The 55,859-nt window shown below is 68.9% G+C and carries 48 protein-coding genes, 1 tRNA gene and 4 pseudogenes (2 of these 53 cut by a window edge); 31 read left to right on the top strand and 22 right to left on the bottom strand.

Annotated elements, in window-relative coordinates; translation table 11 throughout:
* Positions 1-31, top strand: the 3' portion of a protein-coding gene (locus tag WDLP6_RS22860; RefSeq protein WP_162594199.1) for a Bug family tripartite tricarboxylate transporter substrate binding protein. The gene continues 938 nt to the left of window position 1, outside the view; the window shows 31 of its 969 coding nt (coding positions 939-969); its start codon lies beyond the left edge, outside the window; it ends in the stop codon at positions 29-31.
* 64 nt (positions 32-95) lie between these two features.
* On the opposite strand, the gene WDLP6_RS22855 is transcribed toward WDLP6_RS22860, so the two are convergent.
* Together WDLP6_RS22855 and WDLP6_RS22850 are read right to left on the bottom strand one after the other, a co-directional pair.
* Positions 96-172: transfer RNA gene (locus WDLP6_RS22855), tRNA-Met, on the bottom strand.
* A gap of 32 nt (positions 173-204) precedes the next feature.
* Positions 205-1,758: a VWA domain-containing protein gene (locus WDLP6_RS22850; RefSeq protein ID WP_162594198.1), complete on the bottom strand. Its 1,554-nt coding sequence runs from the start codon at positions 1,756-1,758 to the stop codon at positions 205-207.
* 137 nt (positions 1,759-1,895) lie between these two features.
* On the opposite strand from WDLP6_RS22850, the gene WDLP6_RS22845 reads away from it, so the two are divergent.
* Positions 1,896-2,564, top strand: coding sequence for a sigma-70 family RNA polymerase sigma factor (locus tag WDLP6_RS22845; protein WP_232077230.1), 669 nt, complete (start codon positions 1,896-1,898; stop codon positions 2,562-2,564).
* Positions 2,561-3,772, top strand: coding sequence for a hypothetical protein (locus WDLP6_RS22840; RefSeq protein WP_162594197.1), 1,212 nt, complete (start codon positions 2,561-2,563; stop codon positions 3,770-3,772). Before WDLP6_RS22845 ends, WDLP6_RS22840 begins: the two co-directional genes overlap by 4 nt.
* A 7-nt stretch (positions 3,773-3,779) precedes the next feature.
* Here the strand turns inward: WDLP6_RS22840 and WDLP6_RS22835 are convergent, their stop codons facing one another.
* Genes WDLP6_RS22835 through WDLP6_RS22820 form a run of 4 tightly spaced genes read right to left on the bottom strand, consistent with a single transcriptional unit; the run spans position 3,780 to position 8,287 of the window.
* Complete coding sequence (locus tag WDLP6_RS22835) at positions 3,780-4,559, bottom strand: enoyl-CoA hydratase (RefSeq protein ID WP_162594196.1); 780 nt, start codon at positions 4,557-4,559, stop codon at positions 3,780-3,782.
* A gap of 40 nt (positions 4,560-4,599) precedes the next feature.
* The gene (locus WDLP6_RS22830; RefSeq protein ID WP_162594195.1) at positions 4,600-6,396 is read right to left on the bottom strand and encodes a M61 family metallopeptidase; all 1,797 of its coding nucleotides are present in this window, start codon (positions 6,394-6,396) and stop codon (positions 4,600-4,602) included.
* Positions 6,396-7,118: a DsbC family protein gene (locus WDLP6_RS22825; protein WP_162569395.1), complete on the bottom strand. Its 723-nt coding sequence runs from the start codon at positions 7,116-7,118 to the stop codon at positions 6,396-6,398. The genes WDLP6_RS22830 and WDLP6_RS22825 overlap by 1 nt, the downstream gene beginning before the upstream one ends.
* A 23-nt stretch (positions 7,119-7,141) precedes the next feature.
* Positions 7,142-8,287, bottom strand: a complete 1,146-nt coding sequence (locus tag WDLP6_RS22820) for an FAD-dependent monooxygenase (RefSeq protein WP_162594194.1) — start codon at positions 8,285-8,287, stop codon at positions 7,142-7,144.
* A gap of 74 nt (positions 8,288-8,361) precedes the next feature.
* On the opposite strand from WDLP6_RS22820, the gene WDLP6_RS22815 reads away from it, so the two are divergent.
* Both WDLP6_RS22815 and ychF read left to right on the top strand, forming a co-directional pair.
* Complete coding sequence (locus WDLP6_RS22815; RefSeq protein ID WP_162594193.1) at positions 8,362-9,243, top strand: MOSC domain-containing protein; 882 nt, start codon at positions 8,362-8,364, stop codon at positions 9,241-9,243.
* A 59-nt stretch (positions 9,244-9,302) separates the two neighbouring features.
* The gene (gene ychF, locus WDLP6_RS22810) at positions 9,303-10,394 is read left to right on the top strand and encodes a redox-regulated ATPase YchF (protein WP_162594192.1); all 1,092 of its coding nucleotides are present in this window, start codon (positions 9,303-9,305) and stop codon (positions 10,392-10,394) included.
* Between the two features lie 81 nt (positions 10,395-10,475).
* Here the strand turns inward: ychF and WDLP6_RS35185 are convergent.
* The 3 pseudogenes from WDLP6_RS35185 to WDLP6_RS35170 form a co-directional block, all read right to left on the bottom strand.
* Positions 10,476-11,962, bottom strand: a pseudogene (locus WDLP6_RS35185) (xanthine dehydrogenase family protein molybdopterin-binding subunit); the annotation flags it as partial.
* Positions 11,878-12,318, bottom strand: a pseudogene (locus tag WDLP6_RS35520) (FAD binding domain-containing protein); the annotation flags it as partial. The pseudogenes WDLP6_RS35185 and WDLP6_RS35520, both read right to left, overlap by 85 nt.
* 237 nt (positions 12,319-12,555) lie before the next feature.
* Positions 12,556-13,172: pseudogene (locus WDLP6_RS35170) on the bottom strand (2Fe-2S iron-sulfur cluster-binding protein).
* 200 nt (positions 13,173-13,372) lie between these two features.
* On the opposite strand from WDLP6_RS35170, the gene WDLP6_RS22785 reads away from it, so the two are divergent.
* Positions 13,373-14,047: a glutathione S-transferase gene (locus WDLP6_RS22785; RefSeq protein ID WP_162594188.1), complete on the top strand. Its 675-nt coding sequence runs from the start codon at positions 13,373-13,375 to the stop codon at positions 14,045-14,047.
* Positions 14,048-14,060: 13 nt separating this feature from the next.
* Here the strand turns inward: WDLP6_RS22785 and WDLP6_RS22780 are convergent, their stop codons facing one another.
* On the bottom strand, positions 14,061-14,531 hold the full coding sequence (locus tag WDLP6_RS22780; protein ID WP_162569389.1) for a YqaA family protein: 471 nt from the start codon (positions 14,529-14,531) through the stop codon (positions 14,061-14,063).
* Positions 14,532-14,702: 171 nt separating this feature from the next.
* Here WDLP6_RS22780 and dusB point away from each other — a divergent pair, with 171 nt between their 5' ends.
* Genes dusB through purH form a run of 3 tightly spaced genes read left to right on the top strand, consistent with a single transcriptional unit; the run spans position 14,703 to position 17,622 of the window.
* Complete coding sequence (gene dusB / locus WDLP6_RS22775; RefSeq protein WP_162594187.1) at positions 14,703-15,764, top strand: tRNA dihydrouridine synthase DusB; 1,062 nt, start codon at positions 14,703-14,705, stop codon at positions 15,762-15,764.
* A gap of 32 nt (positions 15,765-15,796) precedes the next feature.
* On the top strand, positions 15,797-16,033 hold the full coding sequence (locus WDLP6_RS22770) for a Fis family transcriptional regulator (protein WP_068683508.1): 237 nt from the start codon (positions 15,797-15,799) through the stop codon (positions 16,031-16,033).
* A 5-nt stretch (positions 16,034-16,038) separates the two neighbouring features.
* Positions 16,039-17,622 carry a bifunctional phosphoribosylaminoimidazolecarboxamide formyltransferase/IMP cyclohydrolase gene (purH, locus tag WDLP6_RS22765; RefSeq protein WP_162594186.1) on the top strand — a complete coding sequence of 528 codons (1,584 nt, stop codon included), beginning with the start codon at positions 16,039-16,041 and terminating at the stop codon, positions 17,620-17,622.
* Between the two features lie 25 nt (positions 17,623-17,647).
* Here purH and WDLP6_RS22760 read toward each other — a convergent pair whose 3' ends face one another.
* From WDLP6_RS22760 to thiD, 3 genes are all read right to left on the bottom strand, one after another.
* Positions 17,648-18,115, bottom strand: a complete 468-nt coding sequence (locus tag WDLP6_RS22760; protein ID WP_162594185.1) for a hypothetical protein — start codon at positions 18,113-18,115, stop codon at positions 17,648-17,650.
* Positions 18,116-18,121: 6 nt separating this feature from the next.
* A complete protein-coding gene (gene hemL, locus WDLP6_RS22755) occupies positions 18,122-19,411 on the bottom strand; it encodes a glutamate-1-semialdehyde 2,1-aminomutase (protein ID WP_174259894.1) in 1,290 nt (429 codons plus the stop codon).
* Positions 19,412-19,547: 136 nt separating this feature from the next.
* A complete protein-coding gene (gene thiD, locus WDLP6_RS22750) occupies positions 19,548-20,507 on the bottom strand; it encodes a bifunctional hydroxymethylpyrimidine kinase/phosphomethylpyrimidine kinase (protein ID WP_162594184.1) in 960 nt (319 codons plus the stop codon).
* A gap of 110 nt (positions 20,508-20,617) precedes the next feature.
* Here thiD and WDLP6_RS22745 point away from each other — a divergent pair, with 110 nt between their 5' ends.
* From WDLP6_RS22745 to WDLP6_RS22720, 6 genes are all read left to right on the top strand, one after another.
* On the top strand, positions 20,618-20,788 hold the full coding sequence (locus WDLP6_RS22745) for a rubredoxin (protein WP_093109554.1): 171 nt from the start codon (positions 20,618-20,620) through the stop codon (positions 20,786-20,788).
* 79 nt (positions 20,789-20,867) lie between these two features.
* Positions 20,868-21,266, top strand: coding sequence for a response regulator (locus tag WDLP6_RS22740; protein WP_162569384.1), 399 nt, complete (start codon positions 20,868-20,870; stop codon positions 21,264-21,266).
* Entirely contained in the window at positions 21,266-21,631 is a 366-nt protein-coding gene (locus tag WDLP6_RS22735) for a response regulator transcription factor (RefSeq protein ID WP_162569383.1), read from the top strand. The genes WDLP6_RS22740 and WDLP6_RS22735 overlap by 1 nt, the downstream gene beginning before the upstream one ends.
* A gap of 13 nt (positions 21,632-21,644) precedes the next feature.
* Positions 21,645-22,178, top strand: a complete 534-nt coding sequence (locus WDLP6_RS22730; RefSeq protein WP_162594183.1) for a chemotaxis protein CheW — start codon at positions 21,645-21,647, stop codon at positions 22,176-22,178.
* A gap of 271 nt (positions 22,179-22,449) precedes the next feature.
* On the top strand, positions 22,450-24,543 hold the full coding sequence (locus WDLP6_RS22725; protein WP_443083461.1) for a methyl-accepting chemotaxis protein: 2,094 nt from the start codon (positions 22,450-22,452) through the stop codon (positions 24,541-24,543).
* 16 nt (positions 24,544-24,559) lie between these two features.
* The gene (locus tag WDLP6_RS22720; RefSeq protein ID WP_162594181.1) at positions 24,560-30,592 is read left to right on the top strand and encodes an Hpt domain-containing protein; all 6,033 of its coding nucleotides are present in this window, start codon (positions 24,560-24,562) and stop codon (positions 30,590-30,592) included.
* A gap of 117 nt (positions 30,593-30,709) precedes the next feature.
* On the opposite strand, the gene WDLP6_RS22715 is transcribed toward WDLP6_RS22720, so the two are convergent.
* On the bottom strand, positions 30,710-32,194 hold the full coding sequence (locus tag WDLP6_RS22715; RefSeq protein WP_162594180.1) for a cryptochrome/photolyase family protein: 1,485 nt from the start codon (positions 32,192-32,194) through the stop codon (positions 30,710-30,712).
* Here WDLP6_RS22715 and WDLP6_RS22710 point away from each other — a divergent pair.
* From WDLP6_RS22710 to WDLP6_RS22660, 11 genes are all read left to right on the top strand, one after another.
* Positions 32,193-32,792: a YqgE/AlgH family protein gene (locus tag WDLP6_RS22710; protein WP_162569378.1), complete on the top strand. Its 600-nt coding sequence runs from the start codon at positions 32,193-32,195 to the stop codon at positions 32,790-32,792. The genes WDLP6_RS22715 and WDLP6_RS22710 overlap by 2 nt on opposite strands.
* Positions 32,789-33,226 (top strand): Holliday junction resolvase RuvX, encoded by a 438-nt coding sequence (gene ruvX, locus WDLP6_RS22705; protein WP_232077225.1) that lies wholly within the window; start codon positions 32,789-32,791, stop codon positions 33,224-33,226. The genes WDLP6_RS22710 and ruvX overlap by 4 nt, the downstream gene beginning before the upstream one ends.
* Complete coding sequence (pyrR, locus tag WDLP6_RS22700; protein ID WP_162594179.1) at positions 33,223-33,720, top strand: bifunctional pyr operon transcriptional regulator/uracil phosphoribosyltransferase PyrR; 498 nt, start codon at positions 33,223-33,225, stop codon at positions 33,718-33,720. Before ruvX ends, pyrR begins: the two co-directional genes overlap by 4 nt.
* Entirely contained in the window at positions 33,720-34,682 is a 963-nt protein-coding gene (locus tag WDLP6_RS22695; protein ID WP_162594178.1) for an aspartate carbamoyltransferase catalytic subunit, read from the top strand. Before pyrR ends, WDLP6_RS22695 begins: the two co-directional genes overlap by 1 nt.
* 28 nt (positions 34,683-34,710) lie before the next feature.
* Positions 34,711-35,982, top strand: a complete 1,272-nt coding sequence (locus WDLP6_RS22690; RefSeq protein ID WP_162594177.1) for a dihydroorotase — start codon at positions 34,711-34,713, stop codon at positions 35,980-35,982.
* 20 nt (positions 35,983-36,002) lie between these two features.
* Positions 36,003-36,746: a lysophospholipid acyltransferase family protein gene (locus tag WDLP6_RS22685; RefSeq protein ID WP_162594176.1), complete on the top strand. Its 744-nt coding sequence runs from the start codon at positions 36,003-36,005 to the stop codon at positions 36,744-36,746.
* A 230-nt stretch (positions 36,747-36,976) separates the two neighbouring features.
* Positions 36,977-38,362, top strand: coding sequence for an MDR family MFS transporter (locus WDLP6_RS22680; protein ID WP_162569372.1), 1,386 nt, complete (start codon positions 36,977-36,979; stop codon positions 38,360-38,362).
* 120 nt (positions 38,363-38,482) lie between these two features.
* Complete coding sequence (locus WDLP6_RS22675) at positions 38,483-39,004, top strand: MarR family winged helix-turn-helix transcriptional regulator (protein WP_162594175.1); 522 nt, start codon at positions 38,483-38,485, stop codon at positions 39,002-39,004.
* A gap of 5 nt (positions 39,005-39,009) precedes the next feature.
* Positions 39,010-40,125, top strand: a complete 1,116-nt coding sequence (locus WDLP6_RS22670; RefSeq protein WP_197910189.1) for an HlyD family secretion protein — start codon at positions 39,010-39,012, stop codon at positions 40,123-40,125.
* Complete coding sequence (locus tag WDLP6_RS22665) at positions 40,122-41,657, top strand: DHA2 family efflux MFS transporter permease subunit (RefSeq protein WP_162594173.1); 1,536 nt, start codon at positions 40,122-40,124, stop codon at positions 41,655-41,657. Before WDLP6_RS22670 ends, WDLP6_RS22665 begins: the two co-directional genes overlap by 4 nt.
* A complete protein-coding gene (locus WDLP6_RS22660) occupies positions 41,654-43,129 on the top strand; it encodes an efflux transporter outer membrane subunit (protein WP_162594172.1) in 1,476 nt (491 codons plus the stop codon). Before WDLP6_RS22665 ends, WDLP6_RS22660 begins: the two co-directional genes overlap by 4 nt.
* Positions 43,130-43,156: 27 nt before the next feature.
* On the opposite strand, the gene lpdA is transcribed toward WDLP6_RS22660, so the two are convergent.
* From lpdA to WDLP6_RS22635, 5 genes are all read right to left on the bottom strand, one after another.
* Positions 43,157-44,560, bottom strand: coding sequence for a dihydrolipoyl dehydrogenase (gene lpdA / locus WDLP6_RS22655; protein ID WP_162594171.1), 1,404 nt, complete (start codon positions 44,558-44,560; stop codon positions 43,157-43,159).
* A 4-nt stretch (positions 44,561-44,564) separates the two neighbouring features.
* The gene (locus WDLP6_RS22650; RefSeq protein ID WP_162594170.1) at positions 44,565-45,866 is read right to left on the bottom strand and encodes a dihydrolipoamide acetyltransferase family protein; all 1,302 of its coding nucleotides are present in this window, start codon (positions 45,864-45,866) and stop codon (positions 44,565-44,567) included.
* A 2-nt stretch (positions 45,867-45,868) separates the two neighbouring features.
* The gene (locus WDLP6_RS22645; RefSeq protein WP_232077223.1) at positions 45,869-46,933 is read right to left on the bottom strand and encodes an alpha-ketoacid dehydrogenase subunit beta; all 1,065 of its coding nucleotides are present in this window, start codon (positions 46,931-46,933) and stop codon (positions 45,869-45,871) included.
* Between the two features lie 2 nt (positions 46,934-46,935).
* Positions 46,936-48,171 carry a 3-methyl-2-oxobutanoate dehydrogenase (2-methylpropanoyl-transferring) subunit alpha gene (locus tag WDLP6_RS22640; protein ID WP_162594169.1) on the bottom strand — a complete coding sequence of 412 codons (1,236 nt, stop codon included), beginning with the start codon at positions 48,169-48,171 and terminating at the stop codon, positions 46,936-46,938.
* A 156-nt stretch (positions 48,172-48,327) separates the two neighbouring features.
* Complete coding sequence (locus tag WDLP6_RS22635) at positions 48,328-49,044, bottom strand: GntR family transcriptional regulator (protein WP_162594168.1); 717 nt, start codon at positions 49,042-49,044, stop codon at positions 48,328-48,330.
* Positions 49,045-49,183: 139 nt separating this feature from the next.
* On the opposite strand from WDLP6_RS22635, the gene WDLP6_RS22630 reads away from it, so the two are divergent.
* The 5 genes from WDLP6_RS22630 to WDLP6_RS22610 are packed head-to-tail and all read left to right on the top strand — an operon-like array spanning position 49,184 to position 54,801.
* A complete protein-coding gene (locus tag WDLP6_RS22630; RefSeq protein ID WP_162594167.1) occupies positions 49,184-50,398 on the top strand; it encodes a CaiB/BaiF CoA transferase family protein in 1,215 nt (404 codons plus the stop codon).
* Positions 50,391-51,596: a CaiB/BaiF CoA transferase family protein gene (locus WDLP6_RS22625; protein ID WP_162594166.1), complete on the top strand. Its 1,206-nt coding sequence runs from the start codon at positions 50,391-50,393 to the stop codon at positions 51,594-51,596. The genes WDLP6_RS22630 and WDLP6_RS22625 overlap by 8 nt, the downstream gene beginning before the upstream one ends.
* Positions 51,586-52,776 carry a CaiB/BaiF CoA transferase family protein gene (locus WDLP6_RS22620; protein WP_162594165.1) on the top strand — a complete coding sequence of 397 codons (1,191 nt, stop codon included), beginning with the start codon at positions 51,586-51,588 and terminating at the stop codon, positions 52,774-52,776. The genes WDLP6_RS22625 and WDLP6_RS22620 overlap by 11 nt, the downstream gene beginning before the upstream one ends.
* Positions 52,777-52,819: 43 nt before the next feature.
* Entirely contained in the window at positions 52,820-53,797 is a 978-nt protein-coding gene (locus WDLP6_RS22615; protein ID WP_162594164.1) for a Bug family tripartite tricarboxylate transporter substrate binding protein, read from the top strand.
* Between the two features lie 8 nt (positions 53,798-53,805).
* Positions 53,806-54,801, top strand: coding sequence for a Bug family tripartite tricarboxylate transporter substrate binding protein (locus WDLP6_RS22610; protein ID WP_162594163.1), 996 nt, complete (start codon positions 53,806-53,808; stop codon positions 54,799-54,801).
* A gap of 31 nt (positions 54,802-54,832) precedes the next feature.
* Here the strand turns inward: WDLP6_RS22610 and WDLP6_RS35515 are convergent, their stop codons facing one another.
* From WDLP6_RS35515 to WDLP6_RS22600, 3 genes and pseudogenes are all read right to left on the bottom strand, one after another.
* Complete coding sequence (locus WDLP6_RS35515) at positions 54,833-55,003, bottom strand: hypothetical protein (RefSeq protein ID WP_443083424.1); 171 nt, start codon at positions 55,001-55,003, stop codon at positions 54,833-54,835.
* Positions 54,940-55,442: pseudogene (locus tag WDLP6_RS22605) on the bottom strand (YoaK family protein). The gene WDLP6_RS35515 and the pseudogene WDLP6_RS22605 overlap by 64 nt, the downstream one beginning before the upstream one ends.
* Positions 55,443-55,670: 228 nt before the next feature.
* Positions 55,671-55,859 carry the final stretch of an MFS transporter gene (locus WDLP6_RS22600; protein WP_162594162.1) on the bottom strand. The gene runs 1,104 nt beyond the window's last position, so the window shows 189 of its 1,293 coding nt (coding positions 1,105-1,293); the start codon falls outside the window, past its right edge; it ends in the stop codon at positions 55,671-55,673.

Here is a 55,859-nt window from a genome sequence, read left to right as displayed (position 1 = left end):
GACGCTGAAGCCGGCGGCCGCGGCCAAGTGACGGGGCCTGCGTGCCAAAGAAAAAGCCCGCCATCGGTCTGATGGCGGGCTTTTCTTGCTGTACCTGGTGGCTCTTCACGGACTCGAACCGCGGACCTGTGGATTATGATTCCATCGCTCTAACCGACTGAGCTAAAGAGCCGAGCCCGACATTATAGCCATCTCCGCGCGGCCTCAGCCGGCCGGCGGAAGTTTCGCGAGTTCGTCCGCCACCAGCCGCACGATCAGCCGGTCCAGCGTCTGCACCGAATAGTTGCCGACGTCGTGCACCGTCTCGCGGCCTGGGCCGCTCGCCGGGTCGGCGGCGTCCCGGTAGGTGAGGAACACGAAGCGCCCGCCGGTGTACTGCGCAATCTGGCGCTGCACGTATTCGCCCTGCTTGTCGAGCCCGCTCGCGCCGACGCTGAACACCTTGATGCCCTTGCCGAGCGCGGCCATCATGTCGTCGTCGTACTGCGGGCCGCCGTAGTCGAGATGCGGCGGCGCATCGGCCAGCAGCACGACCATGCGGATGGCGCCGCTGCCGCGCCAGCTCAGGTCGTGCACCGTCTCGTGCAGCGCCTCGTTCATCGCTTCCGGATAGTCGCCGCCGCCATTTGCCTGCAGCGCATTCAGCACCGACTGGAAGGCGCCGAGGTCGTTGGTCAGATCGTGGCGGCGCACCAGGAAGGCATCGCCGCGGTCGCGGTAGGCCACCAGCCCGAAGCAGGTGTCGGGATGGCTGGGCAAGCGAGCGACCTCGTTGGCGATCGAATGCAGCGCTGCCTTGAGCTTGCCGATCTCGTCGCCCATCGATCCGGTGGCATCGACCAGGAAGACCAGGTCCAGCCTTGCGCGCTGCGGCGCCGGGCGCGCATCCAGCACCAACTCGACCGCGCTTTTCTGTCCGCGACGCAGGTAGGTCGTGCCTTGCCGGCCGTCCTTGCGCACGGCGACTTCGTACACCGGGCTGCCGAAGGGATCGAAGGCGTTCGGATGCAGCCACACGCGGCCGGCCGCATCGGTGCGCGCCCACATGGCGGCGCCATTCGCGCCTTGCACGGCCACCTCCGCGTCGGGCACGCCGGCGCCGCGCGCATCGCGCACCTGCAGCAGGTAGCGCTCGCGGATGTCGCGCTCGCGATGCGCGACCTGTGTGCGCTGGCGGAACTGCAGGTAGGCCGAGAAGTCGGCGTTGTCGTCCACCATGCCGGCGGTGACCGCCTCGCTGCGCGGCCGCGGCCGCTGCATCGGTGGCGGCGAAAGGGGTGAGGGCGGTGCGAAACGCGGGGCCTCCCCTTCGCGCGCGATGTCCGGGCCAGCGGCGCGCGCCACGGGCGAAGGCGCCGCCATGGCGCCGATCGCTGTCTCGTCCGTGGCGGCTGCGCTCGGTGCCGTGCCTTTCGCCTCGTCCTTTCGGCTGCGCGTCGCGCCTGCATCGCCGTAGATCGCTTCCTCGCGCGGCATGCGCCGGCCGCTCTGGCCCGGATCGCGGCCGGGTGTCTCGTGCGTCTGCACCGGACGCGCGCAATGGGCGGCCGACGGGGCTTCGAAATTCGGCTCCGTGCGTGCCACGATCTGCGCCGGCCACTGCGGCGGCGCGAAGGCCGCGGGTTCGGGTTGCGGCGCGGGCGACGGCCAGCGCACGGCGCCGGGTGCGAGCTCGGTGGCACTGCATGCGCCGAGCAGCAGCTGCGCGCACAGCAGCGCGGCGAGCGGTCGTTGCAGGAAGAAAGGGCGAGGGGTCATCGATGGCTCCGGGTTGTGGATGCAGCCTGATACGGCGCACCGGTACCAGGCGGGTCAGCGCTCGCGCGATATATTTTTTGCCGGTGCCAACCCCGAGCGACCATGTTGTCCGTAGAACGTGAGGTGAAAATCTGCCGATGCTTGCGCCCACCGCCGCGACCCCTTCCCTGCACGACGCCATGCCGGACGACCAGCTGATGCTCGCCTACGCCGGCGGCGACACCACCGCCTTCGATGCGCTCTACGCGCGGCACGAGAGCGCGCTGTTCCGCTTCGTGCGGCGTCTCATGGGCATGCGCCTCGCGTCGGAGGTCGACGAGGTGTTCCAGGACACCTGGCTGCGGATCGTCGCCGCGCGCGAGAGTTTTTCCCCGCAGGGCGCGACCTGGCGGACCTGGGCCTTCACCATCGCGCACAACCTCGCCATGGACCGGCTGCGCATGAGCGGGCGCGAGGTCGCGTTCTATGCGCACGACGAGGACGGCGACGGCCTCGAGGCCGCGCGGCTCTTCAGCCGCGGCCTGCTGCGCGACGGCGGCGCGGCCCGCGATGCCGCGCATCCCTCGGCCGAGGAGACCGCCTTCTGGCGCGCCGCCGGCCGCCGGCTGCTGGCCTGCCTCGACGAACTGCCGGACGACCAGCGCTCGGCCTTCCTGCTGCACAACGAAGACGGCTTCACGGTGGAAGCGCTGGGCGTCACGCTCGATGTCGGCTTCGAGACGGTGCGCAGCCGGTTGCGCTACGGCCTGAAGAAATTGCGCGGCTGCATGGAGCGCTACCTGTCCGTGCTGGAGCACCGCGCATGACCGATGCCGCGCCAACCCCCGAAGAAGACGGGCCGCTGCAGGACGACGCGCTGCGCCGCGCATTGCTGCACGCTCCCGATCACGCGGCCGTGCCCGACTGGCGCCTGCGCAAGACGATCCTGCAGAAGGCGCACGAAGCGGTCGCGGTCTCCGACGCCGTGCTGCTCGAACGCGAGGAGAAGAGGCCGTGGTGGCGCGCGGGCGGATGGACCGGCGGCAGCGGCTCGCGCATGCCCTGGAACGCGGCCTTCGCCACCGTGCTGCTCGCCACGCTCGTGACCGTCCTCTGGCAGCGCGAGTCCGTGCCCGACGCACGGCCCGACAGCGAAAGGCAGGTCGCCGCGGCACCGCCGCGAACGGTTGCGCCGAGCCCTGCCGTGCCGGCCAGCGCATCGCCGGCGCCGGCCACGTCGGCGGCCTCCCAGGCCATCCCGGCCGGGCCACCGTCGCTGCTGCCCGAGCTGGAGCCGGTCAGCCCGCCGCCGCCGCTGCCGCCGTCCCCCGATGCTTCCGATGCGACGAACAACATTGCGCTGTTCGGCCCGGACCTGTCGGGTATGGCGAAGCAGAGCCGTGCCAAGGCCGCTTCGCCGACGCCCAACGCGCCTGCGCCGTCGCGAGCGGAGCGTGCGCGCAAGGACCAGGAGGCTTCGATGTTGCCGCGCTTCGCGGGTGCGCCGCCGGCCGCGCCCGCGGCTGCGCCGGCCGCCGGCCTCGTGGCGCCGGGTGGCAGCGCCGCCGGTGCTGCACGTGCCGCGCCGCCCTCGGCGCGCACCGACGCAACCGAGCCGCCGACCTTCGAAGCGCTCTCGCAATGGACGCGGATCACGATCGCGCAACGCGGTGGCGCGACCCGCAGCCTCACGCGCGCCGAGGCCGGTTCGCTGGATGCGCTGATGGGGTCGGCGGCGATCTCGGCCGCGGGCGCGCAGCCGCTCGCAGGCGCGCCGGAATGGCGCATCACGCTCGAACGCGGCAAGGACGTGCTGGCCGTGTTCGAGCTCGGGCGCAACCAGGTGCGCTGGCGCGAAGGCCGCTCACCGCCGGCCACCGGCGCGCCATCGGCACCGGCGCTCGACGCGCTGCGCAGCGCACTGGGCGAAGCGGTGCAGCCGCCGCCGGACGCATCCCGGCCCGAGGCCGCAAAACCGGAGCCGGCCCCGCCGCCGCAAGACCCGCCGCCCACGGCGCCGCCGCGCGCACCCTAGCGCGGCCTCACTCGTGCTTGAACTCGGCCTTGCGCTTGTTCATGAAGGCGTCCATGCCTTCCTTCTGGTCGGCGGTGGCGAACAGCGCGTGGAACAGCCGGCGCTCGAACATCACGCCGTCGGACAGACTGCCTTCGAAGGCGCGGTTGACCGATTCCTTGGCGGCCATCACCGCGACCTGCGAGAAGTCGGCGATCACCAAGGCGGCGCCCAATGCCTCGTCCATCAACTTGTCGTAGGGCACGACGCGGCTCACCAGCCCCGAGCGCTCGGCCTCGGTCGCGTCCATCATGCGGCCGGTCAAGGCCATGTCCATCGCCTTGGACTTGCCGACCGCGCGCGGCAGGCGCTGCGTGCCGCCGGCGCCGGGGATCACGCCGAGCTTGATCTCGGGCTGGCCGAACCTGGCGTTGTCTGCGGCAATGATGAAGTCGCACATCATCGCGAGTTCGCAGCCGCCGCCGAGCGCGAAGCCGCTCACGGCCGCGATCACCGGCTTGCGCACGCTGCGGATGGTCTCCCAGTTGCGCGTGATGTAGTCGCCCTTGTAGACGTCGGCGAAGCTGTACTTGGCCATCGCGCCGATGTCGGCACCGGCCGCGAAGGCGCGCTCGCTGCCTGTGACGATGATGCAGCCGATGCTGCTGTCGGCATCGAAGGCCTTGAGTGCCTGGCCGAGTTCGGTCATCAGCGCGTCGTTGAGCGCATTCAGCGCCTTGGGCCGGTTCAGCGTCACGATGCCGACCTTGCCGGCCTCGGTGCGGACTTCGATGTTTTCGTAGCTCATGCGGATCTCCTTGAAACGAACAAACAGTGTGAGGGGCCGGTCAGGACGGGCTGAGCCAGGCGGCCAGTCTGGCTGCATCCTGCGCCATCAGGCGCCAGGTGGTCACGCCGGTGGGCAACACGAGCGGCAGGCGCAGCAGCCGCCGGTCGCGCGCGACGATCGCGGTCATCTTCTTCTGCGGGCCGAGGTAGAGCGCGAGGTCGTCGAGCTTGGCGATCCGCCAGCCCTGCGCGGGATGGCCCTTGGCCGCCGGCAGCTCGATGCCGAGCCATTCGTCGTGGGCCGAGAAGCCGGCCTGTTCGGCCGCGCCGCCGCGCAACACGACCTTGACCTGCACGCTGCCGCCGGTCTCGGTCACGCGCAGGCCGAGTTCCTGCGCGCGCTGCGCCGGATCGTCGAGCGGCACGACGCCGTGCGCACGCAGCAGCTCGGACAGCGGCAGCTCGGCGGTCGAGTGCACCCAGTCGGCGATCTCCCTGGCGAACGACCGGCCGCCGACCGCTTCGATCGCTTCGGCGAAATCGGCTTCGGCGACGGGCCCGCCGCCGCTCTTCTTCCAGAGCAGCCGCATCACGTCGTCGAGCGTGCCCTTGCCTTCGCTGCGCAGCGTGAGGTCGAAGCACATCGCCACCAGCGCGCCCTTGGTGTAGTAGCTCACCGTGCCGTTGGCGGTCTGCTCGTCCTGGCGGTAGTACTTGACCCAGGCGTCGAAGCTCGCCTCGGCCACCGATTGCACGCGCCGGCCCGGCGTCTGCATCACTTGGTTGATGGTCTTGTTGACGAGCCGCAGGTAGGCCGCGTCGTCGATGCGGCCGGCACGGCGCAGCAGCAGGTCGTCGTAGTAGCTGGTGAAGCCCTCGAACAGCCACAGCAGCTGCGTGTAGTTCTCTTCGGCATAGTCGTAGCGCGCGAACTCTGCAGGCCGCAGCCGCTTCACGTTCCAGGTGTGGAAGTACTCGTGGCTGATCAATCCCATCAGCGTGGTGTAGCCCTCGGGCTGCTTCATGGCGCCACGTTGCGGCAGGTCGCGCCGGGTGCAGATGAGCGCCGTCGAGTGCCGGTGCTCGAGTCCGCCGTAGCCGTCGTCCACGGCGTTGAGCATGAACACGTAGCGGTCATGCGGCGGCCGCGGCCCGCCGCGCTTGCCGACCTTGTCGCCATGCCAGAAGCGCATCTGTGCCTCGCAGATCGCGCGCGTGTCGGCGATCAGCTTGTCGCCGTCGAAGGAAGCGGGCGCGCCGGCGACCACGAAGCGGTGCGGCACGCCGCAGGCCTCGAAGCTCGCGCTCCAGAACGTGCCCATCTCGACCGGGCTGTCGGCCAGCTCGTCGTAGTCGGCGGCAACGTAGCTGCCGAAGCCATGGCGATCGACCTTCGACGGCCGCAGCGCGGTGGCACAGGACCAGCGCGCACCGTCGCCGGCGGCCGAAGGCGGCGCCGGGAGTTCGAGCGCATGCGGTGCGTCCGTCTGGCCTTCGACACGCAGGCACAGGCTGGTGCCGTTGAAGAATCCGCGATGGGCGTCCAGCCACGCGGTGCGCACCGAGTTGTCGTAGGCGCAGACCCGGTAGCGCAGGACCAGCGGCTTGCCCGGCGCGCAGTCGATCTGCCAGCTGTGCTTGTCGATCTGCCGCGCGGCCAGCTTGCGCCGGCCTTGCGCCGCCTGCAGCTGCTGCAGGTTCTTCGCGAACTCGCGCACCATGTAGCTGCCCGGAATCCACACCGGCAGCGAGACCCGCTGCAGCGCCGCAGGCGCATCGATGGTGAGGGTGACGGCGAACAGGTGCGCGTGGCGGTCCGCGCATTCGACGCGGAAGCGGATGGCCGGCGCCGCCATCAGTTGAGCGCGGCGAGTTGCTTTTCGACTTCGGCGGCGGGAATCGCCCCCGGCGCGCGGGTGCCGTCGCTGAAGATCAGCGTCGGCGTGCCGCTGATGTTGTACTTGCGGCCGAATTCGAGATTGCGCTGCAGTGCCGCCACGTCGCAGCCGGGGCCCGCGCTCGCGGGCTTGACCTGGGTCGCCATCCAGTCGTTCCAGGTCTTGGCCTTGTCCTTGCTGCACCAGATGTCGCGCGCCTTGACCGTCGAATCGGGACCGAGCACCGGGTACAGGAAGAGGTAGACCGTGACGTTGTCGACGCTCTTCATCTCGCGCTCGAACTGCTTGCAGTAGCCGCAGTTGGGATCCTCGAACACGGCCAGGCGGCGCTTGCCGTTGCCGCGCACGATCTTGAAGGCGTCCTGCATCGGCAGCTTGTCGAAGGCGACCTCGCTGAGCTTCTCGACCCGCTCCTCGGTCAGGTTCTTGCGCGCCTTGACGTCGATCAGGTTGCCCTGCAGCAGGTAGTTGCCCTGCTCGTCGGTGTAGTAGATCTCGAAGCCGTTGAGGCGCACCTCGTAGAGGCCGGGCATCGGTGCCTTGGTGACCTCGTCGATCTTGGCGAACTGCGGAATGCGCGCCGCCAGGTTCTTGCGGATCTCGGCTTCGCCGGCCATGGCGCTCGCGAGGACGCAGCCGAAGGCCACGGCGGCGAAAAGAGGACGGACGAGTTTTTTCATGAGGAGGTTCCTGTTGCCGGAAGTCATTGCAGGCCCATGGCCTGGCGCGCGATCCAGTGCTTGACGAGCCGTGTCCGGTCGAAGCCGCGCATGCCCCAGTTGCGCAGCGCCGGCAGCGGGTCGGCGCTGTGGGCGAAGAGCTGCTGCAGGCCGTCGGTGGCCAGGCTCATCGACAGCACGTCGGTGCGGCGCGCGCGTTCGTAGCGGCGCAGCAGCCGGGCGTCGCCCACGCTGCGCCAGTAGTCCCGGTCCTTGATGATGTTCGACAGCGCGGCCACGTCGGCCAGCCCGAGGTTCAGGCCCTGGCCCGCCAGCGGATGCACCGTGTGCGCGGCGTCGCCGGCCAGCGCCCAGCTGCGGCCGTCGGCGAACTGGCCGGTCCAGCGTTCGGCGATCGCGCGTTGCAGGGGCCAGGCTGCGCGTTCGCTGGTCAGCGTGAGCGCGCCCAGCGCATCGTGGCTGGCGGCGCGCAGGCTGGCGCCGAATTCGTCGGCGCTCTGGGCCAGCAACTCTGGCGCGCGCAGCTGGTCGACCGACCAGACCAGCGCCAGCGAACGGTCGAAGGCACCGTGCCGGTCCGACACGCCGCCCGCATCGCCCAGCGGCAGCAGCGCCAGCACCTCGCCGCGCTCGTCGAACCACTGGCGCGCGATGCCGTCGTGCGGCCGCTCGGCTTCGAGCCGCGCCGCGATCGCGTGCTGCGGATAGCGGGTGATCTCGTAGCGCACACCGAGCGCCTCGCGGGTGGCGCTCGCGCGGCCTTCGCAGACCACGGTCAGCCCCGCGGGCATGGGGTCGGCGACGACCTCGATGCGCGGCTGGAAGCGCACCGCATCGGCCAACTGCTGCTCGAGCGCCGGCACGTCGACGATCCAGGCCAGCGCCTCGACCTTCTGGCGCGCTGCACTGAACTGCACGCGGCCGCCTTCGTCGCCATGCACCTGCATTTCGCGCACCGGCGTGGCATGCGTGGCGTCGGGCCACGCGCGCAGCGATTCGAGCAGGTTCTTCGATGCCGCGTTGAGGGCGTAGGCACGCACGTCCTGCGCGGCGGGCGCGGCGGCCGGCGCGACCAGCGCCACGCGCACTCTTTCGCGCGCCAGCAAGAGCGCCAGTGCGCGGCCGACAATGCCGGCGCCGCGAATGCAAACCTCGGGGGGAAGGGCCATCGCGGCATTGTAGGAGTTGCCTCGCGCGCCGGCCGGGTGCGGGAGAATCCCTGTTCCAGCCAAAGGAACTCCCCGTGAACGCTCCCGCCTTCGACCTCCAAGCCACCATCGCGCGCCTGTTCGTCTACCCGGTCAAGTCCTGTGCCGGCGTCGAGCTGGACGAGGCGCTCCTGATCGAAACCGGACTGGAGTTCGACCGCGCCTGGATGGTGGTCGATGCCGACGGCGAATTCGTCACCCAGCGCGAGCTGCCGCGCATGGTGCTGATCCGGCCACAGCTCAAGCACTACGAGATGGTGCTGCGCGCGCCGGGCATGCTGGCGCTGCACGTGGCTTTCGACCGCGTCGAGAAGCCGGTGCGCGTGCGCGTGTGGAAGGACCATGTGAAGGCCTACGACATGGGCGACATCGCGGCGCAGTGGTTCAGCGACTTTCTCTCTGAGCCCGGCCGCCCGCGCCAGCTGCGCATGGTGCGCTTCGATCCCGAGCAGCAGCGCCTGTCGAGCCGCCAATGGACCGGCGAGGTCGAGGCGCCGAACCAGTTCGCCGATGGTTTTCCGATCCTGGTGGCCAGTGAGGGATCGATGGCCGAACTCAACGCGAAGCTGGCCGCGGCCGGCCATGGCGCGGTCGGCATCGAGCGCTTCCGGCCCAACGTGGTGCTCGCGGGCATCGAGGCGCACGACGAGGACCGCGTCGAGACGCTGCACATCAGCACCGCGGAAGGCGAGGCCACGCTGCGCCCGGTCAAGCCCTGCGCGCGCTGCCCGATCCCCGACATCGACCCGGCCACCGCGCTGAGTACGCCCGAGGTCGGCGACATGCTGCGCACCTACCGCGCCGATCCGCGCGTCGACGGCGCGATCACCTTCGGCATGAATGCGATCGTGCTGCAGGGCGTGGAGCATGCGCTGCGCGTGGGCCAGCCGGTCGGCGCCAACCTGCGTTTCGAATGAGCGCAGGATCAGGCGCCTAAAATCCCGGCTTCCCCCCAGCATCCCTGAAAGCACCCGCCATGAGTCTCCAGTGCGGCATCGTCGGCCTGCCCAACGTCGGCAAGTCCACCCTTTTCAACGCCTTGACCAAGGCCGGCATCGCGGCCGAGAACTATCCGTTCTGCACCATCGAGCCCAATGTCGGCGTGGTCGAGGTGCCCGATCCGCGGCTCGCGCAGCTGGCCGACATCGTGAAGCCCGAGCGCATCGTGCCGGCCATCGTCGAGTTCGTCGACATCGCGGGCCTGGTGGCTGGCGCCAGCCAGGGCGAAGGCCTGGGCAACCAGTTCCTCGCGCACATCCGCGAGACCGACGCGATCGTGAACGTGGTGCGCTGCTTCGAGGACGACAACGTGATCCACGTGGCCGGCAAGGTCGACCCGATCTCCGACATCGAGGTGATCCAGACCGAGCTCTGCCTGGCCGACCTGTCGACGGTCGAGAAGGCGCTGCACCGCCACACCAAGACTGCGCGTTCGGGCGACAAGGAAGCGATCAAGCTGGTGGCCCTGCTCGAGAAATGCCATGCCGCGCTGAACGAGAACAAGCCGGTGCGCGCGATCGAATTCAGCAAGGAAGACCGGCCGCTGATCAAGCAGTTCTCGCTGATCACCGCCAAGCCCGCGATGTTCGTCGGCAACGTCGCGGAAGACGGCTTCGAGAACAATCCCTTCCTCGACCGCCTGCGCGAATACGCCGCGGCGCAGAACGCACCCGTGGTCGCCATCTGCGCCAAGATCGAGGCCGAACTGGCCGACATGGACGACGAGGACCGCACGATGTTCCTGGCCGAGATCGGGCAGGACGAGCCCGGCCTCAACCGCCTGATCCGCGCCGCCTATTCGCTGCTCGGCCTGCAGACCTACTTCACGGCCGGCGTGAAGGAAGTGCGCGCCTGGACCATCCACATCGGCGACACCGGCCCGCAGGCCGCGGGCGTGATCCACACCGACTTCGAGAAGGGCTACATCCGCGCGCAGACCATCGCCTTCAACGACTTCGTCGCGTTCAAGGGCGAGCAGGGCGCGAAGGACGCGGGGAAGATGCGGGCCGAGGGCAAGGAGTACGTCGTCAGGGATGGCGATGTGATGAATTTCCTGTTCAGTTCCTGAGCCTCGGTGGGCCTTCGCCGGCCTGACGCAGGCCGCGGCGAAATGGGTGTAATTGGGCGTCGGATTGGTGCGGCGTTACGCCCGGTCCAACCCCGCCAGCACCTTGTCCAGCGTCAACGGAAAGTCCCGTATCCGCACCCCGCACGCGTTGTAGACCGCATTTGCCACCGCGGCGCCGGCGCCGCAGATGCCGAGCTCGCCGACGCCCTTGATCTTCAGCGGATTGGTCTTGTCGTCCACCTCCGGCAGGAAGTGCGCTTCGGCGGCCGGGATGTCGGCATGCGAGGCCACGTGGTATTCGGCCAGATCGTGGTTGACGAAGCAGCCGTAGCGCGGATCGACCGCTGCTTCCTCGTGCAGCGCATTGCTGGCGCCCCAGATCATCGCGCCGGTGGCCTGGCTGATCGCGGTCTTCTGGTTGAGGATGCGGCCCGCCGCGAGGATCGCATCATTGGCCTTGACGCCCAGCATGTCGAATCGCGCAGGTGGTTGCCGCGCGACGAAGCCGACATGCCCATGCCGATCATCCAGCGGCCCTCGCGCCGTGAGGCCGGGGTCGCGCTGCGCCGGCTTCAGCCGAAGCGCTCGGCGCCTTCCTGCATGCATCGCACCAGCTGGCGGGTCGAACAGGGGATGTTCTTTTCCGGGTCCATCGCCGGCTCGTTGCGGATGCGCAGCGCGATCGGATCCATCTTCAGTTTCTCGGCCAGCTCGTCCATTGCGCTCTCCAGCGCCAGCATGCCCACGGCCTCGCCGGGTGCGCGCGTGGAATCGGAGATCGGCAGATCGAGCTTGACCGTGCGGTGCGCCGTCATGCGGTTGGGCGCGGCGTAGAGCGAGCGGGTCTGCTGGCTCGCGGCCTCGTAGAAGTTGTCGAAGCGCGCGCTGTGCGACCAGCTCTCGTGGGCGATCGCGGTGAGCCTGCCGTCGGCCGCGGCGCCCAGGCGCACGCGCTGGCGCGTCTCGCTGCGGTGCGTGGTGAAGTGGAACATCTGCTGCCGCGTCAGCGCGGTCTTGACCGGGCGCTTCAGCTGGCGCGACGCCATGGCCGACAGCATCACGTCGCCGTAGATCGGCAGCTTGCCGCCGAAGCCGCCGCCGATGTAGCGGCTCACGATGCGGACCTTGTCGGGCGGGATCTGCAGCGTTGCGGCCACGGCCTTCTGCGCGCTCTTGAGCAGTTGCGAGGAGCAGTGCACGATGACACCGCCGTCCTTCCAATACGCCCGCGTGGCATGCGGCTCCATCTGCGCATGGATGTAGTGCGGCGTGGTGCAGGTGGCATCGATGGTGACGGGCGCCGATGCGAAGGCCGCGGTGAAATCGCCGAGTGCGCTGTCGGCCTTGCGGGTGGCGCTGTCCCCGGGCTTCTCGGCCTGGGTCGTGTCCAGCGCATAGTCGCCCGGCTGCGCGTCGTAGCGGCGTCGACCAGCTTCGCCGCGGCGCGTGCCTGCTCGAAGCTCTCCGCCACCACGAAGGCCACAGCCTCGCCGTAGTAGCGCACGCGGTCGCTGCCCAGCTGCGGCGAGGCGCGGCCGTAGCGGTCCGCGGCGTCGACCGGGCCCCACGCGCCCTGGGCCGGCGCGTTGCGATGGGTCAGCACCAGCAGCACGCCGGGTGCGCGTTCGGCGGCGCTGGCGTCGATCGCCGCGATGCTGCCGTGGGCGATGGTCGCTTCGACGATGAAGCCGTAGGCGGGCCGGCCGCCTTCCTGCACTTCGTAGGCATAGGGCGCCTGCCCCATGACCTTGAGCCGGCCGCCCACGGGTGCGGGCAGCGCGACGGCGGTGATCAGCTCGCCCGGCATCAGGTTGGTCTCGGCCTGCGGCGTGTTGCCGGGCAGGCGATGGAAGTCGGCGATCGGGATCACGCGGCGAGCGCCGCTCGGCTGCACCGTCTCCACCTTGGCATCGAGCACGCGCATCGCCACCGCCATGTCCGAGGGATGCGTGGCGATGCACTGCGCGCTGGTTCCGAGCACTGCATGGATGCGGTTGCAGGCTTGCAGCGCGGCGCAGCCGGCGCCGGGCTGCCGCTTGTTGCACGGCCTGGCGGTGTCGTAGAAGTAATGGCAGCGCGCGGCTCAGCACCGCAGAGTCGCGGCGCACGCGCGCGTCGGCCGCGGCTTCAGGCGACGCCGCGCGCTCGTAGGTGAAGGCTTTCATGCGCGCACTCCCGACACGTCCCGGATGGCGGCGACGATGTTCGGATAGGCGCTGCATCGACACAGGTTGCCGCTCATGCGTTCGCGGATCTCTTCGTCGCCGAGCGCGACGGCGGCGTTCAGGTCGCGCGTCACGTGGCTCGGCATGCCGCGCTTCGCTTCGTCGAGCATGCCGGCGGCCGAACAGATCTGGCCGGGTGTGCAGTAGCCGCACTGGAAGCCGTCGTGCTTCAGGAATGCCTGCTGGATCGGATGCAGCGCATCGCTGCGCGACAGGCCTTCGATGCTCGTGATCTGCTGGCCATCGTGCATCACTGCCAGCGTCAGGCACGAATTGGTGCGGCGACCGTCGATGAGCACCGTGTATGCATCGCACTGGCCATGGTCGCAGCCCTTCTTGGCGCCGGTCAGGTGTGCAACTGCAGCGGCATGTGCGGCGGCGGCAGGTCGATGGCGTTGTCGGTCGGCGTGGCAGGCGCTGTCGAAGCGTCGGAGGAGGCCGCCGCGGCGCCTGCGGTTTGCACGGCCGCAAGGGCGGCGCCGGCCTGGAACACACCGCGCCGCGTGACCGTCCAGGTCGGTGGATCGGGCTCGCAGGGGGAACGTGAGCGCATGATTCTTTCCTTCCAGCAGATGGCGGCTGTCGGAACACTCGCCGCCGGTCATGCTGGGAATGCGCAAAGGCGTGGAAGTTGCGTATATGCGCCGTCGTACTGTAGGCCGATGTGCATGATCGCGTATCGGGCACGCATAACGGTGTAGAAATGCAAGTCGACTCCGCCGCGCGATGCGGCGCACCATCCCCACTGCGACCATGATCACCGTCCACCATCTCAACAATTCGCGCTCGCAACGCGTGCTCTGGCTGCTCGAAGAATTGGCGCTGCCCTACGAGATCGTTCGCTACCAGCGCGATCCGAAGACGATGCTCGCGCCGGCCACGCTGCGCGCCGTGCACCCGCTGGGCAAGTCGCCGGTGGTGGTGACGGACGACGGCCAGGCGCTGGCCGAGTCGGGTGCCATCGTCGAGACGCTGATCGAGCGCTACGGCAATGGCCGCCTCGCGCCGATCGCGGGCACGCCGGATGCCGTGCGGTATCGCTACTGGCTGCACTACGCCGAAGGCTCGGCCATGCCGCCGCTGCTGCTCAAGCTGATGTTCGACCGGATCGAGAAGGCCCGCATGCCCTTCTTCGCCAAGCCGATCGCCAGGGCCATCGCGGGCAAGGCCAAGAGCGCGTTCATCCTGCCGCAGATCACGCAGCACCTGAACTTCATGGAAGGCGAACTGGGCAAGAACGCATGGTTCGCGGGCGATGGCTTCACCGGCGCGGACATCCAGATGAGCTTTCCGGTCGAGGCCGGCGTGGCGCGCGGCGGCCTCGATGCGAAGCGCCCGAAGCTGATGGCGTGGCTGGAGCGCATCCATGCCCGGCCCGCCTACCAGAAGGCGCTCGAGCGCGGCGGGCCCTACGGCCTGCTGACCTGAGTGCGCGCGCGCTTCACTGCGGCCACAGGTAGAGCAGCGCCAACGTCATCGTGAGGTAGCGCGCGAACTTGCCGATCGCCATGTAGATCACGCAAGGCCAGAACGCCAGCTTGAGCCAGCCCGCAACGGCACACAGCGGATCGCCGACGACCGGCAGCCAGCTCAGCAGGCAGGCCTTCGGGCCGAGCCGCTCCAGCCATCCGAGCACGCGCAGGTGATGTTTCGAATGCGCGTACTTGTCGGCGACCTTGTGGGCGGCATAGCCCATCCACCAGTCGACCACGCCGCCCAGGGTGTTGCCGAGCGTGGCCACGCCGAGGGCCGGCCAGAACAGGTCCGGGTTGAGCTTGAGCAGGCCGAACAGCGCCGGCTCGGAGCCGATCGGCACCAGGGTGGCGGAGACGAAAGCGGCCACGAACAGCGTGCTGAGTCCGTATTGCGGCAGCGCCAGAAGCGCCAGGAGGGAGTCGAACCAGGCCTGCATGTGCGCGCCAGTATAGGAAACGCGCACGCGCCATCGGCGTCGGCGAAGGTGCTGCGCGCATGCGGGCTGTCAAGCCACCGCACAAGTGCAAATGGTTTCAGCGGCCGGCGCGCGGCACCGCTACAATCGTGCCTCATTTTTCAGCAGCCCGGCGCGCGCACCTCTCCCTCCATGACCCTGCACATCGGCACCATCGCGCTGGAGAACCGCCTGTTCGTCGCGCCCATGGCGGGCGTCACGGACCGGCCCTTCCGCATGCTGTGCCGCGAACTCGGCGCGGGCTACGCGGTCAGCGAGATGGTCACGTCGAAGAAGGAGCTCTGGGGCACGCTCAAGACGTCGCGCCGCGCCAACCACGACGGCGAGCCGGGCCCCATCGCGGTGCAGATCGCCGGCACCGATGCGGCCATGATGGCCGAGGCCGCGCAGTACAACATCGACCGCGGCGCGCAGATCATCGACATCAACATGGGCTGCCCGGCCAAGAAAGTCTGCAACAAGTGGGCCGGATCGGCGCTGATGCGCGACGAGCCGCTGGCGCTCGAGATCGTCGAGGCGGTGGTGCAGGCCGCGGCACCGCACGCGGTGCCGGTCACGCTCAAGATGCGCACCGGCTGGAGCGAGGACCACCGCAACGCCGTGACGCTGGCGCGCCGCTTCGAGCAGGCCGGCGTGCAGATGCTCACCGTGCACGGCCGCACCCGCGAGCAGGGCTACAAGGGCCAGGCCGAATACGACACCATCGCTGCGGTCAAGTCCGCGGTACGCATTCCGGTGGTGGCCAACGGCGACATCGTCTCACCCGAAAAGGCGCGCGAGGTGCTCGCCCTGACCGGCGCCGATGCGCTGATGGTCGGCCGCGCCGCGCAGGGACGGCCCTGGATTTTCCGGGAGATCGCGCACTTTCTCGCCACGGGCGCGCAACTCGCGCCGCCGCTGGTGGCGGAAGTGCGCCGGCTCATGCTCGATCACCTGCAGCAGCACTATGCCCTGTATGGCGACTACAGCGGCGTGCGGACCGCACGAAAGCACATCGGCTGGTATGTGCGCGCACTGCCCGGCGGCGAGGCATTCCGCGCCGCGATGAACGCCATCGAGGACTGCGATGCGCAACTGCGCGCGGTCGGCGATTTCTTCGATGCGCTCGCGGCGCGCATGGATCGCATCCCGCCGACCGGCACCGGCGATGTGCCCGAATCGAGCGATCTCTTCGCGGCCGACGCGCTGGCGTGACAAGAAAGACAAGAGGAAAAAAGAAGAAGGCCATGAGCAAGAAACACATCGAGGACTGCGTGCGCAGCAGCCTGGACAGCTACTTCCGCGATCTGCGCGGCACCGAACCCGACGGCATGTACGACATGCTGGTGCGGGTGGTCGAGAAGCCGCTGCTCGACGTCGTGATGACGCGCGCGGAGGGCAACCAATCCAAGGCCGCGCAATGGCTCGGCTTGAACCGCAACACGCTGCGCAAGAAGCTGGTCGAACACAAATTATTGAAGTAACCCTCATGGCACTGATTGCACTGATCTCCGTTTCCGACAAGACCGGCATCCTCGAATTCGCCCAGGCGCTGCATGCGCTCGGCATCCGGCTGCTGTCGACCGGAGGCACCGCGAAGCTCTTGGCCGACGCCGGCCTGCCGGTGACCGAGGTGGCCGAGCACACCGGCTTTCCCGAGATGCTCGACGGCCGCGTCAAGACCCTGCATCCCAAGGTGCACGGCGGCCTGCTGGCGCGGCGCGATCTGCCCGCGCACATGGCGTCACTGAAGGCGCATGGCATCGACACCATCGATCTGCTGGTGGTCAATCTCTATCCGTTCGAAGCCACGGTGGCCAAGGCCGGCTGCACGCTCGAGGACGCGATCGAGAACATCGACATCGGCGGCCCGGCCATGGTGCGCAGCGCCGCGAAGAACTGGAAGGATGTCGGCGTGCTGACCGATGCGGCGCAGTACCCGCAGGCGCTGGCCGAGCTTCAGGCCGACGGCGCGCTGAGCCAGAAAACCAAGTTCGCTTTTTCCGTCGCGGCCTTCAATCGCATCAGCCAGTACGACGGCGCGATCAGCGACTACCTCTCGCGCATCCAGGAAGACGGCAGCCATGCGCTGTTTCCCGCGCAGGCCAACGGCCGCTTCGTCAAGCTGCAGGATCTGCGCTACGGCGAGAACCCGCACCAGCAGGCCGCGTTCTACCGCGACCTGTATCCCGCGCCGGGTTCGCTCGTGACGGCCAGGCAACTGCAAGGCAAGGAGCTCAGCTACAACAACATCGCCGATGCCGATGCGGCGTGGGAATGCGTGAAGAGCTTCGACACCGCGGCCTGCGTGATCGTCAAGCACGCCAACCCATGCGGCGTCGCGATCGGCAAGGATGTGTTCGAGGCCTACGGCAAGGCCCTGAAGACCGATCCGACCTCGGCCTTCGGCGGCATCATCGCCTTCAACCGGACGGTGGATCGCGCGACCGCCGAGGCAGTCCGCAAGCAGTTCGTCGAAGTCCTCATGGCGCCGGGATTCGCACCGGGCGCGCTGGAGGTCTTCCAGGAAGGCAAGAAGGCCAATGTGCGCATCCTCGAGATCGCATTGCCGCCGGGCGGCGCCACCGACTGGGACAACGGCCGCAACGCCGTCGACGTGAAGCGCATCGGCTCGGGCCTGCTGATGCAGACCGCCGACAACCACGTGCTGTCGCGCAGCGAACTCAAGGTGGTCAGCAAGAAGCAGCCGACGCCGCAGCAGCTCGAGGATCTGCTCTTCGCCTGGAAGGTCGCGAAGTTCGTCAAGAGCAACGCGATCGTGTTCTGCGCCGACGGCATGACGATGGGTGTCGGCGCGGGGCAGATGAGCCGCGTCGATTCGGCGCGCATCGCCAGCATCAAGGCGAAGAACGCGGGGCTGTCGCTGCAGGACAGCGCAGCGGCGAGCGATGCCTTCTTCCCGTTTCGCGACGGGCTCGACGTGCTGGTCGAAGCCGGCGCGCGCTGCGTGATCCAGCCCGGCGGTTCGATGCGCGATCAGGAAGTGATCGATGCCGCCGACGAGCACGGCGTGGTGATGGTGCTCACGGGCGTGCGGCACTTCAGGCACTGAGCGTGCGCGGCCGCCCGGCCGGCCTTCACTCGCCGGCCGAGAAGCGGTACTTGAGCTGGAAGCTGAGCGCGCCGTAGAGCCGGTTCTTGATGGTGGGCACGAAGGCGATGTTGAGCCCCCAGTGCTTGCCTTCGATGGCGGCGGTGGGAATCAGCGCCGGGAACCAGCCGCCGTTGAAGGCCTTCGGATAACCGTCGAAGGCGCCGACCGCCGCGCCCAGCTTCACGCCGTGGAACTCGAAGGGCATGACATAGACCCCGACGTAGTGAGATTGCTGCCTGTCGCTGTTGCGGAACACGCCGGCGGTCAGCGAATAGGTCGAGTCGAGCGGCCATTCGATGCCGATGCCGGGGTTGCTGTCCTCCAGGCCCTGGTGGCGGTCGAAGTGGTAGGAATAGAGGCCGGCATTGATCCAGGCCTGACCGGGATCGAACTGCGCGAAGGCCAGGCCGGGCAGCAGGCCGAACCATGGCAGCAGCTGTCGAAGCTTCATGACCGGTCAGCGCAGCGCGAAGATCTGGCGCGCGGCTTCGATCGTGGCGGCGATGTCCTCGTCGCTGTGTGCCGCGCTCACGAAGCCGGCTTCGTAGAGGGCCGGTGCAATATAGATGCCACGGTCCAGCAGGCCGTGGAAGAGCTGGTTGAACTTCGCGTTGTCGGTGGTCATGACGGTGGTGTAGTTCTGCGGCAGCGTGTCGAGCAGGAAGAAGCCGAACATGCCGCCCTCGCTGTCGGCGCAAAACGGCTGGCCTTCGGCGGCAGCGGCCGACTTCAGTCCGTCGACCAGCGTACGCGTCTTTCGTGACAGTGCATCGAAGAAGCCCGGGCGGGCCACTTCCTTCAGCGTCGCGAGGCCGCAGGCCGTGGCCACCGGATTGCCGGACAGCGTACCGGCCTGATAGACCGGACCCAGCGGCGCCAGCTGTTCCATGATCGCGCGCGGTCCGCCGAAGGCGGCCAGCGGCATGCCGCCGCCGATCACCTTGCCGAGCACCGTGAGATCGGGCGTGATGCCGAGCACGCCCTGGGCACCTTGCAGCCCGACGCGAAAGCCGGTCATGACTTCGTCGAACACCAGCAGCGCGCCATGCTGCGTGCAGAGCTCGCGGCAGCGCCTGGCGAAGGCGGCGCTTGCCCGCACGAAGTTCATGTTGCCGGCGATGGCCTCGATCATCAGGCAGGCGATCTCGTGGCCATGCAGCGCGAAGGCTTCTTCCAGCTGTGCGATGTTGTTGTACTCGAGCACGAGCGTGTGCTGCACGACTTCCGGCGGCACGCCGGCCGAGGTCGGATGGCCGAAGGTCGCGAGGCCCGAGCCGGCCTTGACCAGCAGCGCGTCCGCATGGCCGTGGTAGCAGCCTTCGAACTTGATGACGTACTTGCGGCCGGTGGCGCCGCGCGCCAGGCGCAGGGCGCTCATCGCGGCCTCCGTGCCGGAGCTCACGAGCCGCACCATCTCCATCGACGGCATCAGCGCGAGGATGGCCTCGGCGAGTTCGATCTCGCGCTCGGTCGGCGCGCCGAAGGAGAAGCCGTCGGTCACGGCACGCTGCACCGCCTCGACCACCGCGGGATGCCCGTGGCCCAGGATCATCGGCCCCCACGAGCCGATGTAGTCGATGTAGCGCCGATCGCCGGCGTCCCAGAAGTACGCGCCCTGCGCGCGCTTCACGAAACGCGGCGTGCCGCCAACAGCCCTGAAGGCACGCACCGGCGAGTTCACGCCACCGGGAATCACCGCGCGCGCGCGCTCGAAGAGAATGGAATTGGGATCAGTGTTCGACATCATGGTGTGAGATTAACGCGGCCGGTGAAGCAAGGCCTGTTCGTGAAACACCGCGGATCCGGCTCGGCCGGTCCGCCGGTGTTGCCCCCGGTCAGGGGGAAGGCGAAGCGACACGAAGTGCGCGAAGCCTGGGGGCGAGTCAATGCCTCGTGTCGTGCGGGGGCAGCGCGAAGTCGGTCGGAGATGCGGGTTCGTCGTCGTCTTCGTCGTCCTCCGGCTGGGCCCAGAACAGGCGGTCGGGCAGCACATGGCCCATGCCCGGCCGGAAGCCGGCATCCAGGCAGCGGTCCATGTAGCTCAACGCTTCGCTCGTGGCCGCGACGAGATCGGTGCCGCTGGCCAGCAGTGCCGCGAGCGCGCCCGACAGCGTGTCGCCCGCGCCGGCGAAGATGGCGTCGAGCCGCTCGTACTTTTCGCTCGCGAGCACCGATTGCGGCGATGCGAGCACGTTGTCGATGAACTGGTCGGGCAGCATCAGTCCGGTGACGAGGGTGTAGGGCACGCCGAACTCGCCGGCCGCCTTGGCGATGTCGCGCGCACCCGGCGGGCGCTCGCCGCTCCAGTCGGGCAGCAGCCAGCGCCACAGCGTGCTGTGATTGCCCACCAGCACCGTGGTCTGCGGCAGCACCAGTTCGCGGAAGGCGTCGAGGTACGCCTCGATCTGGTTGTCTTCCCACCACGAGAGATTGGGCATGTAGGCGACGACGGGCACGTCCGGATAGTCGGTGGCGGTCTCGGCCACCGTGCTGAGATTTTCCGGCGAGCCCACGAAGCCGACCTTGATGAGCTGCACCTCCACGTCCTCGAGAATCGTGCGCGCCTGCTCGGCGACGGCCTCTTCGTCGAAGGCGAAGTGGTCGAAGATCTCGGCCGTGTCGCGCGCATACGCGCCGGTCACGACCGGCAGCATGTGCGCGCCCACGGAAGCCATCGCCAGCGCGTCGCCGCCGAGGCCGCCGGCACCGCTCGGGTCGCTCGCATTGAAGACGAGCACGCAGGGCGGATTCGAATCGCTCTCGGCCTCGACTTCGTCGTTCGGGGGGTCGGTAAGATCGCTCACTTTGCGGTTGTGCTCTGGTGGTAATAGATAAGTTGTCATGTGACTTCAGAGCTCAGCCGATGGTGGCATATCTGAGACGCTTGTCACGGGTTTGGGTGATACGTCTGGATACGATCGTTGCATTCTATGAACAGGGACTTTAAGCTGCGATGAATACGAAAACCTGGATGTGCCTGATTTGCGGGTGGATCTATGACGAGGCGGTTGGGGTACCGGAAGATGGTATTGCGCCGGGCACGGCGTGGGCGGACGTTCCGATGAACTGGACGTGTCCCGAATGCGGGGCGCGCAAAGAAGACTTCGAAATGGTAGAGATCTGAAGCATGGCATAGGGCCGCGCTTCCTGCGTCCTTGAAAGGGCACAGCGGTCGACAAGGTGTCACACGAGGAGCGGTGCGAATGAGCGCGAATGGATCCGGATACAAGGTGCTGGTCATCGACGACAGCAACACGATTCGGCGCAGCGCCGAAATCTTCCTCAAGCAAGGCGGCCATGAAGTCCTGCTGGCCGAGGACGGCTTCGACGCCTTGTCCAAGGTCAACGATCACAAGCCGCACCTCATCTTCTGCGACATCCTGATGCCGCGCCTCGACGGCTACCAGACCTGCGCGATCATCAAGCGCAATTCCCATTTTTCCAATGTCCCTGTCGTTATGCTGTCGTCCAAGGACGGCGTGTTCGACAAGGCGCGCGGCCGTATGGTCGGCTCGCAGGACTATCTCACCAAACCCTTCACCAAAGACCAACTGCTGAATGCCGTGCAGCAGTTCGGCATCGTTCAGCAGAAAGCGCAGTAATGCCGATTCATAAAGTGCTCGTGGTCGACGATTCCAAGACGGAACTGGTTTTCCTCACCGATCTGCTCCAGAAGAACGGCTTCTCGGTCAAGACCGCCGAGAACGCCGACGATGCGATGCGTCGTCTCGAGGAAGAGCAGCCCGACCTCATCCTGATGGATGTCGTGATGCCGGGACAGAACGGCTTCCAGCTCACGCGCTCGATCGCACGCAATCCGCAGTACGCGGCGGTGCCGATCATCATGTGCACCAGCAAGAACCAGGAGACCGATCGGGTCTGGGGCATGCGGCAGGGTGCGCGCGACTACATCGTCAAACCGGTCAATGCGACCGAGCTGATGGCGAAGATCAAAGCGCTCGCCTGAGGGCGCGCCGTCCATGGCCAACCGCGACGCCCTCCGCGCTTTCCAGTCCCGGCTTGCCAGCCGCCTGCAGGCGGCGCGCACGTCCGGGGTCGCCGCATCGTGGCTTGCCGTCGAGGCGGGCGATGCGAAGTACCTGTTCCCGCTCGGCCATGCGGGCGAGATCTTTCCCTGGACGCCGCCCCAGACCGTGCCCTACACCGAGCCATGGTTCCTCGGCGTCGCCAATCTGCGCGGCGGGCTGTACGGCGTGGTCGAGCTGTCGACCTTCGCTTCCGGCGCGGCATCGGCCACGGCGGCGAGCGAGGCCGCACGCTCGCAGTCACGGCTGGTCGCGCTCAACGAACTGCTCGAAGTCAACTGCGCATTGCTGATCGATCGGCTCGTCGGTTTGCGCAGCGTGGAGGCCTTCATCGCTTCGCACGCCCCGGACGCTGACGCGCCGGTCTGGCTCGGGCATTCGTACACCGATGCGGCGGGAGCGCGCTGGCAGGAAATCAACCTGCAGGCACTTTCGCAGCAACCCCAGTTCCTGAGCATCGGCGCCTGAGCGGATCGCTGGACACCGACCATTACCTGAAGGACCGACCGTGAGCTCGATCGCCGACAAGTTCAAGAAATTCCTGCCCCTGGGCGACGACAGCGCAACCCTGCGCGTCGACAGCGCCGGAGCGCTCTCGCTGGACAATGTCGAAACCGTGCAATCGGCGGAGGAAAAAACTGTGCACATCCCGAGAGACCCGGCGCCCGTGTCCACCGTGCTGAACGCCGAAACGGTCGCGGCCGAACCTGCTGCGGACCCGGTCGCTGCCGAGCCGCCGATGGCGCAGGCGCATGGCGCCGTGCCGCCGAATGCCGCCAGCACGGCACCCGCGCCGCGCTCGAATCCGGCGCGCCAGCAGCGCGTGCTCGCACTGGTGCTGGCTGCCGTCGTGCTGCTGCTGTTGCTCGTCGCCGGTTCCGCGATCCTGCGTGCCGAACGCCTTGCGCAGCAGGTGGCCGCGACCGGCCAGTCGCTCATGCAGTCGCAGCGTCTGGCCAAGTCGGTGTCGCAGGCATTGGTGGGCAATGTGCCCGCGTTCGCCGAGGTCAAGGACAGTGCCAGCGACCTGACGCGGCGCGTCCAGGGCCTGGCGAACGGCGACGAGTCGCTCAAGCTCGAACGCCTAGGCGACTACGACGCCGAGATGAGCAAGATCACGCCGCTGGTCGAACGTGCCGACAAGAGCGCCAAGGCGGTGCTCGCGCAGCAGCAGATCCTGACGCAGGTCGGCAGCGCGCTGCGCGACATCAATCGCCAGTCCTCCGATCTGCTCGAAATGACCCAGACCGTGGCCTCGTTGAAGATGCAGCAGAACGCCACCCTGCCTGAAATCTCCGCGGCCGGCCAGCTGGTGATGCTGACGCAGCGCATCGGCAAATCGGCCAACGAGTTCCTCACGGTCGAAGGCGTGAGCCCCGATGCAGTGTTCCTGCTCGGCAAGGACCTCAACACCTTCCAGGAAGTCACCCGCGGCCTGCTCGATGGCAGCACCCAGCAGCGGCTGCCCGGCTCGCGCGATCCGCAAACGCGCCAGCAGCTCGAAGCCATCCTCAAGACCTACGAACAGACGCGCACGCAGGCCGGCGCGATCCTGGGCAATCTGCAGGGCCTCGTGGCGGCGCGCGAAGCGCAGGCCGCGATCCTGGCCGACAGCGAGCCGCTGCGCCTGGCGCTGGGCGACCTGCAGGACAAGCTCTCGGCGCGCACCGGTCTCGGCGCCGGCACGGTGGTGATGCTGTTCGTGCTGTCGCTGGCCGCGCTGGCGCTGGCCGGCGCCATCGGCTACGTGCAGGTCCGCGAAGGCCGCGAACGCGCGCTCGCGGCCGAACACGAGCGGATCGAGGCCGAGCGCGCGAGCGACGACGCCAGCCGCATCAACGCGGCCAACCAGGCCGCGATTCTGCGGCTCATGAACGAACTGCAGACCGTGGCCGAAGGCGACCTGACCCAGGAAGCCACGGTGACCGAGGACATCACCGGCGCCATCGCCGACTCGGTGAACTACACAGTGGAAGAACTGCGCCTCCTGGTGGGCAACGTGCAGAACACGGCGACCCGGGTGGCGCAGACCACCTCGCAGGTCGAAAGCACCTCCACCGAACTGCTGGCCGCGTCGACCGAACAGCTGCGCGAAATCCGCGAGACGGGCCAGTCGGTGCTGACGATGGCCGAGCGAATCAACGGCGTGTCCTCGCAGGCGCAGGAATCGGCCACGGTGGCGCGTCAGTCGCTGCAGGCTGCTTCGTCCGGTTTGCAGGCGGTGCAGAACGCGATCGGCGGCATGAACTCGATCCGCGACCAGATCCAGGAAACCTCCAAGCGCATCAAGCGCCTGGGCGAATCGTCGCAGGAGATCGGTGAAATCACCGAGCTGATCTCGGACATCACCGAACAGACCAACGTGCTGGCGCTCAACGCCGCCATCCAGGCCGCCTCCGCCGGTGAAGCCGGCCGGGGCTTCTCGGTGGTGGCGGAAGAAGTGCAGCGGCTGGCCGAACGGTCGGCCGATGCCACGCGCCAGATCTCGGCGCTCGTGAAGGCCATTCAGACCGACACGCAGGATGCGGTCGGTGCCATGGAGCGCTCCACCCAGGGTGTGGTCGAAGGGGCCAAGCTGTCCGACAACGCGGGCACGGCGCTGTCCGAGATCGACCGCGTGTCGCGCCGGCTGGCCGAGCTGATCGAGCAGATCTCCCAATCCGCGTCGCGCGAAGCCGACTCGGCCAACGTGGTGGCGGCCAACATCCAGCACATCTTCGCCGTCACCGAGCAGACCGGCGACGGCACGCGCGCCACCGCGCAGCAGGTGCGCGAGCTCTCGCACATGGCCGAGGAACTGCGCCAATCGGTGTCCCGCTTCAAGATCGCCTGAACGCCGAGCGCCGAACGTGTCGATCCAAAGCCCCGCCATCGCTCCCGCCGCCGGCCACTCACCGCCGACCGAAGATCTCGGCCCGCTGGCCTGGGTTCTCGGAGAAATCCAGAAGTCGCTCGACGGGGTCGGCAAATCGCTGCGGCGTTTCGCCCGCGAAGGCAGCAGCGCTGCGGAGGTCGATCTCACGCCGCTGCGCATGGCGCGGCAGCAGTTGCACCAGGCCGTCGGCGCGCTGCAGATGGTGGGCCACGCGGCACCCGCGATGGTGCTGGGCGCGATGGAGTTCGCGGTCCAGAACTTCATCACCGAACCGCTTCGCTGCACCGAGGCCGCCGTCCAGAAGATCGATCGGGCCGGCTTCGCCGTCACCGACTTCCTGAACGCGCTGCTGGCCGGCAAGGTCGTATCGTCCGTCGCCCTGTTCCCGCAGTACCGCGAGGTGCTCGAACTGGTCGGCAACGAGCGCGTCCACCCGGCCGATCTCTGGAGCATGCCGTGGCGCTGGGTCGAGATCAAACCGGCGCCGACACAAACGGCACTGGTCTACGATCCGGCGGTCCGTTCCAAGCTGGACCGCGAGGTGCTCAAGGTCGTCAAAAGCGGCGACGATCATGCGGCCCGGCGGCTGCATGCGCTGTGCCTGGGCCTCGGCCGCGGCGCCTCGGCGCCGCGGGTCGCCAGCTTCTGGACCCTGGCGGCAGGCTTCTTCGAAGCCCTGGCGCTGGCGCTCATTCCCGCCGACGCGCACGTGAAGCGCGCGGGATCGCGCGTGCTGCTGCAGTACGCCACGCTGGCGCGCGGCGACAACACCGTCTCGGACCGCCTGGGCCAGGATCTGCTGTTCTTCTGCGCGCAGGCCGTGCCGGGTCCGCGCGACGAGGCCGCCACCCTGCGCGCGGTGCGCGTCGCCTGGGGCGTGGCCAACGAGCAGAGCGTCGACTACACGATCGAGCAGTTCGGCCGCTTCGATCCGCTGGTGCTCGCACAGGCGCGCAAGCGCATCGAGTCCGCGAAGGAAATGTGGTCCGCGCTGTCGGGCGGCGACGTGGCGCGCACGCGGCAGGTGGCCGACACTTTCGCCCAGCTCGGCGAATCGCTGCAGAAGCTGCATCCGGCGAGTGCACCGATGGTGCAGGCGCTGAACAAGGCCGTCGATGCATCGCTGCGCTCCGGCCAGCCGCCGGCGACCGAACTCGCGATGGAAGTCGCGACCTCGGTGCTCTATCTCGAGGCTGCCTTCGAGGATCTCGACCCCCACGACCGCCAGTTGACGGCCCGCACCGTGCAGCTCGCCGGCCGCATCGAGCGCGCACGCGGAGGCGGCCATTCCGAGCCGCTCGAGCCCTGGATGGAAGAGCTCTACCGCCGCGTGAGCGATCGCCAGACGATGGGCACCGTGGTCGGTGAATTGCGCAGCCACCTGGGCGAACTCGAGAAATCGCTCGACCAGTTCTTTCGCCGGCCGACGCAGAAGAACCTGCTGCAGGCCGTGCCGAGCCAGTTGCTGCAGATGCGCGGCGTGTTCTCGGTGCTCGGCCTCGACCAGGCGGCGCAGACCGTGCAGCACATGCGCGACGACATCGACCGCCTGCAGGCCGAAGAGGCCGAGGCCGATGAAACCGCTGCCTTCGACTCGCTCGGCAACAACCTCGGCGCGCTCGGTTTCCTGATCGACATGCTGAGCTATCAGCCCGCACTGGCCAAGCGCCTGTTCGTGTTCGATGCCGACACCGGCGAGCTCAAGCCGCTGATGGGCCGCCAGGGCGGCGAGAGCGGCGTGCCCGAAGCCGGCGCGGCCGTTGCGTTCGCATCGGGCTCCGGCACCGTGGCGGCCAGCGATACCGTGCTGAGCGTCGAGGAGGTCGATGCGCAGATCGCGGCCAAGCTGGCGGCGCTCGCCGCGCCGAGCCGCAAGGCGCCCGTCTCGCCGATCGAGGAATTCAGCCGCGCGACCGCCAGCTGGACCGCGAAGATCACCGGCCCCGCGCCGCTGGAGCCGCTGCCCTACACCGAGGTCACGGAGCTCGAAGAAGACGACCTGCAGAACATCTTCCTCGACGAGGCGCGCGAAGTGCTGCACAACGGCCTGGCTGCGGTGGCGGCGCTCGGCACGCGGCCGGACGACAACGGCGAGCTGACCGTGCTGCGCCGCGCGTTCCACACGCTCAAGGGCAGCTCGCGCATGGTCGGGCTGATGGATTTCGGCGAAGCGGCCTGGTCCTTCGAGCAGGTGCTCAACACCTGGCTCGCCGACCAGCGCCCCGCCACGCCGGAGCTGCTGGCGGGCACGCGCAAGGCGCTGGTGGATTTTGCAAAGTGGGTCGAAGCCGTGGCTTCCAACGAGCCGCACGGCTGGCAGTCCGCGCCCTTTTGCAGCATGGCGGAAGCCCTGCGCGCGGGCGAGCCGATCGCCGCGCCCGCGCGCGTGGCCGATGCCGATGCACTGGTTGCGGCCGCGCGCCACATTGCTGCCGAGGCCAGGGCCAGCGAGCCGGCGCCGCTCGAAATGCCTGCGGTGCCTCTGCTGCCGGAGCTGCCCGATCTCGAGCTGACGCCTGCCGTCTCCGAAGCGCCGGTCGAAGCCCGGTCGCCCGCGCCGGCGCCGGCGCCTGTGCCCGCCGAAGAGTTCTCGGATTGGCCGGACCTGCACGAACCCGTCCACGCCGAGTCCGCGCCGACGCCCAGCCAGGGCACGGTCCCCGAATCCGACAACGATTTCGCGTCTAGCGATTTCCTCGACTTCGACGGCAAGCCGGTGCCGCGGCCGGAAGAGCCGCTGCCGCCGGCTTTCCTCGAAGAGATCGATTTCCTCGAGACCGCCCATTCATCGATCGAGCCGGCGTTGGCGCCTGTCGTGCCGAGCCGGCCGGTCATATTCACCGTCGAAGAGCCGGCGACGACGCCGGAGCCCGAGCCGGAACCCGAGATCGCGCCGGCGCCGGCGGTCGTGCTCGAACACGCTCCGCTTCTGGAGGTCGTGCCGGAGCCGGAGCCGGAGCTGGCGCCGCAACCCGCGCCCGCGGCCGCCGCGCCGGTGATCGAACCCCTCGTCGCCGACGCGCACCCGGCACCCGAGCCCGCTGCCGTCGCATCGCAGCACGAAGAGATCGCCGAGCGCCCGGCCGCGCCGAGTGCCGAAGAGCAGGTCAAGGTGATAGGGCCCTTGCGCATCGGCATCGCGCTCTACAACGTCTACCTCAACGAAGCCGACGAGTGGTCGCGCCAACTGGCCAGTGAGGTCGGCGAATGGGCGCTCGAGTCGCACCAGCGCGTGTCCGATTCGACTGTCGGCCTGGCCCATTCGCTGGCCGGCAGTTCCGCCACCGTCGGCTTCCAGGGGCTGTCGGGCATGGCGCGCCTGTTCGAGGCGGCGCTGCAGCATCTGCACATGCAAGGCCGCGGCACGCCCGAACAGGGCGCGGTGCTGGTCGCGGCGGCCGGCGAATTGCGGCGCCTGCTGCATCAGTTTGCCGCCGGTTTCCTCAAGGAGCCGGCCGAAGAGACGCTGCAGGCGCTGCGCGATGTGGCGGCCTCGCCGATGCCCGTCGAGCGCTTCGGTGGGGCATCCGCACCGCCGCCGCTGTCGCGCGACGCGATGGCCGACGTGGCCCTCGACGACTCCGAGGACGCGATCGACCTGGCCGATGCGGTCGACGTCGACCTGTTTCCGATCTTCGAGGAAGAGGCCGCCGAACTGCTGCCTCGGCTCGGTGCCGCCTTGCGCGAATGGTCGCAGCATCCCGAAGGCAGCGCGCCGCGCGCCGCGACGCTGCGCACGCTGCACACGCTCAAGGGCAGCGCCCGTCTGGCCGGCGCGATGCGCCTGGGCGAGCGCGCGCACCGCATGGAGTCCGAGATCGAGGCCCTGGGCGCCGACAACGTCGACCGGGCATCGATCGAACATCTGCTGGGTCGTTTCGATGCCTTGCAGGCGACGTTCGATGCCCTGCGCGAGGCGGACGGCGCGGCCCAGGCGGAACAGGCGCAGCGCGCCGCCGCTGCCGCTGCCGCTGCGGCGCCGCCGTTGCCCGAGATGGCCGCACCGGCGCCTGATGCCGTCGCATCGATGGCCGGTGCCGAAGAGCCCGCCACCCCCGACGAGGCATCGGCCGTCGCGCGCGCCGCGATCGCGATGCCTTCGCCTTCCGCGCTGGCGCCGCTGCGCGCGATGTCGAGCCAGGCGGTGCGCATCCGCACCCACTTGCTCGACCGCCTCGTGACGCAGGTCGGCGAGGTGATCATCACGCGCTCGCGGCTCGAGGCCGAACTGGGCCAGCTGCGCGCCTCGCTCGGCGATCTGACCGGCAACCTGGACCGTCTGCGCCAGCAGCTGCGCGACATCGAGGTCCAGGCCGAAAGCCAGATGCAGTCGCGCCTCGCGCAGGCCAAGGATTCTCAGCAGGGCTTCGACCCGCTCGAGTTCGACCGCTTCACGCGCGTGCAGGAACTCACGCGCATGATGGCCGAGTCGGTCAACGACGTGGCGACCGTGCAGCGCACGCTGCAGAAGACGGTGCAGGCGACGGAAGACGACCTGAGCGCGCAGGCGCGCCAGACGCGCGAACTCCAGCGTGGGCTGCTGCGCACGCGCATGGTCGAATTCGAGGGCATTTCGGAACGGCTCTACCGCGTGGTGCGCCAGGCCTCGAAGGACACCGGCAAGCAGGTGCGCCTCGACATCACCGGCGGCTCGATCGAAATGGACCGCGGCGTGCTGGACCGCATGACGCCCGCCTTCGAACATCTGCTGCGCAATGGCGTCGCCCATGGCATCGAGGACGCGGCGGTGCGCGAGAAGGCCGGCAAGGATCCGAACGGCCTGATCGTGATCGAGCTGCACCACGAGGGCAACGACGTCTCGGTCAGCTTCCGCGACGACGGCGCCGGGCTCAACTACGAACGCATCGCGGCGCGGGCGCTGTCGCTCGGCCTGGTCACCGAAGGGCGCAAGCTTTCGCCCGAGGAAGCGGCCGAACTGATCTTCCAGCCCGGCTTCTCGACCGCAACACAGGTGTCCGAACTGGCCGGCCGCGGCATCGGCATGGACGTCGTGCGCGCCGACGTGGCGGCGCTCGGCGGCCGCATCGAGACCCACAGCCGCGACGGTCAAGGCACCATCTTCAAGCTCGTGCTGCCCTTGACCACGGCGGTGACGCACGTGGTCATGCTGCGCACGGGCGACACCTCCATCGGCGTGCCGTCCAACCTGGTCGAGCTGGTCCAGCGCGCGAGTGCGTCCGATCTCGAATCGGCCTACCTCCATCGGCGCTATGCCTTCGCCGGCGAGCAGGTTCCGTTCTACTGGGCCGGCGCGCTGCTGCAGACCTCGTCGCGCAGCGAGCGTCCGACCGGCAAGGCCAACACGGTCGTCATCGTGCGAAGCGCCGCGCAGCGCGTGGCGCTGCATGTGGACGAAGTGCTGGGCAACCAGGAAGTCGTGGTCAAGAACCTCGGGCCGCAGCTGTCCCGGCTGCCGGGCATGGCGGGCATCTCGGTGCTGGCATCGGGTGCGGTCGCGCTGATCTACAACCCGGTGGCGCTGGCAGCGGTGCACGGCGATCGGGCGCTCGCGCTCCAGGCGGCGAGCGGACCGCAGGACAGGGCGGCGCACGGCACGCCGGCCAGCCATGTGCCGAAGGCGGCGCCATTGGCGCCACAGGTTCCGCTGGTGCTGGTGGTGGACGACTCGATCACGGTGCGGCGCGTCACGCAACGCCTGCTGCAGCGCGAGGGCTATCGCGTGTCGCTGGCGGTCGATGGCCTGCAGGCACTCGAACGCCTGCAGCAGGAGCGTCCGGCCGTCGTCCTGTCCGACATCGAGATGCCGCGCATGGACGGCTTCGATCTGGCGCGCAACATCCGCGCCGACGCGTCGCTGGCCGACCTGCCGATCATCATGATCACCTCGCGCATCGCCGAGAAGCACCGCGACCATGCGCGCACCCTGGGCGTCAACCATTACCTCGGCAAGCCCTACTCGGAAGAGGAATTGCTGCGCCTCGTGCGCAGCTATGCAAAAGCCGAGGCGCCTGCGATGCTTAGCTGACCCCCAGGCTGGCCCACTTCGTGTGGCCGCCCAACCCCCTTTCAGGGGGCGCTGCCTGCGGCCTGGCGAAGCTGGTTCCGCGGCCGCTCCCCGAAAAGGCCGACGCCACTCTGAGGCTCACTTCCTGACCACAGCGTAGCGCTGCAGGGTGCGCTCGCGCGCTTCGGCGTGGTCGACGATGGGGTTTGGATAGTTCTCGCCCAAGATCACGCCGGCCGCCTGCAGTTCGACCGGGCTGGCCGTCCACGGCGCATGGATCACCGCATCGGACAGCTTCGCCAGCTGCGGCAGGTAGCGGCGGATGAACTTGCCCTCCGGGTCGAAGCGCTGGCTTTGCGTGACGGGATTGAAGATCCTGAAATAGGGCTGGGCATCGCAGCCGCTCGAGCTGGCCCATTGCCAGCCGCCGTTGTTGGACGACAGCTCGAAGTCGTTGAGGTGCTGGGCGAAATAGCGCTCGCCGCGCCGCCAGTCGAGGCCCAGATCCTTGCAGAGAAAGCTCGCGACCACCATGCGCAGCCGGTTGTGCATGTAGCCGCTCTGGTTGATCTGCGCCATCGCGGCGTCGACCAGCGGGTAGCCGGTCTCGCCCTTGCACCAGGCCTCGAACAGCAGGTCCGCGTGCTTGCCGTGGTGCCACTGGATCTTGTCGTACTCGGGGCGGAAGCTGTGCGACCCATCTTTGGACGCGACGTGCGGACGGTGGGCCAGGATCTGAAAGTAGAAATCGCGCCAGATCAACTCGCCGAGCCAGGTGGCCGCGCCTTCGTCGCCACGCTGCGCCAGCCGGTGGGCGGCGCCTGCGAGCTGGCGAATCGAGACGGTGCCGAAGCGCAGGTGCACGCTCAGGTAGCTCGGACCGCGCACCGCGGGAAAATCGCGCACCGCCCGGTAGCGCTCGATGCGCTGCAGGAAGTCGTCGAACAGCGCCGCGCCACCCTGGCTGCCGGTCGGGATGTCGAGCTCGGCCAGATTGCTCTTCTCGAAGCCGAGGTTCGCGAGCGTCGGCACCGGTGCGTGGAATTTCTCGGGCACCGGGCCCAGCGCGTCGGCATGGCCGCGCACGGGATAGGGCTTCAGGTAGAAATCGTCCACCTTGGCCAGCCAGGCCCGCTTGTAGGGCGTGAAGACGGTGTACGGCTGACCGGTCTGGGTCAGCACCTCGTCGCGCTCGAAGATGGCCTGGTCCTTGTACGCATGGAAGGCGATGCCCGCATTCGCAAGCGCGCCGAACACCTGGGCATCGCGCGCGATCGCCTCCGGCTCGTCGTCGCGGTTGGCGAACACCGCCTGCACCTCGAGCGCATGCGCCAGCTCGGCGATCTCGTCCTGCGCCACCGCGTGGCGCACCAGCAGCCCGCTGCCCAGCGCTTGCAGCTCGGCGTCGAGTTCCACCAGCGATTCCCGGATGAATTCGACCCGGCGGTCCACCCGCGGCAGCGGATCGAGGATGGCGCGGTCGAACACGAAAACGCAGACCACCTGCCGGCACTTGCGCAGCGCGTGGTAGAGCGCTGCGTTGTCGTCCACGCGCAGGTCGCGGCGAAACCACATCAGCCCCTTGGGATAGGTTTTGTCGACGGCCAGTAAAATCGGTGGCATGGCTTCCGATTCTGCCCCGATGAACCTCACGCATCACTTCCTGATCGCGATGCCGGGGATGGAGGACGCAGCCTTCAGCCGCAGCGTGGTCTACCTCTGCGAGCACAGCGAGCGCGGCGCGCTCGGCCTGGTGATCAACAAGCCCAGTGACATCAACCTCAAGGTGCTGTTCGAGAAGATCGAGCTGCACCTCTCGCGCCCCGAGCTGGGCAGCGCGCCCGTGTTCCAGGGGGGCCCGGTTCAGACCGAGCGCGGCTTCGTGCTGCACGAGCCCGTGTTCGCGGACGGCGACAAGCCGAACGAATCCGTGTACGCCTCGACCATGACCATTCCCGGCGGCCTCGAGATGACCACCTCCAAGGACGTGTTGGAAGCCCTGGCCACCGGCGCCGGGCCGCGCAAGGTGCTGGTGTCGCTCGGCTACTCGGCCTGGGGCGAGGGGCAGCTCGAATCCGAACTCGCCGAGAACAGCTGGCTCACGGTGGCGGCCGATCTGGCGGTGATCTTCGATACGCCGATCGAGCAGCGCTACGACAAGGCGCTGTCTTTGCTGGGCTTGGAAGCATGGAAGCTTTCCCCGGACGCGGGGCACGCATGAGTGCTTTGGCAATGCCAGACCGCGCCGACCCTTCCGTTCCCGTTCCATCCCATTTCCAAAGCTTCCTGGCCTTCGACTACGGCCAGAAGCGCACCGGCGTCGCCAGCGGCAACCGGCTGCTCGGGACTGCGACGCCGCAGGCCACCATCCGGGCCGAAGGCGACGCGCGCTTCGCGCAGGTCGAGGCGCGCATCCGCGAATGGCAGCCCGATGCGCTGGTGGTCGGCGTTCCCTTCCATCCCGACGGCGCGCCGCACGACAACACCCGCGCGGCGCAGCGCTTCGCGCGGCAGCTGAAAGGGCGCTTTCGTCTTCCGGTCTACGAGGTCGACGAGCGCTACAGCACGACCGAGGCACTCGCCGCGGGCGCGCGCGATGCCGATGCCGCATCGGCCTGCATCATCCTGGAGCAGTTCTTGAGGAGCCTGCCGTGACATCCATCCCCGACGCCGAAGCGCTGTACATCGAGCTGCTGCGCGGCGTGAAACCCCTGATGCGCCGTGACACGCGGCTGGTCGGCATCACCTCCGGCGGTGCCTGGCTGGTCGAACGGCTGCAAAAGCAGCTCGGCCTCGACGGCCCGCCCGGCGTGATCTCCTCGGCCATGCACCGCGACGACTTCGCGCGCCGCGGCCTGTCCGCCAGCGCGCAGACCACGCTTCCCTTCGACGTCAACGGCGCCGACGTGCTGCTGCTCGACGACGTGCTCTACACCGGCCGCACGATCCGCGCGGTGCTCAACGAGCTGTTCGATTTCGGCCGGCCGGCCTGCGTGCGGCTGGCGGTGCTGGTCGATCGCGGCGGCCGCGAGCTGCCGGTGGCGGCCGACTTCGCGGCCACGAAACTGGCCTTGCCCGATACGCAACTGCTTGCGCTGGCCCGCAGCGAGAGCGGCGCCTTCAGCTTCAAAGTGGAGGACAACACCTGATGCTCTACAAGCGCAACCCGCAGCTCAACCAGAACGGCGAGCTGATCCACCTGCTGTCGATCGAGGGCCTGCCCAAGGACATCGTCAGCCACATCCTCGACACCGCTGCCAACTTCACCAGCGTGAGCGACCGCGAGGTCAAGAAGGTGCCGCTCCTGCGCGGCAAGAGCGTGTTCAACCTGTTCTTCGAGAACTCGACCCGCACGCGCACCACCTTCGAGATCGCGGCCAAGCGGCTGTCGGCCGATGTCATCAACCTCGACATCGCGCGCTCGTCGGCGACCAAGGGCGAGTCGCTGCTCGACACCATCGCCAACCTGAGCGCGATGGCGGCCGACCTGTTCGTGGTGCGCCACAGCGAATCGGGCGCGCCCTACCTGATCGCGCAGCACGTGGCGCCGCACGTGCACGTGGTGAACGCAGGCGACGGGCGGCATTCGCATCCGACGCAGGGCCTGCTCGACATGTACACGATCCGCCACTACAAGAAGGACTTCGCGAACCTCACGGTCGCGATCGTCGGCGACGTGCTGCATTCGCGCGTGGCGCGCTCCGACATCCACGGGCTCACCACGCTCGGCTGCGCCGAGGTGCGCGTGGTCGGTCCGAAGACGCTGGTGCCGGCGGACATGGCGCAGATGGGCGTGCGCGTCTGCCACACGCTGGAGGAGGGCATCCGCGACTGCGACGTGGTCATCATGCTGCGCCTGCAGAACGAGCGCATGAGCGGCGCGCTGCTGCCTTCGTCGCAGGAATTCTTCAAGACCTACGGCCTCACGCCCGAGAAGCTGCAGCTGGCCAAGCCGGATGCGATCGTGATGCATCCCGGGCCGATCAACCGCGGCGTGGAGATCGACTCGGCCGTGGTCGACGGACGGCAGAGCGTGATCCTGCCGCAGGTCACCTTCGGCATCGCCGTGCGCATGGCGGTGATGAGCATCGTCGCCGGAAATGAAGCATAGAGAGCCTGCCCGCTGGAAGAACTGACGCATGAACATTCTCATTTCCAACGGCCGTGTCGTGGATCCGGCCTCCGGCCTCGACCAAACCGGCGACGTGGCCATTGCCGAAGGCAGGATCCTCTCGATCGGCCACACGCCCGCAGATTTCGAGGCCGCGCAGACGATCGATGCCGCGGGCTGCCTGGTCGTGCCCGGCCTCGTCGATCTGGCCGCGCGCCTGCGCGAGCCCGGCTACGAGCACGAGGGCATGCTCGAAAGCGAGATGGCGGCCGCGGTCGCCGGCGGCGTGACCAGCGTGGTCTGCCCGCCCGACACCGACCCGGTGCTCGACGAGCCCGGCCTGGTCGAGATGCTCAAGTTCCGCGCCGAGAAGCTGCAGCGCGCACGCCTGTTCCCGCTCGGTGCGCTGACGCGCGGGCTGGCCGGCGAGGTGCTGACCGAGATGGCCGAGCTCACCGAAGCCGGCTGCATCGGCTTCGGCCAGGCCGATGTGCCGCTCGGCGACACGCAGGTCCTGCAGCGCGCGCTGTTGTACGCCAGCACCTTCGGCTACACCGTGTGGCTGCGTCCGCAGGACCGCGACCTGGGCAAGGGCGTCGCGGCCAGCGGGCCGCTCGCCACGCGGCTCGGCCTCACCGGCATTCCGGCGGCGGCCGAGACGATCGCGATCTTCACCATCGTCGAGCTCATGCGCAGCACCGGCGCGCGCGTGCACCTGTGCCGGCTGTCGAGCGCGGGCGGCGTGGCCCTGGTGCGCGCCGCCAAGGCCGAGGGCCTCCCGCTGAGCTGCGACGTCAGCATCAACTCGCTGCATCTGGCCGATACCGACATCGGCTACTTCGACAGCCGCGCGCGGCTCAACCCGCCGCTGCGCCAGCAGCGCGACCGCGATGCGCTGTCGGCCGGACTGGCCGACGGCACCATCGATGCGCTGGTCTCCGACCACACGCCGGTGGAAGCCGATGCCAAGACGCTGCCCTTTGCCGAGAGCGAGCCCGGCGCCACCGGGCTCGAGCTGCTGTTGCCGCTCGCGCTGCAATGGGGCGAGCGCAGCGGCGCGGGCCTGGCACGCGCGATCGAGGTGGTGAGCGCGGCGCCGGCCAGGCTGCTGGGTGTCGAAGGCATCGGCCGGCTGGTGAAGGGCGGCGTCGCCGACCTCTGCGTGGTCGATCCCGCGATCGAATGGCAGGTCCTGCCCGACGCGTTGCGAAGCCAGGGCAAGCACACGCCTTTCCGCGACTATGCACTGAGCGGACGCGCGCGCTTCACGCTCGTCGGTGGCCGCGTGGTCCACGGCTAGCCGTCGAGGCACGGCGCACGATGCAGGCCTTGTCCGCATGCCTGAAGCTGCTGCGCGCGATCGCGCATGCATTCGGCGGCTGGTGGACCATCCGCTTCACGTTTCCGCACCTGACGCCGGCCGAGCGGAACGCGCGCGTGCAGCAATGGGCAGAGCGCATGCTGGGCCTGATGGGCATTCGGCTCGCGGTGCAGGGAGAGCCGCCCGAGTGCGGGCCGGTGCTGGTGGTGTGCAACCACCTGTCGTGGCTCGACATCCTCGCCATCCATGCGGCACGCCACGTGCGCTTCGTCTCCAAGGCGGGCGTGCGGCACTGGCCGCTGATCGGCACCTTGTCCACCGGCGCCGGCTCGCTCTACATCGAGCGCGAACGCCGCCGCGACGCGATGCGCGTGGTCCATCACATGACCGAGGCGCTGCGCAACGGCGACCTGATCGCCGTGTTTCCCGAGGGCACGACCACCGACGGCCAAGGCCTGCTGCCCTTCCATGCCAACCTGCTGCAGGCCGCGATCTCGGCCGGCGCGCCGGTGCAGCCGGCCGCGCTGCGCTTCGCGGACGCGGCCACCGGCGAGACCAGCCACGCGCCGCGCTACATCGACGACGACAATCTTTTCAGCTCGCTGTGGAACACGCTGAAGGCGCCGCCGCTGCTCGCGATCGTGCGCTTCGGCGAACCGCAGCCCTCGCTGGGCCGCGAGCGCCGCGCCTGGGCAAAGACGCTGCACGAGGACGTGCAGGTGCTGCGGCGCGAGACGAAATAGGGCCGGCTTTCTCCCGCCAAAAAAACAGCGCCCCGAAGGACGCTGTGCAACGGCGCCGAATGACGCCGGGAGGAGGAATCGTGCAAGTGCCCAGCTTAGGCACCCTGCATGCGTCGTCCTTGCCGGATAAGTCAATGCGAGCGCGTGGGCCGCAGCCTACAACCAAGCCCTGCACTCGGCATCGCAGCCCCCGCCGTACGGCCGAAGGAGCGAGTCCCTAGAATCCCCGCATGGCCACCCGCGACCGGATCGTTCCCATCATCGTGGCCTGTCCACTCTTCCTGCAGAACCTGGACACCTCGGTCATGGCGACCGCGCTGCCCAGCATCGCGCGCTCGCTCGACGTGCAGCCGCTGCACCTCAACCTCGCGATCACCTCCTATCTGCTGAGTCTGGCGGTCTTCCTGCCGGCGAGCGGATGGTTCGCGGAGCGATTCGGTGCCCGGCGCGTCTTCTGCTGCGCCATCGCCTTCTTCTCGATCGGCTCGGCGCTGTGCGGTGCCGCACAGTCGCTGCCCGCGCTGGTGCTGTTTCGCATCATCCAGGGCATGGGCGGCGCCTTGATGGTCCCGGTGGGGCGGCTGATCCTGCTGCGCAGCGTGCCGGCTTCGCGCATGGTCGCGGCCATGATCTGGTTCACCGTGCCGCCGGCCATCGGCCGCATGGTCGGACCGCTGTTCGGCGGCGCCATCGTCACCTGGACCTCGTGGCGCTGGATCTTCCTGGTCAATGTGCCTTTCGGGCTGCTCGGCATCGTGCTGGCGCTGCTGTTCATCGACGAGCTGAGCGAGGACGAGACGCCGCAGCCCTTCGACATCGCCGGCTTCGTGCTGCTGGCGCTGGGATTGACCGGCGTGCTCGGCGGGCTGGAGACGGTGGGCAAGTCGCTGGTCGCGGTGTGGGTGACGTGGACCGTGGCCGGTGCGGGCGCGCTGGCGCTGTGCGTGTATCACCTGCGCAGCCACCGCCGGGCCAATCCGCTGATCGATCTCGGCACGCTGCGCTATCCGACCTACTTCGCCTCGATCATCGGCGGCACGCCGCTGCGCATCGCGATCGGCGCCTCGCCCTTCCTGTTGCCGCTGATGCTGCAGCTGGGCTTCGGCCTGTCGGCGCTGGATTCGGGCCTGCTGACGGTGGCCACGGCCATCGGGTCGCTGGCCACACGGACCGTCATGGCGCGCGCGATACGGCTCATCGGCTTTCGCTCGCTGCTGATCGGTGCCACCGCGCTGACCAGCCTGTTCTATGCGAGCTACGGCTTCTTCCGGCCTTCGACGCCGCACCTGCTGATGTTCTGCACCATGATGCTCGGCGGCCTCTTCAATTCGATGGGCATGGTGGCGCTGCAGACGCTGGGCTTCTCGGAGATTCCGAAGCCGTTGATGAGCCATGCGACCGCGCTGTCGAGCATGGCGCAGCAGCTGTCGCTGAGCGTGGGCGTGGTGCTCGGCGCCTCGCTGGTGAGTGCCGCGGCCTGGTGGCACGGCTCCGATTCGACGCACCTCGCGGCGCGCGATTTCTCGCCCGCCTTCGTCGTGGTCGGCGCGATCACGCTGATCTCGCTGGCCTTCTTCGTGCGGCTGGACCGCGAAGAAGGCGCCGACCTGCGCTGAGCCGCGGGTCGATGGGCCGCGCCGTGCAGACATGCACGGCCGAACGGCTCTTTTGATATTATCTCTCGCGATATCAATGACCGCTGTCGCGGGCCGACGCCTGCCGATGCCGACATCCCCATGGACCGCCTGCGCAATTTCGGTTTTCTCGTCAAGGATGTGAGCCGCAGGTATGTGCTGCGCTTCGAGCAGCGGGCCAGCGAGATCTCGCTCACGCTGATGCAGTGCAAGGCGCTCGCCCATCTCGAGCACCATGAGGGCGCGAGCCAGGCCCGGCTCGCCGAGCTCACCGACATCGAGCCGATGACGATGGTGCGCATCCTCGACCGCATGGAAGCCGACAGCCTGCTGGAGCGCCGGCTCGATCCCGCCGACCGGCGCGCGCGCCGCCTCTATCTCACTGACAAGGCCAGGCCCCTGCTCGAGGAGATCTGGCGCCTGGTCGAGCTGACGCGGGCCGAGATGTTCGCCGGTATCGGCAAGCAGGAACGCGAAGCCTTCATGAGCGTGCTGGAGCGGGTGCATGCCAATGCGTCCGCACTCGACGACCGGCCCATCGAGACGGCCGGCACACCGTCGGCGAGCGCGCCGGCAACGAAGCGCGTCGTCCCGGCCCGCGCGCCGCGCACCGGAACGAAATGACGACCATGGATGCATCCGAAGAAGCCGCGCGCGATACGCCGCCACCTCCCGCCCGGGACCGGCGCCGGCGCATGCGGATGGTGCTGATGCTGCTCGGCCCCGTGGTGGTGGTGGTGCTGGCGCTCGGCTTCTACCTCAGCGGCGGCCGCTACGAATCCACCGACGATGCCTACGTGCAGGCGGCGCGCGTCGCGATCAGCGCCAACGTCGCCGGTCGCGTCGTCGAGCTCGATGTGCACGACAACCAGGCTGTCCGCCAGGGCGATGTGCTGTTCCGCCTCGACGACGCGCCGTTCCGCATCGCCGTCGATGAGGCCGCCGCGCAGCTGGCCGCGGCGCGCCTGCAGATCGAGTCGCTCAAGGCCAACTACCGCCAGCGCCAGTCCGAACTCGCATCGGCGCAGGACACCGTGGCCTTCCAGCAGCGCGAATTCCAGCGCCAGCAGCGCCTGATCGCTTCCGGCATCGCTTCGCAGCTGCAGCTCGACCGCGCCTCGCACTCGCTCGACGAGGCACGCGCCCAGGTGGCCGGCGTGCGCCAGCAGATCGGCGCCGTGGTCGCCAACCTCGGCGGCAATCCGGCCATCGCGCCCGAGCGGCATCCGCTGGTGCAGGAGGCGCAGGCCCGGCTCGACAAGGCCCGGCTCAACCTGTCCTATACGGTCGTCAAGGCGCCGGGCGATGGTGTCGTCACGCGCGTCGAGCAGCTGCAGGTGGGCAGCTACATCAACGCCGCGGCACCGGTCTTCGCGCTGGTCTCGACGGGTGACATCTGGGTCGAGGCGAATTTCAAGGAAGACCAGCTCACGCACATGCACGCCGGCCAGAAGGTGAGCGTGGAAGTCGACAGCTATCCGGGCCGGACCTTCGCCGGCACCGTCGCGAGCGTGAGCCCCGGGACCGGCTCGCAGTTCTCGGTGCTGCCGCCCGAGAACGCCACCGGCAACTGGGTCAAAGTGGTGCAGCGGCTGCCGATCCGCGTCGAGCTCGAGCATCCCGATCCGGCCTTCGCGCTGCATGCCGGCCTGAGCGCGACCGTGAGCGTGGACACCGGCCGTCGTCGCCGTCTCTTCGGCGGCGCAGAGGCGGAGCCCGGGAGCGCGAGCGCGTCCAGTCCATGAGCGCCGCTGCCGTCATGGAAGGCCCGACGGCCGGTGCGCCGCACCGCACCCTGATCACGCTCTCGGTCATCCTGGCCTCGATCATGCAGGCGCTCGACAACACGATCGCCAACGTGGCGCTGCCGCGCATCCAGGGCTCGCTGTCGGCGACGCAGGACCAGATGACCTGGGTCCTGACCTCGTACATCATCGCCGCCGCGATCATGACGCCGCTCAGCGGCTGGCTGGCCGGCCAGATCGGGCGCAAGCGCGTGTTCCTGTTCTCGGTCGTCGGCTTCACCATCGCCTCGGCCCTGTGCGGCCTCGCGCAGACGCTCCCCGCGATCGTCATCTCGCGCTTGCTGCAGGGCCTGTGCGGCGCGGCGCTGATCCCGATGTCGCAGGCCGTGCTGCTCGACATCAACCCGCCCGCGCGGCATGCGCGGGCGATGGCGATCTGGGCGATGGCCGTGACTGTCGGGCCGATCCTCGGCCCCGCGCTCGGCGGCTGGCTCACCGAGCACTACAGCTGGCGCTGGGTCTTCTACATCAACGTGCCCTTCGGCATCCTGTCCTTTCTCGGCATCCTGAGCTTCATGCCCGAGACGCCATTGCGCCGCTCGCGCTTCGACTTCTTCGGCTTCGCGGCGCTCAGCGTGGCCATCGGCGCCTTTCAGCTGATGCTCGACCGCGGCCAGATCAAGGACTGGTTCAGTTCGACCGAGATCTGCGTCGAAGCCGTCGTCGCCGGCCTCGCGCTCTATCTGTTCGTGGTGCACATGCTGACGACGGACAGGCCTTCGTTCGTGAGCCCGGTCCTCTTCAAGGATCGCAATTTCCTCACGGGCAACCTGTTCATCTTCGTCGTCGGCGTGGTGCTCTTCGCGACGCTGGCGCTGCTGCCGCCGCTGCTGCAGGACCTGATGAACTACCCGGTGGTGCTGACCGGCCTGGTGACCGCGCCGCGCGGCTTCGGCACCCTGGCGGCGATGTTCATCGTCGGCCGCGTGATGGGCCGAATCGACACGCGCCTGATCATTGCGACGGGCTTCTGCCTCACCGCGTTCTCGCTCTGGCAGATGACGCGCTTCTATCTGCAGATGGACAGCGCGCCGGTCGTGTGGTCGGGGCTGACGCAGGGGCTCGGCACCGGCTTTGTGTACGTGCCGCTGGCGGCGATCACCTTCGCCACCTTGCCCAAGCAGTACCGCAACGAAGGCACCGCGCTGTTCAGCCTGGTGCGCAATGTCGGCAGCAGCGTCGGCATCTCGGTCGTCGAGAGCCTGCTGACCCGCAACACGCAGGCGATGCACTCGCGCCTGGCCGAACAGGTCACGCCGTTCAGCGACATTCTTCATTCGCAGGCGGCGATCTCGACCACCGAGGGCCTCGCCGCGCTCAACCAGATGGTGAGCGGACAGGCCGCGATGATCGCCTACAACAACGACTTCAAGCTGATGATGGTGCTGACGCTGTGCGCCGTTCCGCTGGTCCTGCTGCTGCGCCGGGCGGCGGCGGCGAACAAGGAAGATGCGCCGATGGTGGTCGAATGAACAGGCCGGGATTCACGATCGTCCTCGGGTCGCTGGCCTGCGTTGCGGCCTTGAGCGGATGCGCGGCGGGACCGGACTTCCAGCGCCCCGATCCGCCGCCGGCGCAGCGCTACACCGCCGAACACCTGCAGGTCGAGACGGCGAGCGCAGGCGACGATGCCACGCAGCATGTGCGCTTCGGCGAGCGGCCCGCCGCCGACTGGTGGCGCCTGTTCGGATCGGACGCGCTCGATGCCGTCGTGCAGCGTGCACTGGCGGGCAACCGCACGCTGGCCGCGGCCGCATCGACGCTCGCCCAGGCGCAGGAACTCGCCGCGGCGCAGGCCGGCACGCTCGCGCCGCAGCTCAGCCTCGGCGCGAGCGCAGGCCGGCAGAAATACGGCGCCGAACTGCTGGGCAAGCAAGGAAGCGAGGCGCCTTTCACCTACTTCGCCGTCGGGCCGAGCGTGAGCTACACGCTCGACTACACCGGCGGCGGCGCGCGCTCGGTCGAACAGAGCAGGGCGCTGGCCGCCTACCAGCGCCGGCAGCTCGACGCGGCGCACCTGGCGGTCGCCGGCAATGCCGTCATGCAGGCGCTGCGCATCGCTTCGCTGCGCGCGCAGGTCGCCACCGTCGACGCCATCCTCGCGCAGGACCGCGAGAACCTGAAGCTGGTGCAGACGGCCTTCGACGCGGGCTCGGTCTCGCGCCTGGACATCGTCAGCGCGCAGAGCCAGCTGGCCAGCGACACGACCTTGCTGCCGCCGCTGCGCCAGCAGCTCGGCGTCGCGCGCCATGCGCTGGCCGTCGTGCTCGGGCAGGCGCCCGCGGAGGCCGCGCTGACCGAGCCCGAGCTCGCGCGGCTGACGCTGCCGCGCAGCCTGCCGGTCAGCCTGCCGTCCGAACTCGCACGCCGCCGTCCCGACATCCTCGCGGCCGAGGCGCAGCTGCATGCGGCGACGGCGGCCGTCGGCGTCGCCGATGCCAACCTCTATCCGCACATCACGCTGAGCGCATCGGCCGGCCAGCAGGCCGTCGAGCTGAGCCATCTCTTCGACCGTGCCGGCAGCGTGTGGAGCCTGGCCGGCGGACTCGTCGCGCCGCTCTTCGACGGCGGCACGCTGCGCGCCGAGCAGCGCGCCGCCGTTGATGCGCTGCATGCCAGCACCGCGAACTACGAGCAGACAGTGCTCGTCGCCTTCGGGCAGGTCGCCGATGCGCTGCAGGCGCTCGACGACGGCGCAGGGCTGCTGCAGGCGCAGGCGCATGCGCAGACCGCGGCGGCCGAGAACCTCGACCTGACGCGCAAGAGCTATCACGAAGGCTATGTCGGCGTGCTGCAGGTGCTCGATGCCGAGCGCCTCTATCAGCAGGCGCGTCTGGGCTACGTGCGCGCCGAGGCGCAGCGCTACCTGGACACGGCGCAGCTGTTCCTCGCGCTCGGCGGCGCAGGTCCGGACAGCGGCCCGCAGGTCTCGCCGGGCGAGTGAAGGGCGCGGCCGTTTCGCGGCCCGCGCTCAGATGTGCAGCGCGTGCCCGAGCGCGCGCATCGCCGCTTCCTGCACCGCTTCGCCCAGCGTCGGATGCGCGTGGATGGTGCCGGCCACGTCCTCGAGGCGCGCGCCCATCTCCAGCGATTGCGAAAAGGCTGCAGCGAGTTCGGACACGCCGCGGCCCACGGCCTGCCAGCCCACGATCAGGTGGTTGTCGCGCCGCGCGACCACGCGCACGAAGCCGTCGGTGGCCTCCAGCGTCATCGCGCGGCCGTTGGCCGCGAGCGGGAAGGAGGCGTCGACGCAGTCCATGCCGCTGCGCTGCGCGTCCTCCGGCGTGCGGCCGGCCGTCACGATCTCGGGGTCGGTGAAGCACACCGCGGCGATGGCCGCCGGCTCGAAGCGCCGCGCCTTGCCGGCGACGATCTCGGCCACCATCTCGCCCTGCGCCATCGCGCGGTGTGCGAGCATCGGCTCTCCCGTCACGTCGCCGATGGCCCAGACGTTGCGCATCGAGCTGCGGCATTGCTCGTCGACCTTGATCGCGCGGCCAGCCATGTCCAGCCGCAGCGAGGCCAGGCCGAAGCCTTCGGTGCGCGGGCGCCGGCCCACGGCGACGAGGATCCGGTCGGCCGGCAGCGCGAACTCGTCGGCCTGCGCGCTGCGCACGCGCACGCCGGCATCGCCGCCGCCATCGACCAGTCCCTGCACGCTGCAGCCCAGATGCAGCACCACGCCCAGGCGCTTGAGCGCGGCAACGACCGGTCGCGTCAGCGTCTCGTCGTAGCTCGGCAGCACATGGTCGGCCGCCTCGACCACCGCCACTTCGGCGCCGAGCTTGCGGTAGGCGATGCCCAATTCGAGCCCGATGTAGCCCGCGCCGACCACGACCAGCCGGCGCGGCAGCGTCTGCGGCGCCAGCGCCTCGGTGGAGGAGATCACGGCGCCGCCGAAGGGCATGGACGGCAACTCGACCGGCTCCGAGCCGGTGGCCAGCAGGAGGTGCTCGCAGTGCACGCGAAGGGATTCACCGCCGGCCGTGCGCACGTCGACGGTCTTGCCGTCCACGATCTCGGCCCAGCCCTTGAGGACCTGCACGCCGTTCTTCTTCAGCAGCGTGCCGACGCCGCCGGTCAGGCGGGCGACGATGCCGTCCTTCCATTGCACCGTGCGTGCCAGGTCGATGGTGGGTGATTGCACGCGGATGCCGAGCGCCGAATCACCGGCCCAGTGGCGCGCGTTCTCGAAGGCTTCGGCCGCATGGATCAATGCCTTGGACGGAATGCAGCCGATGTTCAGGCAAGTGCCGCCGAGCGCGCCGCCTTCGACCAGCACGGTGGGCACGCCGAGCTGGCCGGCGCGGATCGCGGCCACGTAGCCGCCGGGGCCGCCGCCGATCACGAGCAGCGTGGTGGATTGGGTCTTCATGTCTTTACTCCACCAGCAGCATCGCCGGCGCTTCGAGCAGCGCGCGCACGGCCTGCACGAACTCCGCCGCATGCAGGCCGTCGACCACGCGGTGATCGAACGAGGACGAGAGGTTCATCATCTGGCGCGCGACCACCGCGCCGCCGCGGATCATCGGCCGCTCCACGATGCGGTTGACGCCGACGATGGCAACCTCCGGATGGTTGATCACCGGCGTCGTCACGATGCCGCCGAGCGGGCCGAGGCTGGAGATCGTGATGGTCGAGCCCGACAGCTCCTCGCGCGTCGCCTTGCCGTTGCGCGCGGCCTCGGCCAGGCGCGCGATCTCGGCGCCGCAGGCCCAGAGGTCGCGTGCCTCGGCATGGCGCACGACCGGCACCATCAGGCCGGCGTCGGTCTGCGCCGCGATGCCGAGGTGCACGGCGCCGTAGCGCGTCACCACGTCGGCATCGTCGTCGTAGCGCGCATTGAGCTGCGGAAACTCGCGCACCGCGAGCACGATCGCGCGCGCCAGCAAAGGCAGCAGCGTGAGCTTGCCGCGTTCGGCTGCGTACCTGGCATTGAGCTTGGTGCGCAGGGCCTCGAGTTCTGTGACGTCGATCTCTTCGACGTAGCTGAAGTGCGGGATGCGGCGCTTGGCCTCCTGCATCTTCTGCGCGATCTTGCGGCGCAGGCCGATCACGGGGATCGCTTCTTCGTCGTGGCGCTCGGCATAGGACGTGCCGCCGCCACGGCCCGGCGCCGGCTGCCCGCGCGATGCGAGGTAGGCGTCGAGGTCTTCATGCAGGATGCGGCCGGCCGGACCGCTGCCGTGCACGAAGCGCAGCTCGACGCCGAGCTCCCAGGCGCGCCGCCGCACGGCGGGCGAGGCGATCGGCTTCTCGTCCGGCGCGCGGCGCGGGACTTGCGCGGGCGCCGGCGCTGCGCGCGGCTCGGTGCGAGCGCGCGGTGCTGCGGCCTCGACGGCCGGCGCAGGCGGCGCGGCGGTGGGTTCGGGCTTCGCCGCGGGTGCGGTGCGGGCCGTGGGCGGCTGTGCTGCTGCGCCGTCCCGCACATTGCCCGCGCCTTCGACCTCGATGCGGATCAGCTCCGCGCCGACCGCCATCTGCTCGCCGACCTTGCCACCCAGCGACACGACGGTGCCGACCACCGGCGACGGAATCTCCACCGTCGCCTTGTCGGTCATCACGTCGGCCAGGATCTGGTCCTCCTGCACCGCATCGCCGGGCTGCACGCGCCAGGCCACCAGTTCGACTTCCGCGATGCCTTCGCCGATGTCGGGCATCTTGATCACATGCATGCCCATGATCAGCCCTCCACCGCGCGTTGGAAGGCCGCGCCGACGCGCTCGGGGCCCGGGAAGTAGGCCCATTCCTGGGCATGCGGGTAGGGCGTGTCGAAGCCCGCGACGCGCTCGATCGGCGCTTCGAGGTGATAGAAGCAATGCTCCTGCACCAGCGACACCAGCTCGGCGCCGAAGCCGCAGGTGCGCGTGGCTTCGTGCACCACCACGCAGCGCCGCGTCTTCTTCACCGAGGCGACGATCGTCTCCAGGTCCAGCGGCCAGAGCGAGCGCAGGTCGATGATCTCGGCATCGATGCCGGTCTCGCTGGCCGCGCATTCCGACACCCAGACCATGGTGCCGTAGGTCAGTACCGTGAGTTCCTTGCCCGGCCGCACGATGGCGGCCGACTCGAGCGGCACCGTGTAGTAGCCCGAAGGCACCTGGCCCATCGGATGCTTGGACCACGACTCCACCGGGCGCTCGTGGTGGCCGTCGAAAGGCCCGTTGTACAGGCGCTTGGGCTCGAGGAAGATCACCGGGTCGTTGTTCTCGATCGACGCGATCAGCAGGCCCTTGGCATCGTAGGGATTGCTCGGCATCACGGTGCGCAGTCCGCACACGTGGGTGAACAGCGCCTCGGGACTCTGGCTGTGCGTCTGGCCGCCGTAGATGCCGCCGCCGCAGGGCATGCGGATCGTGATCGGCGCGGTGAAGTCGCCGGCCGAGCGGTAGCGCAGCCGCGCGGCCTCGGACACGATCTGGTCCGAGGCCGGATAGAAGTAGTCGGCGAACTGGATCTCGACCACCGGACGCAGGCCGTAGGCGCCCATGCCGACGGCCGTGCCGACGATGCCGCCTTCGGAGATCGGCGCATCGAAGCAGCGCGACTTGCCGTACTTGGCCTGCAGGCCTTCGGTGACGCGGAACACGCCGCCGAAGTAGCCGACGTCCTGGCCGAACACGACCACGTCGTCGTTGCGCGCCATCATCACGTCCATCGCCGAGCGCAGCGCCTGGATCATGGTCATCGGGCCGGTCGTGCCGGGCTCGCTCGGCGCTTCGGGTTTCATCAGGGTGCTGTCGGTCATGCTCAGACTCCCAGCGCCTGGCGCTGCCGGCGCAGATGCTCCGGCATGGTTTCGTAGACATCCTCGAACATGCCCGCGGCGCTCGGGATGCGGCCGTCGAGCAGCGTGCCGTGGCTCTCGGCTTCCTTCTGTGCCGCGGCCACCTCGGCTTCGAGTTCCTGCTGCACCTGCACGTGCTGCGCTTCGGACCATTCGCCGAGGCCGATCAGGTGCCGCTTCAGTCGATGGATCGGATCGCCGAGCGGAAAGCGCTGCCAGTCGTCCGCGGGCCGGTACTTGGACGGATCGTCCGACGTGGAATGCGGGCCGGCGCGGTAGGTCACCCATTCGATCAGCGTCGGGCCGACGTTGCGGCGCGCGCGCTCGGCGGCCCAGGTCGATGCCGCGTGCACCGCGAGGAAGTCGTTGCCGTCCACCCGCAGCGAGGCGATGCCGCAGCCGACGCCGCGCTGCGCGAAGGTGGTCGCCTCGCCGCCGGCGATGGCCTGGAAGGTCGAGATCGCCCACTGGTTGTTGACCACGTTGAGGATGCACGGCGCGCGGTACACGTGGGCGAAGGTCAGCGCGGTGTGGAAGTCGGCCTCGGCCGTGGCGCCGTCGCCGATCCAGGCCGACGCGATCTTCGTGTCGCCCTTGATCGCCGAGGCCATGGCCCAGCCCACCGCCTGGATGAACTGCGTCGCGAGGTTGCCCGAGACGGTGAAGAAGCCGGCGCGCTTGTACGAGTACATCACCGGCAGCTGGCGGCCCTTGAGCGGATCGGCCTCGTTGCTCATCAGCTGGCAGATCAGCTCGACCATCGGCACGTCGTCGCGTGCGAGCAGCAGGCTCTGCTGGCGGTAGGTCGGGAAGCACATGTCGCCGGCCTCCAGCGAGAACGAATGCGCGGTGCCGATGGCTTCCTCGCCGAGGCTCTGCATGTAGAAGGAGAGTTTCTTCTGGCGCTGCGCGATCAGCATGCGGGCATCGAAGACGCGTGTCTTCATCATCGCGCGCAGGCCCTTGCGCAGCCGGGCGGGCTCGATGTCGGGCGCCCAGGGGCCGACGGCCTTGTCGTTCTCGTCGAGCACGCGCACCAGGCCATCGGCGAGGTCGCTGGTGTCGGCGGGGCGGGTGTCGATCGGCGGCCGCCGCAAGGCGCCGGCAGGCGATAGACGCAGATAGGAGAAGTCGGTCTCGCAGCCCGGACGCCCTGTGGGCTCCGGCACGTGCAAGCGCAGGGCTTGGTGCTCGCTCATCGCATTCCTTGTGCGAGCGATTGTGTCGCTCGTTGGGTCATGGGCGGAAGGACGCAGCGGGTAAGCCGCGCCATTCCGAACTCGCGCTGGGGTGGCGCAAGCCTTGGAGTTTAGGGGAAAAATGCAGCGCGGCGGGCGAGGCTCGCCGGCCGGGGTTCAGCGTGCGTGCGCCGATGCCCTGGCCGATGTCTTCGCGGCCCGCGCCGGTTCGCCCTCGCTGCGCAGGAACATGGTCTTGGTGACCGACAGGTGCTTGGCGCAGATGCGCGCCAGCGCCGCGTTGTCCTGCGAGCGGATGGCCTCGATCATGGCCCAGTGCTCGTCCGCGGTCTGGCGGCGCCGCACCTCGTCGTGCACGAAGCGCATACGGATCGGCTGCACCTGCAGCGAGTAGCGCGCGATGGCCTGGGTCAACGCCTCGTTGCCGCAGCTGCTGTAGAGCGTCTGGTGGAACGCGTTGTTGAGCTGGAACAGCTTGTAGAAGTCGCCCTTCTTCGTCGCCGCGTCGTGCTTCTTCTGGATCGCGGCGAGCCGGTCGACGATCTCGGCGGCCACCGGCATCGGGATCTGCAGCGCCGCTGCCGATTCGAGGATCTCGCGCAGCCCGAACAGATCCGCCACCTCCTTGGTCGTGAAGCCGCGGATGCTCACGCCGCGGTTCTCGCTGCGCACCACGAGGCCGAGCGCCTGCATCTCGTCGAAGGCGCGCCGCACCGAGTAGCGCGAGGCGTCGAAGCGCTTCATCACCTCGTCCTCGACCAGACGCTCGCGCAGATGCAGCCGGCCGACGATGACGTCGAGTTCGAGGGCTTCGGCGATGCGCTTCCAGTCGGAGCGTTCGCGTGCGGGAAGGGAGGCGGATTCGGCTCGCATGGTCAGTCGCATTTTGACCGGAGCGCCGGCCAGTGGATGTCCCCGGTTGCGGGTTCCGTAGATTATCGATAATATTATTCATGAAGACGCCGACGATGCCGATCCCCCGGCACCGGCGAACGACCGGAGACGAGAACCGATGCACGAGGCGCTGGAAGGCATTCGCGTGGTGGACTTCACGCGCCACATGTCGGGTCCCTATGGGACCTTGCTGCTCGGCGACTTCGGCGCCGACGTGGTCAAGGTCGAGTCGATGCCGCATGGCGATCCGACGCGCACCATGGGCACGGCCTTCGTCGACGGCGAGTCCGGCCTGTTCCTGATCTGGAACCGCAGCAAGCGCAGCATGGCGCTCGACATGCGCAAACCCGAGTCGGCCGGGATCGTGCGGCGGCTGGTCGAAGGCGCCGACATCCTGGCCGAGAATTTCCGTCCCGGCGTCGCCGAGTCGATGGGGATCGGCTACGAGGCGCTGTCGGCGCTCAACGCGCGCCTGATCTACCTGTCGATCACCGCCTTCGGCCAGACCGGTCCCTATGCGCGCGCGCCCGGCACCGATCCCGTGGTGCAGGCGATGTCGGGCGTGATGTCGCTCACCGGCGAGGCCGGCCGCGACGCGGTGCTGGTCGGCATTCCGGTGGCCGACTTCACGTCGGCCATGGTGGCGGTGCAGGGTGCGCTGCTCGGCCTTCTGGCGCGCGAGCGCACCGGCCGCGGCCAGCGCGTCGACGTGCCGATGCTGGCCGCGCTCGCCTTCGGGCTGACGACACGGCTCGCGACCTACTGGGGCAGCGGCAAGGAGCCGCAGCGCGAAGGCAGCAGCCACAGCGCCGTGGCGCCCTACCAGCGCTACCGCGCGAAGGACGGCGACATTGTGGCCGGCGCGTGGACGCTCGACAGCTGGCCGCGCTTCTGTACGGCGGTCGGGCTGCGCGAGCTGGTCGACGATCCGCGCTTCGCCGACAACATCGCGCGCATGAAGAACCGCGCGGCGCTCAACCAGATCCTCGACGCGGCCTTCCTGCAGCGCACGGTGGCCGAGTGGGAACATGTGTTCCACGAGGCCACGGCGCTGTTCGGGCCGGTGCTGACGGTGCCGCAGGTGCTCGAGCATCCGCAGATGCAAGCGCTCGGCCTCGTGCAGTCGGTGAATCATCCGAAGCTCGGCGCGATCCCGCAGCTCGCACCGCCGATCTTCATGTCGGACACGCCGGGCGGCATCCGCCGGCCGCCGCCGATGTTCGGCGAACACACCGCCGAGGTGCTGAGCGAGCTGGGCTATTCGTCCGCCGAGATCGAGCGCTTCGCGGGCACCGGCGTCGTCCACGTGCCCGGCGTCACGGCCCATGGCTAAGTCGCCGCGCGTCGCGGATTTCTCGACCCATCTCTCGGGGCCGGTGGCGAGCCGCCGTCTCGCGCAGATGGGCGCCGACGTGATCAAGATCGAGCATCCGACGCTGGGCGACGGCAACCGCAGTTTCCCGCCGATGTTCCACGAGGACGGCATCCACCATCTCTACCTCAACGCCGGCACGCGCAGCCTGGCGCTGGACTGGCGTTCGCCTTCATGGTCGCGCACGGTGGCGGCGATCGCGCGCTGGGCCGACGTGGTCATCGTCGGCAACCGTCCGGCGCAAGCGCAGCGCATGGGCATCGACGCCGCGAGCCTGCTGGCCCACAAGCCCGAGCTGGTCTACTGCATGATCACCGGCTACGGCCTGGCGGGCGAGTGGGCCGCGCTGCCGGCGCACGGATTGAACATGGACGCACTGGCCGGCGCGATCCCGCTCGAATGGCAGGACGGGCAGCCCGAGGTGCCCGAGCACTACCGCTCCGTCGGCACCACGGTGGCCGGCATCGAGGCGGTCGCCGGCATCTATGCGGCGCTGCACCGGTGCAGCCGCGGCGAGGGCGGCCAGATCGTGCACGTCTCGATCTGGGAGGCCGCGCTCGCGTGGCAATGGCGCGACCTCGCGACCTTCGCGAACCTCGAACGGCCATGGACCGCCTACCGCGATCTCGGTTCGCGCTACGCGGTGTACGGCACGCAGGACGCCAAGGCGCTGCTGGTGTGTCCGATCGAACGCCGCTTCTGGGACAGCTTCTGCGCCGTCCTCGAACTGCCGGACGACGTGCGCGCGCGCGGCGACTGGTCGAGCGGCTCGGACATGGGCAGCGACTACATCGCGCTCGGCGAGCGGATGCTGATCGGCGAACGCCTGCGGCTGAAGCCGCGCGACGCATGGGTGGCGTTGCTGCGCGAGGCCCAGGTGCCCGTCGCACCCGTGCTCGATTGGCGCGAGTCGATGGCGAGTGCGCATGCGCAGGCCAATGGCACCATGGCTTCGTACGACTACCGCGAGCGCGAGGTGCGCGTGCCGGTCGCGCCGGTGTCCGTCACCGCCGCATCCGCTGCCGGCAGCACCGAGGCGATCGCCGAGGCGCACCGGCGCAGGGCCGAACAGGTGCCGCGCGCGCCTTACCTCGGCGAACACAACGACGAGATCCTGCAGGAACTGGGTCTGGCCGACGGAGCGGCTCATGCTCACTGAAGGCGTCTTCGACGGCATCCGGGTGCTCGATATCGGGCATGTCGTCGCCGGTCCGTTCGTGGCCTCGGTCATGGCCGACTTCGGCGCCGACGTCATCAAGATCGAGCCGCCGGTGCGCGGCGACCCGCTGCGCTGGCTCTACCCGAAGGACGACGTCGGCCTGTTCTACAAGATGCAGGCGCGCAACAAGAAGTCCGTCACGCTCGACCTCAAACACCCCGAAGGCCGTGCCATCTTCGAGCGCCTCGCGGCGCAGTCCGATGTGGTGGTGGAGAACTTCCGCCCGGGCGTGATGGAGCGGCTCGGCCTCGGCTGGGAGGAACTGTCGAAGATCAACGAGCGCCTGATCATGTGCCGCCTGTCCGGCTTCGGCCAGACCGGTCCCTACGCGGGGCGCCGCGCCTATGGCCGCATCGGCGAGGCCTTCGCCGGCTTCGCGCACATCACCGGCGAGCCGGATGGCCCGCCCACGCATTCGCAGATGTCGGTCGGTGACACCGTGGCCGGCACCTGGGCGGCGATGGGCGTGATGATGGCGCTGTACTGGCGCGATGCACGCGGCGGCGGCCTGGGCCAGGTGGTCGACATCGGCCTCTACGAAGGCCTGTTCCGCCAGATCGAGCAGCAGGTCGTGGTGCTCGACCAGCTCGGCCGCGTGCTGGAGCGCAGCGGCAGCAACCACCGCAACGTGCCTTTCACCGGCCTCTTTCGCACGCGCGACGGCGGCCACTATTCGTTCTCGGCCGTCACCGAGCGCAGCGCGCTCGATGCGCTGCGCGCCATGGACATGGCCGAGGACGAGCGCTTCAACAGCTTCGAGCGCTGCATGCAGCACCGCGATGAATTCGCGGCCGCGGTCAAGGCGTGGATGGCGGCCCGCACGCTGGCCGAGGTCGACGCCGCCTTCCAGGCCCGCGGCGCGCCCGGCACGCCGGTCAAGAGCGCGGCGGACCTGATCGACGATCCGCACATCCTCGCGCGCGAGATGGTGATCACCGTGGAAGACAAGGAGCTCGGCCCGCTGCGCATGCAGGGCATCGTGCCCAAGCTGTCGCGCACGCCCGGCGCGGTGCGGCACGCGGGGCAGCTGCTCGGCGAATCGAACGCGCTCGTGTACGGCGAGCTGCTCGGCATGAGCCCGGAAGAACTCGACGACCTGCAAGCGCGCGGCGTCATCTGAACCGAAGCAAGACAAGAACGCACCCGACCCTCAGGAGACACGCATGAACCTTCGCTCGATTTTCTTCAAAGCCCTGGGCGCTGGCGCGCTGGGCCTCGCGCTGGCGGCGACCGCCGCTGCGCAGAGCTATCCGCAGCGTCCGATCAGGCTGATCGTCACCTTCGGACCCGGCAGCGGTGCAGACACCATCGGCCGCATCCTCGGCGAGCGGCTGTCGGAGCAATTGAAGACCAGCGTGGTGGTCGAGAACCGCGAAGGCGCGGGCGGCGCCATCGGCGCCGCGGTCGCGGCGCGCGCGCCGGCCGACGGCTACACGCTGATGCTGGGCGCGACCACGATGACCGTCACCCCCTACATGCAGACCGCGCCGCAGTACGATCCGGTGAAGGACTTCGTGCCCGTCGTCAAGGTCGCCGAGCTGCCGCTGATGCTGATCGCCGGCGAGAACGCGCCCTACAAGAACCTCAACGAGTTGGTCGCCTATGCGCGCGCCAACCCGGGCAAGCTGAGCTATGCGACCTCGGGCAAGGGATCACCCAGCCATCTCGGCATCGAGCTGATCCGGCAGGCGACCCACATCGACGTCCGCGACGTGCCCTACAAGAACGTCGGCCAGGCCATGACCGATACCTTGAGCGGCCAGGTCTCCTTCTACTTCCCGGCCGTGACGGGCGCGCTGCCGCAGGTCACGGCGGGCAAGGCGCGCGGCCTGGCGATCGGCGCGACCCAGCGTTCGAGCCAGGCGCCCGAGGTGCAGACCGTCGCCGAGCAGCTCGGCGTTTCGGGGCTCGAGGTCATCACGTGGTATGGCCTCTTCGCGCCGGCGGGCACGCCCAAGGACATCGTCGACCGGCTCTATGCCGAGACTGCGAAGATCATGAAATCGGAAGAGGTGCGCGAGCGCATCCGCAAGACCGGCGCCGATGTCGCGCTGGCCGCGCCACAGGCGTTCGCCGCGCAGGTGCACGCCGACACCGAGAAATACAGCAAGCTGGTGCGCGATCTCGGACTCAAGGAATGAGCACCGCCATGCCGCACATCCTTCGCAAGCCCCGCCGTTCGCATGCGCTCGCCGCGCTCTTCGCCGCCGCCGCGCTCTGCCACGCGCTGCCGGCCGCCGCGCAGGCCGACGCGTGGCCCACGCACGCGATCAAGCTCGTGGCGCCCTCGGCGCCGGGCGGCGCGACCGACTCGGTCGGCCGCATCCTCGGCCGCTACTTCGAGAAGGAGCTGAAGCAGCCGATCGTGGTCGAGGCCAAGGCCGGCGCCGGCGCGATCATCGGCACCGAGTACGTGAAGAATTCGCCGGGCGACGGCTACACGGTGCTGATCTCGGGCAGCTCCACGCATTCGGCCAATCCCTTTCTCTACGCCAAGCTGCCCTACGACCCGCAGAAGGACTTCCGCGACATCGGGATGGTCGGCTTCATCCCGGCGATCGGCATGGTGCGGGCCGGCCTGCCGATCCACTCGACCGCCGAGCTCGTGAGCTATGCCAAGGCGCATCCCGGCAAGCTAAGCTACGGCTACGCCACCTCGTCCTCGCAGGTGCCGCCGGCGATCATCAAGTCGCGCGCCGACATCGACGTGATCGGCGCGGCCTACAAGAGCCTGGCGCAGATCATCACCGACCTGGCCGGCGGCACGATCGACTTCGCTTTCCTCGACATCATGTCCGCGGCCCCGGCGCTGCAGAACAAGGGCATCGTGCCGATCGCGACCACCTCGCTGCAGCGCACGCCCTCGCTGCCCGATGTGCCGACGGTGGCCGAGGCGCTGCCGGGCTTCGAGGTGCGCAGCTGGATCGGCCTCGCGGTGCCGACGGGCACGCCCGATGCCGTCATCGGCCGGATGAACCGGCTGCTGAACGCCGCGCTCGCCGATCCGCCGACGCGCCAGGCCCTGGAGCGGCTGGGCATGACGGTGCAACCCTATTCGCTGGCCGAGATGGCGAAGTTCACCGAAGCCGACCGCGCGCGCTGGCGCGAATGGGTGCGGCTGGCGAAGATCGAGCCGATCCAGTAGCGCGCGGCTTCTTCGGTCCGCAAGACCGCGTTCAGGCGCCGCGGCGTCCTGACTGCGGCGGCCGCAGCGCGTGCCGGCGCGGCAGATCCTTCAGCAGCGGCGGCAGCGACAGCGCGAGGAGCAGCGCGGCGAGCGGAATCACGCAGATGAAGCCGATGTACTTGAAGCCCAGCGCCCCCATCGCGCCGCCCAGCACGAACATGCCGATGAGGCCGCCGGAACCTCGCCGCGGTTCCAGTAGAGCAGCTTGCCCAGCTCCATGCCCAGGTCGGTGATGTTGCCGGTCATGTGGGTGGTTCGTATGCTGCCGCCCGACGTCTTCGACGCCACGGCGTTCTGCAGGCCATGCTGAATGACAGCAGCAGCACCGTGAGCGGCACGGCGAAGGGTGTTGCCCAGGTGAGCGTGATCGCACCCATCAGCCCGAACGGGAACATCAGCGCCGCCTCCAGCAGCAGCGGCGGCGCATAGACGCTGTGCAGGCGGCGCTGCCGCGCCCAGTTCACGAGGATCGCGCAGACCGCGGCGCCGGGCAGGAACGAGAGGATCGCGCCCAGTGCATTCAGCAGGATCTTCATGTCGCCCATCACCAGGCCGTCCGACAGCTGCGACGCGAAGCCGGTCATGTGCGAGGTGTACATGTGCAGCACGAGGAAGCCGCCCGCGTTGACCGCACCGGCGTTGAAGGCGAGCGGCAGTCCGAGCGCCCGGTTGGTCGAGGGCGCGCGATGGCGGTGGGTGAGGAAGCGGAGTCTGCGCATGGAGGCCGGCTTGAGACGTGTGCCCGGGTTGCCGTGTGCCGCTGGGCGGGCATGGTGCTCTTGTCGGCGGCTGAGAAAAATTCAGCCTGAGCGGACTCCCCCAGCGGGTCAGATCGGCCGGCCGGCCGTCTCCTTCAGCCAAAGCAGCGGCAGCGTCGAAACCACGGTCGCGCCGACCAGGTACCACGCCGGGGCGAGGTCGCTGCCCGTGACATGGATCAGCCATGTCACGATGAGCTGGGCCGTGCCGCCGAAGACTGCCACCCCGAGGCTGTAGACGATCGACAGCGACGTGGC

The sequence above is a fragment of the Variovorax sp. PBL-E5 genome (assembly GCF_901827185.1).
In the GTDB taxonomy this organism is placed as follows: domain Bacteria; phylum Pseudomonadota; class Gammaproteobacteria; order Burkholderiales; family Burkholderiaceae_C; genus Variovorax.
Note: the sequence above shows the minus strand (reverse complement) of the source record. Positions and strands in the feature narration are given on the sequence as shown.

Bases quoted from the DNA above. Each gene is read 5' to 3' on its own strand.
- WDLP6_RS22650 (WP_162594170.1), bottom strand. From the start codon at position 45,866: ATGGGCATGCATGTGATCAAGATGCCCGACATCGGCGAAGGCATCGCG.
- WDLP6_RS22730 (WP_162594183.1), top strand. From the start codon at position 21,645: ATGGCCAACCGCGACGCCCTCCGCGCTTTCCAGTCCCGGCTTGCCAGC.
- WDLP6_RS22735 (WP_162569383.1), top strand. From the start codon at position 21,266: ATGCCGATTCATAAAGTGCTCGTGGTCGACGATTCCAAGACGGAACTG.
- WDLP6_RS22740 (WP_162569384.1), top strand. From the start codon at position 20,868: ATGAGCGCGAATGGATCCGGATACAAGGTGCTGGTCATCGACGACAGC.
- WDLP6_RS22625 (WP_162594166.1), top strand. From the start codon at position 50,391: ATGGCTAAGTCGCCGCGCGTCGCGGATTTCTCGACCCATCTCTCGGGG.
- WDLP6_RS22840 (WP_162594197.1), top strand. From the start codon at position 2,561: ATGACCGATGCCGCGCCAACCCCCGAAGAAGACGGGCCGCTGCAGGAC.
- WDLP6_RS22830 (WP_162594195.1), bottom strand. From the start codon at position 6,396: ATGGCGGCGCCGGCCATCCGCTTCCGCGTCGAATGCGCGGACCGCCAC.
- WDLP6_RS22645 (WP_232077223.1), bottom strand. From the start codon at position 46,933: ATGACCGACAGCACCCTGATGAAACCCGAAGCGCCGAGCGAGCCCGGC.
- WDLP6_RS35515 (WP_443083424.1), bottom strand. From the start codon at position 55,003: ATGTTCGTGCTGGGCGGCGCGATGGGGGCGCTGGGCTTCAAGTACATC.
- lpdA (WP_162594171.1), bottom strand. From the start codon at position 44,560: ATGAAGACCCAATCCACCACGCTGCTCGTGATCGGCGGCGGCCCCGGC.
- WDLP6_RS22850 (WP_162594198.1), bottom strand. From the start codon at position 1,758: ATGACCCCTCGCCCTTTCTTCCTGCAACGACCGCTCGCCGCGCTGCTG.
- WDLP6_RS22675 (WP_162594175.1), top strand. From the start codon at position 38,483: ATGGACCGCCTGCGCAATTTCGGTTTTCTCGTCAAGGATGTGAGCCGC.
- WDLP6_RS22780 (WP_162569389.1), bottom strand. From the start codon at position 14,531: ATGCAGGCCTGGTTCGACTCCCTCCTGGCGCTTCTGGCGCTGCCGCAA.
- WDLP6_RS22825 (WP_162569395.1), bottom strand. From the start codon at position 7,118: ATGAAAAAACTCGTCCGTCCTCTTTTCGCCGCCGTGGCCTTCGGCTGC.
- WDLP6_RS22835 (WP_162594196.1), bottom strand. From the start codon at position 4,559: ATGAGCTACGAAAACATCGAAGTCCGCACCGAGGCCGGCAAGGTCGGC.
- WDLP6_RS22785 (WP_162594188.1), top strand. From the start codon at position 13,373: ATGATCACCGTCCACCATCTCAACAATTCGCGCTCGCAACGCGTGCTC.
- WDLP6_RS22630 (WP_162594167.1), top strand. From the start codon at position 49,184: ATGCACGAGGCGCTGGAAGGCATTCGCGTGGTGGACTTCACGCGCCAC.
- ychF (WP_162594192.1), top strand. From the start codon at position 9,303: ATGAGTCTCCAGTGCGGCATCGTCGGCCTGCCCAACGTCGGCAAGTCC.
- dusB (WP_162594187.1), top strand. From the start codon at position 14,703: ATGACCCTGCACATCGGCACCATCGCGCTGGAGAACCGCCTGTTCGTC.
- WDLP6_RS22660 (WP_162594172.1), top strand. From the start codon at position 41,654: ATGAACAGGCCGGGATTCACGATCGTCCTCGGGTCGCTGGCCTGCGTT.
- WDLP6_RS22760 (WP_162594185.1), bottom strand. From the start codon at position 18,115: ATGAAGCTTCGACAGCTGCTGCCATGGTTCGGCCTGCTGCCCGGCCTG.
- purH (WP_162594186.1), top strand. From the start codon at position 16,039: ATGGCACTGATTGCACTGATCTCCGTTTCCGACAAGACCGGCATCCTC.
- hemL (WP_174259894.1), bottom strand. From the start codon at position 19,411: ATGATGTCGAACACTGATCCCAATTCCATTCTCTTCGAGCGCGCGCGC.
- WDLP6_RS22725 (WP_443083461.1), top strand. From the start codon at position 22,450: ATGGCGCAGGCGCATGGCGCCGTGCCGCCGAATGCCGCCAGCACGGCA.
- WDLP6_RS22715 (WP_162594180.1), bottom strand. From the start codon at position 32,194: ATGCCACCGATTTTACTGGCCGTCGACAAAACCTATCCCAAGGGGCTG.
- WDLP6_RS22615 (WP_162594164.1), top strand. From the start codon at position 52,820: ATGAACCTTCGCTCGATTTTCTTCAAAGCCCTGGGCGCTGGCGCGCTG.
- WDLP6_RS22620 (WP_162594165.1), top strand. From the start codon at position 51,586: ATGCTCACTGAAGGCGTCTTCGACGGCATCCGGGTGCTCGATATCGGG.
- WDLP6_RS22710 (WP_162569378.1), top strand. From the start codon at position 32,193: ATGGCTTCCGATTCTGCCCCGATGAACCTCACGCATCACTTCCTGATC.
- WDLP6_RS22680 (WP_162569372.1), top strand. From the start codon at position 36,977: ATGGCCACCCGCGACCGGATCGTTCCCATCATCGTGGCCTGTCCACTC.
- WDLP6_RS22640 (WP_162594169.1), bottom strand. From the start codon at position 48,171: ATGAGCGAGCACCAAGCCCTGCGCTTGCACGTGCCGGAGCCCACAGGG.
- WDLP6_RS22695 (WP_162594178.1), top strand. From the start codon at position 33,720: ATGCTCTACAAGCGCAACCCGCAGCTCAACCAGAACGGCGAGCTGATC.
- WDLP6_RS22685 (WP_162594176.1), top strand. From the start codon at position 36,003: ATGCAGGCCTTGTCCGCATGCCTGAAGCTGCTGCGCGCGATCGCGCAT.
- WDLP6_RS22745 (WP_093109554.1), top strand. From the start codon at position 20,618: ATGAATACGAAAACCTGGATGTGCCTGATTTGCGGGTGGATCTATGAC.
- WDLP6_RS22820 (WP_162594194.1), bottom strand. From the start codon at position 8,287: ATGGCCCTTCCCCCCGAGGTTTGCATTCGCGGCGCCGGCATTGTCGGC.
- WDLP6_RS22610 (WP_162594163.1), top strand. From the start codon at position 53,806: ATGCCGCACATCCTTCGCAAGCCCCGCCGTTCGCATGCGCTCGCCGCG.
- thiD (WP_162594184.1), bottom strand. From the start codon at position 20,507: ATGACAACTTATCTATTACCACCAGAGCACAACCGCAAAGTGAGCGAT.
- WDLP6_RS22665 (WP_162594173.1), top strand. From the start codon at position 40,122: ATGAGCGCCGCTGCCGTCATGGAAGGCCCGACGGCCGGTGCGCCGCAC.
- WDLP6_RS22635 (WP_162594168.1), bottom strand. From the start codon at position 49,044: ATGCGAGCCGAATCCGCCTCCCTTCCCGCACGCGAACGCTCCGACTGG.
- WDLP6_RS22690 (WP_162594177.1), top strand. From the start codon at position 34,711: ATGAACATTCTCATTTCCAACGGCCGTGTCGTGGATCCGGCCTCCGGC.
- WDLP6_RS22670 (WP_197910189.1), top strand. From the start codon at position 39,010: ATGGATGCATCCGAAGAAGCCGCGCGCGATACGCCGCCACCTCCCGCC.
- WDLP6_RS22770 (WP_068683508.1), top strand. From the start codon at position 15,797: ATGAGCAAGAAACACATCGAGGACTGCGTGCGCAGCAGCCTGGACAGC.
- ruvX (WP_232077225.1), top strand. From the start codon at position 32,789: ATGAGTGCTTTGGCAATGCCAGACCGCGCCGACCCTTCCGTTCCCGTT.
- WDLP6_RS22845 (WP_232077230.1), top strand. From the start codon at position 1,896: ATGCTTGCGCCCACCGCCGCGACCCCTTCCCTGCACGACGCCATGCCG.